The 57411-nt window shown below is 69.7% G+C and carries 49 protein-coding genes, 2 tRNA genes and 1 pseudogene (2 of these 52 running past the window's edge); 20 read left to right on the forward strand and 32 right to left on the reverse strand.

Annotated elements, in window-relative coordinates:
• The 5 genes in view from ASF68_RS04010 to ASF68_RS04030 are tightly spaced (at most 13 nt apart) and all read right to left on the reverse strand, a layout consistent with a single transcriptional unit that may run on beyond the window.
• A protein-coding gene (locus tag ASF68_RS04010) for a TadE/TadG family type IV pilus assembly protein (RefSeq protein ID WP_235526749.1) crosses the window boundary here: on the reverse strand, positions 1 to 127 show its 5' end (the start). 299 nt of this gene lie to the left of the window's left edge; the window shows 127 of its 426 coding nt (coding positions 1-127); its start codon is at positions 125 to 127; the stop codon falls past the left edge of the window.
• On the reverse strand, positions 111 to 305 hold the full coding sequence (locus ASF68_RS04015; RefSeq protein ID WP_056007134.1) for a hypothetical protein: 195 nt from the start codon (positions 303 to 305) through the stop codon (positions 111 to 113). Before ASF68_RS04015 ends, ASF68_RS04010 begins: the two co-directional genes overlap by 17 nt.
• Positions 306 to 318: 13 nt before the next feature.
• Entirely contained in the window at positions 319 to 1257 is a 939-nt protein-coding gene (locus ASF68_RS04020) for a type II secretion system F family protein (RefSeq protein WP_056007137.1), read from the reverse strand.
• The gene (locus ASF68_RS04025; RefSeq protein ID WP_056007141.1) at positions 1254 to 2123 is read right to left on the reverse strand and encodes a type II secretion system F family protein; all 870 of its coding nucleotides are present in this window, start codon (positions 2121 to 2123) and stop codon (positions 1254 to 1256) included. Before ASF68_RS04025 ends, ASF68_RS04020 begins: the two co-directional genes overlap by 4 nt.
• On the reverse strand, positions 2120 to 3349 hold the full coding sequence (locus ASF68_RS04030; RefSeq protein ID WP_056007145.1) for a CpaF family protein: 1230 nt from the start codon (positions 3347 to 3349) through the stop codon (positions 2120 to 2122). The genes ASF68_RS04025 and ASF68_RS04030 overlap by 4 nt, the downstream gene beginning before the upstream one ends.
• A gap of 93 nt (positions 3350 to 3442) precedes the next feature.
• Between ASF68_RS04030 and ASF68_RS04035 the strand changes: the two genes are divergently transcribed.
• Positions 3443 to 3835: a barstar family protein gene (locus ASF68_RS04035; protein ID WP_157579810.1), complete on the forward strand. Its 393-nt coding sequence runs from the start codon at positions 3443 to 3445 to the stop codon at positions 3833 to 3835.
• A 73-nt stretch (positions 3836 to 3908) separates the two neighbouring features.
• Positions 3909 to 4652, forward strand: a complete 744-nt coding sequence (locus ASF68_RS04040) for an NAD(P)H-hydrate epimerase (RefSeq protein ID WP_056007148.1) — start codon at positions 3909 to 3911, stop codon at positions 4650 to 4652.
• Between the two features lie 55 nt (positions 4653 to 4707).
• On the opposite strand, the gene ASF68_RS04045 is transcribed toward ASF68_RS04040, so the two are convergent.
• Positions 4708 to 6621: an anthranilate synthase family protein gene (locus tag ASF68_RS04045; RefSeq protein ID WP_056007150.1), complete on the reverse strand. Its 1914-nt coding sequence runs from the start codon at positions 6619 to 6621 to the stop codon at positions 4708 to 4710.
• 255 nt (positions 6622 to 6876) lie between these two features.
• Between ASF68_RS04045 and ASF68_RS04050 the strand changes: the two genes are divergently transcribed.
• Positions 6877 to 6958, forward strand: a tRNA-Leu gene (locus tag ASF68_RS04050).
• A 52-nt stretch (positions 6959 to 7010) separates the two neighbouring features.
• Entirely contained in the window at positions 7011 to 7757 is a 747-nt protein-coding gene (locus tag ASF68_RS04055; protein WP_056007153.1) for a DedA family protein, read from the forward strand.
• A gap of 45 nt (positions 7758 to 7802) precedes the next feature.
• Here ASF68_RS04055 and ASF68_RS04060 read toward each other — a convergent pair whose 3' ends face one another.
• The 4 genes from ASF68_RS04060 to murI all read right to left on the reverse strand — a co-directional run bounded on the left by ASF68_RS04060 (position 7803) and on the right by murI (position 10996).
• Positions 7803 to 8717, reverse strand: coding sequence for a cation diffusion facilitator family transporter (locus tag ASF68_RS04060; RefSeq protein WP_056007156.1), 915 nt, complete (start codon positions 8715 to 8717; stop codon positions 7803 to 7805).
• Between the two features lie 77 nt (positions 8718 to 8794).
• Complete coding sequence (locus ASF68_RS04065) at positions 8795 to 9424, reverse strand: non-canonical purine NTP pyrophosphatase (RefSeq protein ID WP_056007159.1); 630 nt, start codon at positions 9422 to 9424, stop codon at positions 8795 to 8797.
• Positions 9424 to 10158, reverse strand: coding sequence for a ribonuclease PH (gene rph, locus ASF68_RS04070; RefSeq protein ID WP_056007162.1), 735 nt, complete (start codon positions 10156 to 10158; stop codon positions 9424 to 9426). The genes ASF68_RS04065 and rph overlap by 1 nt, the downstream gene beginning before the upstream one ends.
• The gene (gene murI, locus ASF68_RS04075; RefSeq protein ID WP_056007165.1) at positions 10151 to 10996 is read right to left on the reverse strand and encodes a glutamate racemase; all 846 of its coding nucleotides are present in this window, start codon (positions 10994 to 10996) and stop codon (positions 10151 to 10153) included. Before murI ends, rph begins: the two co-directional genes overlap by 8 nt.
• An 88-nt stretch (positions 10997 to 11084) precedes the next feature.
• Between murI and ASF68_RS04080 the strand changes: the two genes are divergently transcribed.
• Complete coding sequence (locus ASF68_RS04080; RefSeq protein WP_082498475.1) at positions 11085 to 12413, forward strand: nicotinate phosphoribosyltransferase; 1329 nt, start codon at positions 11085 to 11087, stop codon at positions 12411 to 12413.
• Between the two features lie 39 nt (positions 12414 to 12452).
• On the opposite strand, the gene ASF68_RS04085 is transcribed toward ASF68_RS04080, so the two are convergent.
• From ASF68_RS04085 to ASF68_RS04095, 3 genes are all read right to left on the reverse strand, one after another.
• Positions 12453 to 12728 (reverse strand): DUF3039 domain-containing protein, encoded by a 276-nt coding sequence (locus tag ASF68_RS04085; RefSeq protein WP_056011344.1) that lies wholly within the window; start codon positions 12726 to 12728, stop codon positions 12453 to 12455.
• A 100-nt stretch (positions 12729 to 12828) separates the two neighbouring features.
• Complete coding sequence (locus ASF68_RS04090) at positions 12829 to 14400, reverse strand: hypothetical protein (RefSeq protein WP_056007168.1); 1572 nt, start codon at positions 14398 to 14400, stop codon at positions 12829 to 12831.
• Entirely contained in the window at positions 14376 to 15509 is a 1134-nt protein-coding gene (locus tag ASF68_RS04095; RefSeq protein ID WP_235526750.1) for an ABC transporter ATP-binding protein, read from the reverse strand. The genes ASF68_RS04090 and ASF68_RS04095 overlap by 25 nt, the downstream gene beginning before the upstream one ends.
• On the opposite strand from ASF68_RS04095, the gene ASF68_RS04100 reads away from it, so the two are divergent.
• From ASF68_RS04100 to ASF68_RS04125, 6 genes are all read left to right on the forward strand, one after another.
• Positions 15496 to 16089, forward strand: a complete 594-nt coding sequence (locus ASF68_RS04100) for a hypothetical protein (RefSeq protein ID WP_157580197.1) — start codon at positions 15496 to 15498, stop codon at positions 16087 to 16089. The genes ASF68_RS04095 and ASF68_RS04100 overlap by 14 nt on opposite strands.
• Before the next feature lie 396 nt (positions 16090 to 16485).
• On the forward strand, positions 16486 to 17178 hold the full coding sequence (locus ASF68_RS04105; RefSeq protein WP_056007174.1) for an NTP transferase domain-containing protein: 693 nt from the start codon (positions 16486 to 16488) through the stop codon (positions 17176 to 17178).
• A 117-nt stretch (positions 17179 to 17295) separates the two neighbouring features.
• Positions 17296 to 18063, forward strand: a complete 768-nt coding sequence (locus ASF68_RS04110; protein WP_056007176.1) for an ABC transporter permease — start codon at positions 17296 to 17298, stop codon at positions 18061 to 18063.
• Positions 18063 to 18821, forward strand: a complete 759-nt coding sequence (locus tag ASF68_RS04115; RefSeq protein ID WP_056007179.1) for an ABC transporter ATP-binding protein — start codon at positions 18063 to 18065, stop codon at positions 18819 to 18821. Before ASF68_RS04110 ends, ASF68_RS04115 begins: the two co-directional genes overlap by 1 nt.
• Before the next feature lie 74 nt (positions 18822 to 18895).
• On the forward strand, positions 18896 to 19792 hold the full coding sequence (locus ASF68_RS04120; protein WP_056007182.1) for a hypothetical protein: 897 nt from the start codon (positions 18896 to 18898) through the stop codon (positions 19790 to 19792).
• A 52-nt stretch (positions 19793 to 19844) separates the two neighbouring features.
• Positions 19845 to 21320, forward strand: a complete 1476-nt coding sequence (locus ASF68_RS04125) for a glycosyltransferase (protein ID WP_056007185.1) — start codon at positions 19845 to 19847, stop codon at positions 21318 to 21320.
• On the opposite strand, the gene ASF68_RS04130 is transcribed toward ASF68_RS04125, so the two are convergent.
• From ASF68_RS04130 to ASF68_RS04155, 6 genes are all read right to left on the reverse strand, one after another.
• Positions 21241 to 22449: an acyltransferase gene (locus ASF68_RS04130; protein WP_056007187.1), complete on the reverse strand. Its 1209-nt coding sequence runs from the start codon at positions 22447 to 22449 to the stop codon at positions 21241 to 21243. The two genes, ASF68_RS04125 and ASF68_RS04130, sit on opposite strands and share 80 nt — an antisense overlap.
• Before the next feature lie 53 nt (positions 22450 to 22502).
• The gene (locus ASF68_RS04135; RefSeq protein ID WP_056007190.1) at positions 22503 to 23795 is read right to left on the reverse strand and encodes a CDP-glycerol glycerophosphotransferase family protein; all 1293 of its coding nucleotides are present in this window, start codon (positions 23793 to 23795) and stop codon (positions 22503 to 22505) included.
• Positions 23796 to 23862: 67 nt separating this feature from the next.
• Positions 23863 to 24747 (reverse strand): glycosyltransferase family 2 protein, encoded by an 885-nt coding sequence (locus ASF68_RS04140; RefSeq protein ID WP_056007193.1) that lies wholly within the window; start codon positions 24745 to 24747, stop codon positions 23863 to 23865.
• A complete protein-coding gene (locus ASF68_RS04145; RefSeq protein ID WP_056007196.1) occupies positions 24747 to 25574 on the reverse strand; it encodes a CDP-alcohol phosphatidyltransferase family protein in 828 nt (275 codons plus the stop codon). Before ASF68_RS04145 ends, ASF68_RS04140 begins: the two co-directional genes overlap by 1 nt.
• Complete coding sequence (locus ASF68_RS04150; protein ID WP_056007199.1) at positions 25575 to 26642, reverse strand: glycosyltransferase family 2 protein; 1068 nt, start codon at positions 26640 to 26642, stop codon at positions 25575 to 25577.
• A gap of 120 nt (positions 26643 to 26762) precedes the next feature.
• Positions 26763 to 28445 carry a S1C family serine protease gene (locus ASF68_RS04155; RefSeq protein WP_082498476.1) on the reverse strand — a complete coding sequence of 561 codons (1683 nt, stop codon included), beginning with the start codon at positions 28443 to 28445 and terminating at the stop codon, positions 26763 to 26765.
• A gap of 158 nt (positions 28446 to 28603) precedes the next feature.
• On the opposite strand from ASF68_RS04155, the gene ASF68_RS04160 reads away from it, so the two are divergent.
• Complete coding sequence (locus tag ASF68_RS04160; RefSeq protein ID WP_056007205.1) at positions 28604 to 29800, forward strand: aminotransferase class I/II-fold pyridoxal phosphate-dependent enzyme; 1197 nt, start codon at positions 28604 to 28606, stop codon at positions 29798 to 29800.
• Between the two features lie 60 nt (positions 29801 to 29860).
• Here ASF68_RS04160 and ASF68_RS04165 read toward each other — a convergent pair whose 3' ends face one another.
• From ASF68_RS04165 to ASF68_RS04180, 4 genes are all read right to left on the reverse strand, one after another.
• Positions 29861 to 30757 carry a glycine betaine ABC transporter substrate-binding protein gene (locus tag ASF68_RS04165; RefSeq protein ID WP_056007208.1) on the reverse strand — a complete coding sequence of 299 codons (897 nt, stop codon included), beginning with the start codon at positions 30755 to 30757 and terminating at the stop codon, positions 29861 to 29863.
• 68 nt (positions 30758 to 30825) lie between these two features.
• Positions 30826 to 31827, reverse strand: a complete 1002-nt coding sequence (locus ASF68_RS04170) for a proline/glycine betaine ABC transporter permease (protein WP_056007211.1) — start codon at positions 31825 to 31827, stop codon at positions 30826 to 30828.
• Positions 31824 to 33194, reverse strand: coding sequence for a glycine betaine/L-proline ABC transporter ATP-binding protein (locus ASF68_RS04175; RefSeq protein WP_082455855.1), 1371 nt, complete (start codon positions 33192 to 33194; stop codon positions 31824 to 31826). Before ASF68_RS04175 ends, ASF68_RS04170 begins: the two co-directional genes overlap by 4 nt.
• Positions 33195 to 33592: 398 nt before the next feature.
• Positions 33593 to 34075: an Lrp/AsnC family transcriptional regulator gene (locus ASF68_RS04180; RefSeq protein WP_056007214.1), complete on the reverse strand. Its 483-nt coding sequence runs from the start codon at positions 34073 to 34075 to the stop codon at positions 33593 to 33595.
• 170 nt (positions 34076 to 34245) lie between these two features.
• On the opposite strand from ASF68_RS04180, the gene ald reads away from it, so the two are divergent.
• Entirely contained in the window at positions 34246 to 35367 is a 1122-nt protein-coding gene (gene ald, locus ASF68_RS04185) for an alanine dehydrogenase (RefSeq protein WP_056007217.1), read from the forward strand.
• Positions 35368 to 35463: 96 nt separating this feature from the next.
• On the opposite strand, the gene ASF68_RS04190 is transcribed toward ald, so the two are convergent.
• The 3 genes from ASF68_RS04190 to ASF68_RS04200 form a co-directional block, all read right to left on the reverse strand.
• Positions 35464 to 35537 (reverse strand) — tRNA-Met (locus ASF68_RS04190).
• A gap of 168 nt (positions 35538 to 35705) precedes the next feature.
• The gene (locus ASF68_RS04195) at positions 35706 to 38630 is read right to left on the reverse strand and encodes a UPF0182 family protein (protein ID WP_082455856.1); all 2925 of its coding nucleotides are present in this window, start codon (positions 38628 to 38630) and stop codon (positions 35706 to 35708) included.
• Between the two features lie 70 nt (positions 38631 to 38700).
• Complete coding sequence (locus tag ASF68_RS04200) at positions 38701 to 39831, reverse strand: PDZ domain-containing protein (protein ID WP_056007220.1); 1131 nt, start codon at positions 39829 to 39831, stop codon at positions 38701 to 38703.
• A 120-nt stretch (positions 39832 to 39951) separates the two neighbouring features.
• On the opposite strand from ASF68_RS04200, the gene ASF68_RS04205 reads away from it, so the two are divergent.
• Positions 39952 to 41367, forward strand: coding sequence for a zinc-dependent metalloprotease (locus ASF68_RS04205; RefSeq protein ID WP_369796414.1), 1416 nt, complete (start codon positions 39952 to 39954; stop codon positions 41365 to 41367).
• Between the two features lie 171 nt (positions 41368 to 41538).
• Positions 41539 to 42246 (forward strand): annotated as a pseudogene (locus ASF68_RS19160) (TOMM precursor leader peptide-binding protein); the annotation flags it as partial.
• On the opposite strand, the gene ASF68_RS04210 reads toward ASF68_RS19160, so the two are convergent.
• A complete protein-coding gene (locus ASF68_RS04210) occupies positions 42200 to 43930 on the reverse strand; it encodes an ATP-dependent helicase (RefSeq protein WP_056007223.1) in 1731 nt (576 codons plus the stop codon). The pseudogene ASF68_RS19160 and the gene ASF68_RS04210 sit on opposite strands and share 47 nt — an antisense overlap.
• Before the next feature lie 25 nt (positions 43931 to 43955).
• Positions 43956 to 44894, reverse strand: coding sequence for an NAD(+) diphosphatase (gene nudC, locus ASF68_RS04215; protein ID WP_056007227.1), 939 nt, complete (start codon positions 44892 to 44894; stop codon positions 43956 to 43958).
• A gap of 63 nt (positions 44895 to 44957) precedes the next feature.
• Between nudC and ASF68_RS04220 the strand changes: the two genes are divergently transcribed.
• Positions 44958 to 46187, forward strand: a complete 1230-nt coding sequence (locus ASF68_RS04220) for a phosphotransferase (protein ID WP_082498478.1) — start codon at positions 44958 to 44960, stop codon at positions 46185 to 46187.
• Here the strand turns inward: ASF68_RS04220 and ASF68_RS04225 are convergent.
• Both ASF68_RS04225 and ASF68_RS04230 read right to left on the reverse strand, forming a co-directional pair.
• Complete coding sequence (locus ASF68_RS04225; protein WP_056011355.1) at positions 46097 to 49372, reverse strand: ATP-dependent DNA helicase; 3276 nt, start codon at positions 49370 to 49372, stop codon at positions 46097 to 46099. The genes ASF68_RS04220 and ASF68_RS04225 overlap by 91 nt on opposite strands.
• On the reverse strand, positions 49369 to 52542 hold the full coding sequence (locus ASF68_RS04230) for a UrvD/REP family ATP-dependent DNA helicase (protein ID WP_056007230.1): 3174 nt from the start codon (positions 52540 to 52542) through the stop codon (positions 49369 to 49371). Before ASF68_RS04230 ends, ASF68_RS04225 begins: the two co-directional genes overlap by 4 nt.
• Before the next feature lie 140 nt (positions 52543 to 52682).
• Here ASF68_RS04230 and ASF68_RS04235 point away from each other — a divergent pair, with 140 nt between their 5' ends.
• Positions 52683 to 52907 carry a DUF3107 domain-containing protein gene (locus tag ASF68_RS04235; RefSeq protein ID WP_056007232.1) on the forward strand — a complete coding sequence of 75 codons (225 nt, stop codon included), beginning with the start codon at positions 52683 to 52685 and terminating at the stop codon, positions 52905 to 52907.
• Positions 52908 to 52909: 2 nt separating this feature from the next.
• Positions 52910 to 53209, forward strand: a complete 300-nt coding sequence (locus tag ASF68_RS04240; protein ID WP_056007235.1) for a hypothetical protein — start codon at positions 52910 to 52912, stop codon at positions 53207 to 53209.
• A 75-nt stretch (positions 53210 to 53284) separates the two neighbouring features.
• Here ASF68_RS04240 and ASF68_RS04245 read toward each other — a convergent pair whose 3' ends face one another.
• Positions 53285 to 54007 carry a ferritin-like fold-containing protein gene (locus ASF68_RS04245; RefSeq protein WP_082455859.1) on the reverse strand — a complete coding sequence of 241 codons (723 nt, stop codon included), beginning with the start codon at positions 54005 to 54007 and terminating at the stop codon, positions 53285 to 53287.
• Positions 54008 to 54167: 160 nt separating this feature from the next.
• On the opposite strand from ASF68_RS04245, the gene ASF68_RS04250 reads away from it, so the two are divergent.
• A complete protein-coding gene (locus ASF68_RS04250; RefSeq protein ID WP_056007241.1) occupies positions 54168 to 55703 on the forward strand; it encodes a DEAD/DEAH box helicase in 1536 nt (511 codons plus the stop codon).
• 145 nt (positions 55704 to 55848) lie between these two features.
• Here the strand turns inward: ASF68_RS04250 and ASF68_RS04255 are convergent, their stop codons facing one another.
• Positions 55849 to 56703, reverse strand: coding sequence for a PHP domain-containing protein (locus ASF68_RS04255; RefSeq protein WP_056007244.1), 855 nt, complete (start codon positions 56701 to 56703; stop codon positions 55849 to 55851).
• 82 nt (positions 56704 to 56785) lie between these two features.
• On the opposite strand from ASF68_RS04255, the gene ASF68_RS04260 reads away from it, so the two are divergent.
• Positions 56786 to 57411: the 5' portion of an endonuclease/exonuclease/phosphatase family protein gene (locus ASF68_RS04260; protein ID WP_056007247.1), read on the forward strand. It continues 412 nt past the right edge of the window; 626 of the gene's 1038 nt are visible here — the first part of the coding sequence; it begins with the start codon at positions 56786 to 56788; its stop codon lies off the right edge, out of view.

Consider the following 57411-nt stretch of genomic DNA (forward strand, 5'->3'; position numbering starts at 1 on the left):
CCACGGACATCATCAGGATCGTCAGCATCGCACCGACGAACACGAACTCGGCGACGGCTGAACCGTCCTCCTCCCGAGCGCACCGGCGACGCAGGCGTCCTCCGCCGGCCTCAGATACCGGAGACACGCTCGATGGCCTGCTCGAACACCTGCGTGAGCGCCGGGCCGGCGACACCCCAGATCAGGAGGACGAGCCCCGCCGTCATGAGGGTGATGAGCACCCAACCGGGCACATCGCCGCGGTCCTCGTCGAGGAGGGCCCGGCCTCGGTCGCGGAGGCGTTGCGGGAGGAGGGGGGAGGACATGTGGGACCTTTCGTTAGAAGCCGGTGCGGAGCACGAAGACTCCGGGGAAGACGGCGATGATGATGGACAAGGGCAGGATCAGGAAGACGAGGGGCACGAGCATCGCGACCTCCTTCTTCCCGGCGGACTCCAGCAGGCGGCGTTTGGCGGTGTCGCGTCCGTCGTGCGCGTGGTCGAGGAGCACCGCGGCGACGGGGGTGCCACGTTCGAGCGCCCCGAGGATCTGGTCCACGCACCGGGAGAGCGTCGGCATCGCGAGTCTGGCCTCGAACTGACGGAACGACTGCGCGAACGGGATCCCCGTCGAGACCTCTGCCATGACCTGCCGGAACTCGTTCCCCAGTTCACCGCTGGAACCGATCCGTGCGACGCGGTCCATCGCGTCGGTGATCGCCTCGCCGGCGGCGAGGCTCAGGCTGAGGAACTCGAGGACCGTCGGGAGTTCCTCCTCGATGCGCGCCAGCCGGCGGCGGGCGGTGAGGTTGAGCAGTTGGTCGCGCAGGACGATGCCCGCGACCGCGCCCAGCGCGGGCAGCGCCGCAGCGAACGGGAGCGGGAGTCGACCGCCGCTGAACGCGAGCACGGCGAGCGCCGCTCCGATGGCGAAGCCCCCGAGCCCCCACAGCAGTTGCATCAGTCGGTAGCGCTCCAGCGTGGGACCTCCGGCCTGCCCGAGTCTGCGGACGACGAGTTCCTGGTCCGCTCCGACAAGGCCGAGCAGCCAGCGCAGACCGCGGAGGATCGGGACCAGCAGCGTTCCGATCACCGGCAACGGGTCCGTCGAACGTCGTGCCGCCCGCTGCCGGGCATCGCTGGAGAGGTCGACCAGATAGGGCGCGATGCGGTCCGCCAGCCGGGGCCTGCCGAGCGCGGGGAGGAGCATGGCGAGCGCCCACAGGCCGATGCCCAGGGTCGCTCCGAGACACAGCGCCCAGGCGCCGTCGGCGCTCATCGGAACCACCGTCGTTCGGGTTGCAGGCGACCCACGCGGAGCATGGCCTGGTAGGCGAGCGCCGAGACGACGACGCCCGCGACGATCAGGACCGCGCCCTCGCGCGAGTTGTAGGCCGCCGAGGTCTCCGGCCGGGAGGAGAGCAGCAGGAGGATCGCCCACGGCGCGGCGACACCGAGCCGGGCCGCGTTGACGACCCAGGATTGGCGCGCCTCGGCCTCGGCACGGATCGCCGACTCCTCGCGCAGACCGGCGGACAGCGCTCGCAGCACCGCTGGGAGCTCCGTGCCGCCGACGTCGCGCGCCATCCTGACCGTCTCGAGGATGCGGTCGGCGACGGGGTCCGCGAGTGCGGTCTTGAGGTCGTCGAGGCCGTCCGTGAATCGCCCTGCGGCCCGGTAGTCGGCGCTGAACGCTGCGAAGGCTGGGCGGAGCGGAGCTGGTCCGACGGTGTCGAGCGCGGCGACGGCGTCCGGGAGCGAGAGTCCCGACCGGATGGCGGACAGCAGGTGGTCGACGACGTCGGGCCAGAGCCCGCGTTGCAGGCGTCGACGGGCGGCGGCGCGGGCGCGCAGCACGATCACCGGTGCGACGAGTCCCGCGACGGCGACGACCGCGCTGAGCGGCATGACCCGACAGAGACCCTGCACGACGGCACCCGACACCAGACCGGCGAGCACGGCGACCACGAGGGTGGCGGCCCAATACCGGCCGGGGAGGCCGGCCAGGATGAGGAGCTCCCGAAGGGCAGCGACGGGACGCCACCGCTCGAGCCTCGCCCGCAGCGGCTCGGGTTCGGGCCACCACCAGGGCGCCAGGGTGAGGAGCAGCCCGGCCGCGAGCAGCGCGCCGACGACGAGACTCATCGCTCGCCAGCAGTGAGGATCGAGGCGAGCGAGATGCCTGCCGCCCGGTACTTGTCGTCGCGGAGTGGGAACCGCCCGGTCGCGCGCAACTCGCCGTCGCGGTGTTCGAACAGCGTGGAGGCCTCGATCGTGTGGGATTCCCCGCTCCCGCCCACCGCGATGATCTCGGCCACCCTCCGACGACCGGTGCGGTCGAGCTCACAGTGCACGACCAGGTCGACGCAGGACGCCACGGCTGGTCGGACGAACCCGGAGTCGATGTTGCGCCCGGCGAGCAGCGGCAGGGTGCAGAGCTTGCCGATCGCGTCGCGAGCGGAGTTCGCGTGGATGCTGCAGAGCCCGGGCAGCCCGCTGTTCAGGGCGATGAGGAGGTCGAGGCTCTCAGCCTCGCGGACCTCCCCGACGACGATGCGGTCAGGCCGCATCCGCAGGGCCTCCTTGATGAGACGGCGGAGGGTGATCTCCCCCGTCCCCTCGAGACTGGCTTGTCGACACTGCATCGCGACGACGTCGCGGTTGCCCGGCGCGAGCTCGAACGTCTCCTCCACGGTGACGATGCGGAGGGCGGGATCGAGTGCCGCGATGAGCGCGCCGAGCATGGTGGTCTTCCCCGCCTGCGTCGCCCCGGACACCAGGAGGTTGGCACCGGCGGTCATGCTGGCCCGCAGGAACTCCGCGGCCTGGTAACTGATCGACCCGGCGGCGACGAGCTGACCGAGGTCGCGGATCCGCGCGGAGAACTTGCGGATGTTGATCGACATGTGGCGCCGGGTGACGTCCGGGATGACGACGTGCAACCGGGATCCGTCGGGGAGCGACGCGTCGACGAACGGGTTGGCCAGATCGACCCGACGTCCGGTCGCTCGGAGCATCCGTTCCACGAGGTCGCGGACGTCGCCCTCGCCGAGCATGACGTCGGTGAGTTCAGACACCCCGGAACGTGCCACGAAGACCTTGGTCGGCTCATTGATCCAGATCTCCTCGACGCTCGGATCGTCGAGCAGGGGCTGGATCGCCCCGAAGCCGGTCACGGCTGCGAGCACCTCACTCGTCATGCCGTGCTCGTCGTCGATGAGCGGTGTGGCGTCGTTCAACGCGTGCTCGTTGTACCGACGCACCTCTTCACGGGCGATCCGCCCTGCTCCACCGCGCCGGCTCGGTTCACCGAACTCCTCGCGCACCCGGTCGCGCACGCGCGCCGTGATGATCTCAGCCGCTGTCCCCATGCCGCCATCCTGACGAACACCGGCCGTAGCTCGCAGAAGTTATCCACAGCACCACCGCGCCGGGTGTCCGGGGCCGCTCGGTAGGCTCGGATCGTGCCGACCACCTTCCACATCGACGGGTCCGAGATCCACGACATCGCCTCGTTCTACGACGTGATGAACGCCCTGCTCATGCGGGATGAGGACTGGGATCTCGGCCCGAGCCTCGACGCCCTCGACGACGTCCTGTACGGCGGGATCGGTGCGCTCCGCGATCTCGACGAGGTCCGCTTCGTCTGGACCGGGCACGAACGCAGTCGCGCCGCGCTCGGCGTCGCGGCCACCCGTGCCTGGCTGCAGGAGAAGGTCGACCGAGGCGCTCCGTTCGACACCGACCGCCTCACGGCGCAGCTGCACGACCTCGACACGGGTCGTGGGACGACGTACTTCGAGCTGATCCTCGAGGTCTTCGCCGGCCACCCTGGGCTCAGGCTCGACCTCGCCTGAACGGACGCCTGGTCGCGCACGAGCCGACCGCAACCGCTTGCGGCCGCTCACGCGAGCGGGAAGAGTGGGCGCCATGATGAACGGCTACACCGCAGACCAGGTCCGAGCCGCAGAGGCACCACTGCTGGCTGCAGGTGAACCACTCATGGCTCGAGCCGCCCACGGCCTCGCCGAGGAGTTGCGGGCCGTCCTGGTGGAGCGCGCGGCGGAACTCGACGGTACCGTGCCGGACGCCTGGAGGATCCTCCTGCTCGTGGGATCAGGCGACAACGGCGGGGACGCCCTGTTCGCCGCCGCCGAACTGGCCGGCTCGGAGGGCCCCGAGGGGGTCCCGCTCGACCTCGTCGTCGCACGCACCGGCGACCACGCGCACGAGGCCGGCTACGCCGCCGCCGTCGAGGCGGGCGTGCGCTTCCTCGTCAACTCCCCCGCCGAACCGGACGACGCCGCGGACGAGGCGAAGGGTGCGGCGCTCGTGGTGGACGCGGTCTTCGGCATCGGCGCGAGCCGGAACCCGAGCCTCCGCGGCGCACCCAAGGCGATCGTCGAGGCCGTCCTTCCGATCGTACAGAGCGCCGGCGGGCCCACGGTGGTGGCCGTGGACGTCCCGAGCGGCATCGACCCCGACGAGGGAAGCGTGCCCGAGGGCGCCGTCCTCCCGGCCGAGGTCACGGTCACCTTCGGCGCGGTGAAGGCCGGACTCCTCATCCCACCCGGCTCCGCCTACGCGGGAGACGTGCGGCTGATCGACATCGGCCTCGGGCCGCAGCTCGCGGGCGTCACCCCGTTCACGATGCTCGACCAGGCCGACGCCTGACACCGCCTCGAGGAGTCATCCCCAGGCGGTCGCGGAGCGCGGCGTCGGGACGCGGTCAGGCGTCGACCGGCGCAGCCGACACCCCTGACGCCACGCCGGCGAGCGCGTGCCCTGCGAGCGAACCGAGGGTGCGGAGCCCGTCCCTGGACAGCACCGATTCCAGGTGTCCCTGCACCGAGGCGAACCCGCGACCGCGCATGGCGAAGACGTCGCCGGAGACGGGGTCCGCGGCGATCTCGACCCCGCCCACCGGCGCATCTCCCGAGGAGCGGGCCGTGAAGGTGTTGTAGAACCCGATCAACGACTGCTCGCCGAAGAGGTCGAGGTCGAGTTGCAGCCCCTGGCGAGGAGCGTCGAGTCGGGCGATCGGCAGACCGAGCTGGATCGCCAGCACCTGGTGGCTCAGGCACACCGCGAGGAGGGGGGCACCGGCCGCGAGGCGTGCTGACACGATCTCGTGGAGGCGGCGGACCCGGGGCTCGGCGAGGTCGAGCGGGTCGCCTGGTCCGGGTCCGGCGACGAGCAGGTCGGCGTCCAAGCGCGAGTCGTTCACCGTCGACCAGTGCTCGACGTCGACGGTCATGCCGAAGTGGCGAAGTTGGTGGGCGAGCATCGCGGTGAACTCGTCCTCGGCGTCGACGATGATCGCGGAACGGCCGGACAACGGACCGGTTGGCGCCGCGTGCTGGGGCTGCAACCAGAAGGGTGCGAGCCGCTCGTTGCGGGCCCGAAGCGCCTCCTCGACCCCCGGCTCGGCGGCGAGGTCGACCGTCGGGCCGAGCTCGGGCGGAGCCATGACGCCGAGCGCCGTGAGCACACCGGCCGCCTTCGCAGCCGTCTCGGCCACCTCGGAGACGGGATCCGAATGCCGGACCAGCGTCGCCCCGGCGGGGACCCGGACGAGCCCTGCGTCGTCGAGGTAGGCCGTGCGGATGAGGATCGGGGCGTCGAGTTCGTAGTCGCCGTCGTCCATCGGGGTGAACAGCGCGAGGACGCCCGAATAATAACCGCGCGGGTTGCGCTCGTGTCGGGCGATGACGGCGCAGGCGTTCTGCATGGGCGACCCCGTGACCGTCGGCGCGAACATCGTCAGCCGCAGCACCTCCCGGACGTCGAGGTCGCTCGTTCCGGCCAGCAGGTACTCGGTGTGCGTGAGGCGCGACATCTGCTTGACGTAGGGCCCGAGGATGCGTCCGCCGGATGCACAGACCCGGCTCATCATCTTCATCTCCTCGTCGACGACCATGAAGAGTTCCTCGGTCTCCTTGACGTCACCCAGGAACGCGCGGAACTCGTCGCCGGTCGCGCCGGAGCGCGGGTGGCGGAACGTCCCGCTGATGGGGTTCATCGTCACGGTCCGCTCGCCCGTCGACGCGTCGCGGGAGACGGCGACGTGCCGCTCAGGCGTCGCGCCGGCCATCGAGACCCCCGGCGTGTGCACGGCGAACGTCCAGTAGGCTCCGGTCTCCCCCGAGAGGAGCGCCCGCAACCAGGCGAGGACCGCGCGCTCGGCGGGCACCTCGGTCGTCGCGGTGAACTCGCGGCGGATGACGAAGTTCGCGCCTTCACCGCGGCCGATCTCATCCTCGATCACGCGGCGGACGATCGCCGCGTAGTCCTCGTCGGAGACGTCGAACCCGCCGTCGAGCAGCGGGACCACGTCGATCGGCAGCCGGTCGAGCAACTCGCCGAGGGCGACCGACTCCCGTTCCTCGACAACGAGGCATCGCAGCGGCGCGCCGTCGTCCATCGCTGCGAAGCCGCGCTCACGCACCTGTCGGTACGGCACGAGGGTGAGGACCTCCGGTCGGCGTGCGTCGCCGGCCGCTCCGAGCGGGATGTCGGCGAGCGAGTCGACGTCGACGACGTCGCCGGTGTAGAGGTCGACGGTGTCGCTGCCGTGGCGGCGGATCACCGCGAACGGGAAGTCGGGGCCGGCGTTCAGCACGCGGTTGAGCAGGGTGGTCATGGTGGTGTCCTCAGGCTGGGACCGATCCGACAGGGCCTCCGAACGAGAACGACCGCCCTGTCAGGCGGTCGAGTCGTCGTGTGTGCACGTGCGCGGTCCGCCTAGGAGGCGGGCCACCAGCTCGTTGCACACGTCGTTCGCATGGAGCCGAGCATACACGGCGCGGCACCGGCTCTGCTGGGCGTCGGAGCGGCCGCCGCGGCGCCACGAAGCACAGGACGTTCCCGACCTCGCTCCCGTAGACTGAGCCGAGCCGCGGGAGTGGTGGAATTGGCAGACACGCAGGATTTAGGTTCCTGTGCTTTCGAGCGTGAGGGTTCAAGTCCCTTCTCCCGCACGCGACACCGTCGTACGCCGTTCCATCCCTCCCCCGACAGCAGGAGCTCCGCATGGTCCACACCGCCCTCATCCCCTGGCTCGACCCGGAGGGCATCATCACGGCCGTCGGTCCGTGGGCCCTGGTCGTCGTGTGCGCGATCGTCTTCGCCGAGACCGGCCTCCTCGTCGGGTTCCTCCTGCCCGGCGACACCCTCCTCGTCATCACCGGCCTCCTCGCGTTCGGATCCGCGCGCGTCATCGAGATCGACATCTGGTGGGTCTGCCTCGCCATCGGATTCGCGGCATTCCTGGGCGGTGAGGTCGGGTATCTGATCGGGCACAAACTCGGGCCCAAAGTCTTCGAGCGGAAGGAGTCCGGTCTCTTCAGCATCAAGAACGTCGAGCGAACGAACGCCTTCTTCGAGCGCTTCGGCGCCCTCGCGGTCATCCTGGCCCGCTTCGTCCCGATCGTCCGGACCTTCGCACCGGTCGCCGCGGGCATCGGGCACATGAACTACAAGAAGTACTCGCTCTACAACCTCGTCGGCGCGTTGATCTGGGGCGCGGGCCTGACCTTCTTCGGCTACCTGCTCGGCTACATCCCCCCGGTCGCCACCTTCGTGCAGAACTACATCGACGTCATCCTCATCGGCGCGGTCGTCCTCACCCTCATCCCGACCACGTGGCACTACATCCAGTCGAGCCGGAAGGCGAAGGCGCTCCAGGGCACCATCTCCGAAGAGGAGCGTCGCGCGGCGGCCTCCAAGCTGGCCGACCAGGACGTCTTCAACCGCGACCGCGGCAACGACCCGGCCTGATCACCGGCGGCACCGTCGGCCCGCTACCGCGGCCACCGCGCCGGGTCAGCGGTGGTGGGACTCCTCGTGTGAGGCGTGCTCCTCAGGCTCCAGCTGGAACGTGGAATGCTCCACGTCGAAGTGGTCGTGAAGACACGAGCCCAGACGGTCGAGCAGCTCCCCCGTCCCGCCGAGCGCGAACACCCGCTGCTCGACGACGACGTGTGCGGAGAACACCGGCTGCCCGGAGGTGATCTGCCAGACGTGGACGTCGTGCACGGCGACGACCCCGTCCGTCCCGATCAGGTGGTCCCTGATCTCCTGCACGTCGGTGTCGGAGGGCGCGGACTCGCTGAGGACGTGGACCACGTCGCGGAGCAACGCCCAGGCGCGCGGCACGATCATCGCGGCGATCGCGAGCGACGCGATGGCGTCCGCCTGGGCGAACCCCGTCAGCAGGATGACGACCGCGGCGATGATGACGGCGATCGACCCCAGGAGGTCGCCGAGGACCTCGAGGTACGCGCCGCGCATGTTGATCGAGGAGTCACGGCCTCCCCTGAGGATCCAGAGCGCCCCGAGGTTCGCGACGAGGCCGATGACCGCGACGACCAGCATCGGCAGGCTCTGGACCTCGCCCGACGAGGGCTCGACGAGCCGGGCGATCCCTTCGAGGAGCACCGACACGGCCACGGCGATCAGGATCAACGCGTTGATCAGGGCCCCGAACACCTCGGCCCGCTGATACCCGAACGTCTGGCGGTCGGTGGCCGGTCGGGCAGCGACGATCGTCGCCACGAGCGCGATGACGAGCCCGGTCAGATCCGACAACATGTGCCCGGCGTCCGCGAGCAACGACAGCGAACCGCTCGCCCACGCGCCGACCAGCTCGACGACCAGGATGGTCGCGATGATGGCGATCGCCGCCACTAGTCGCGAACGGTTGGTGGCGCTGCCGGCGTGCGTGTGATCGTGACCCATGATGTGACAACCGTACGAGCTTCCCGGGGCCCCGGGAAGGGTTCATGCCGAGATAGGAATGGTCCTGAGTATCATGCTCAGTTGGCGGCCGCCGGCGCGGGCAGGAGCCCCCGCAACACCGGGACCAGTTCGCGGAAGGCGATCGCCCGGTGACTCGACTCGTTCTTCTCCACCGGTGTCAGTTGGGCCGCGGTACGGTGGTCGCCGCTGGGGATGAAGGCCGGATCATAGCCGAAGCCGTTCGTGCCGATCGGCTCCGTGGCGAGCGCCCCGCGCCAGGTTCCGACCGCCACATGCTCGAAGGGGTCCGTCCCCGGGATCCCCGCGGGCACGACGAGCGCGAGGTGGCAGGCGAACCATGCCGAACGGTGCTCCGCACGCACGTCGCGCAGTTGATCGAGCAGGAGCGCGAGGTTCGCCGACGAGTCGTGGTGCGAGCCCGCCCAACGCGCCGAGAAGATGCCGGGCGCGCCACCCAGGATGTCGACACCGATCCCCGAGTCGTCCGCGAGGGCGATCGAGCCGGTGTGGGCGGCGGCCACGCGGGCCTTGATCAACGCGTTCTCGCTGAACGACGTGCCGTCCTCGACGGGCTCAGGGCCGTCGTAGCCGAGGACCGTGATGCCCGGCACATCGCGGCTCACCAGCCGCTGGAACTCCTCGACCTTGTGCTGGTTGTGCGTCGCGAGGACGATCTCGACGGACATCAGCGTCCGAGGGCCTCGAACTGGATCGCCTTGAGCGACGCCGCACCACCGACGGCCAGATCGAGCAACGAGTCGAGCTCCCGGCGGTCGAACGGTGCCCCCTCGGCCGTCCCTTGCACCTCGACGAACGAGCCCCCTCCGGTCACCACGACGTTCATGTCGGTCTCGGCGCGCACGTCCTCGACATAGGCGAGGTCGAGCATCGGGACACCGTCGATGATCCCGACCGAGACGGCGGAGACGCTGTCCGTGAGTGGTGTGGCCTTCTGCGAGATGAACTTCTTCCCGCGCGCCCATTCGATGGCGTCGGCGAGGGCCACGTAAGCGCCCGTGATCGCGGCGGTCCGCGTGCCACCGTCGGCCTGCAGGACGTCACAGTCGATCACGATCGTGTTCTCGCCGAGCGCCTTCGTGTCGATCACGGCACGGAGGCTGCGGCCGATGAGCCGGGAGATCTCATGGGTCCGGCCTCCGATGCGTCCCTTGACCGCCTCACGGTCCATCCGCTCGTTGGTGGATCGCGGCAGCATGGAGTACTCGGCGGTGACCCAGCCCCGACCCTTGCCGTTCAGCCACCGGGGCACCCCGTTCGTGAACGACGCGGTGCACAGCACCTTGGTCCGCCCGAAACTGATGAGCGCCGAACCCTCGGCCTGCTCGCTCCAGCCCCGCTCGATGGTGATGGGACGCAGCTGGTCGTTGGTGCGGCCGTCGGCGCGCTGGATGTCACTCATGGATGTGCTCCTCGAACTGGTGGGATGGAAGGTCGATGACGCCGGTCTGGACGAGCGAGACCGTCGAGATCTCCCGGCCCATCAGGCGGTTGGCGAGGGCGATGAAGTCGTCGGCGCTGCTCCCCGTCGCCTCGTACCGGTGGACGGGCGGTTCGCCGCTGTCGCGGAGCAGGTCGCGGGTGACGAGGACCCGATACACGTCGTTCGCGGTCTCCGTGTCGCTCGAGACGAGGGACACCTGCGGGCCCATCACGTAACTGATCGCACCCTTCAGGAAGGGGTAATGGGTGCAGCCCAGCACGACCGTGTCGACCCCGGCATGCCGGAGCGGCGCGAGGTACTCCTCCGCGGCCTCCAGGAGGTCCGGACCGGTCGTGACACCCGCCTCGACGAACTCCACGAACCGCGGGCAGGCCTGCCCGAACACCGTCAGCTCGGGGTTGACCTCGAACAGGTCCTGATAGGCGCGCGAGTTGATGGTGCCCTCGGTTCCGATGACCCCGATGCGGCCGTTACGGGTGCTGCGCACCGCGGTTCGGACCGCCGGCTGGATGACCTCGACCACCGGGACCGAGTACCGTTCGCGGGCGTCGCGCAGCATCGCCGCCGACGCGGTGTTGCACGCGATGACGAGCATCTTGACGCCCTGGTCGACGAGGGTGTCGAGCACCTCGAGCGAATACCGTCGGACGTCGGCGATGGGTTTCGGCCCGTAGGGCGAATGGGCGGTGTCGCCGATGTAGATCACGGATTCGGCCGGGAGCTGGTCGCTGACCGCTCTCGCCACCGTGAGTCCGCCGACGCCTGAGTCGAAGATGCCGATGGGTGCGTCGTTCACGATGGTCCAGCCTACCGCGCATGACCCCTCGTCATGCCGGACCGCCCGATCACCGCGATCCGTGCACCCGCGCGGCTAGGCTGAACGGGTGCACGAGTCCTCAGCTCTCCTCACCGACCGTTACGAACTCACGATGCTGGACGCCGCCCTCCACCGCGGCACCGCCGATCGGGAGTGCCTCTTCGAGCTGTTCGCCCGCAGGCTCTCAGGCGGACGACGCTACGGGGTGGTCGCCGGTACCGGCCGGTTCCTCGAACTGCTCAAGCGGTTCCGGTTCGGCGAGGCGGAACTGGAGTGGCTGCGCGAGGAAGGCGTGGTCAGCACGGCGGCACTCGACTGGCTCGCCGACTACCGCTTCTCCGGTTCGGTCTGGGGGTACCGGGAAGGCGAGGTGTTCTTCCCCGGTTCGCCGATCCTCGTCGTGGAGGGTACCTTCGCGGAGGCCGTCATCCTCGAGACCCTCGCGCTCAGCGTCTTCAACTACGACAGCGCGGTCGCCACCGCGGCCGCACGCATGACCTCGGCCGCCGGTACACGCCCCCTCGCCGAGATGGGCTCGCGCCGGACCGGTGAGCGGTCGGCGATCGCTGCCGCCAGGGCCGCCTACATCGCGGGCTTCAGCGCCACGTCCAACCTCGAAGCCGGCCGCAGTTGGGGTATCCCGACGATGGGTACCGCCGCACACTCCTTCACCCTCCTGCACGACTCCGAGGAGGACGCGTTCCGGGCACAGATCGACACGATGGGCGCGGGGACGACGCTGCTCGTCGACACCTATGACATCGAAGCGGCGGTGCGGCTCGGCGTGCGCCTCGCAGGGCCCGAGCTCGGCGCGGTCCGCATCGACTCCGGCGACCTGCCGATCGTCGTCGACCAGGTGCGGCGACTGCTCGACGAGCTCGGCGCCACCACGACCCGCATCACGGTCACGAACGACCTCGACGAGCATGCCGTCGCCGCCTTGGCCGCCTCGCCCGTCGACTCCTACGGCGTCGGGACGTCCGTCGTCACCGGATCCGGCTCGCCGGCGATGGGGATGGTCTACAAGCTCGTGTCCCACCGCGACGACCAGGGCGACTGGATCAGCGTCGCCAAGAAGTCCGCTGAGAAGGCGACCGTCGGCGGCCGCAAGACCGCGGCACGCGCCTACGACCGCAACGGCGTCGCTCGGGAGGAGCGCATCTACCTCGGCGACGGGCCGGCCGGTCAGCACGAGGGGGCGGCCGACGCCGGTTCGGAACGCCCGCTCATGGTCCCGCTCGTGGTCGGCGGTCTCGTCGACGAGCAGTACCTCGGTGCCGCGGGAACGCGGCAGGCGAGGGAGCACCGTGAGCGTTCGGTCGCGGAACTGCCGCCGCGCGCCGTCAGCCTGACGCGCGGAGACCCGGTGCTTCCGACCGTCTACCTCGAGGGCTGACGCACCCTCGCGCCGGCCACGTTCGGACCCGCAAGCGGATCAGTCGCGCAGGAGCCGCTCGTAGATCTCCTTGCACGACGGGCAGATCGGGAACTTCTCCGGGTCGCGTCCCGGCGTCCACTTCTTGCCGCACAACGCCTTCACCGGCTTCCCGCTGAGCGCCGACTCGAGGATCTTCTCCTTCTTCACGTAGTGCGAGAAGCGCTCATGATCGCCGGGTTCGATGTTCTCGCTCTCGATGAGCTCCTCGAGCTCGCGATCCATGATCGCGGTGCTCCCCCCGTCCGGTGTCCCGCCGGGGTCGATCGTGCTCATCTGCTGCTTCGTGCTGTCATGCTGCGCCATGGCTCCATGGTACCGCCGCAGAGGGCCCGGGGTTCCTGTGGTCCCGTCGGGGGCGGTCGGAGCCCTGGGATCAGTGGGAGCTGGCGAAGCCGACGATCTCGGGGCTGCGGCGGTCGAAGACCCGACCGCCGGCGAAGATCCCGATGACCAGGACGAGCAGGCCGGTGCCGACGCCCACCGCGAGCGCGCCGAAGTTCCAGTTGGGCTCGCCCGTGAGGCCGAGGACCGCCAGCCAGGCGGCCGGGATCGTGAGGACCACGGTGCCCAGCAGGCTCATGAACTGTGCGGACAGTCCGCTGCTGCCGGGGACCTGCGGCTGCTGGAACGGGCTGTCACCCGGCAGCGAGGTCGGGTACGGGAACCGAGCGGACACGAAACTCGCGATACCGGCGCCGCTCAGCAACAGACACGTGCTCACCCCGATCATCGACGGGAGCGCGTCCCAGTCGCCGTAGAACAGGATGCTGAGCGTCGATCCGACGGCGATGAGCGGAATGCCGATGAGCAGTACCGGGAAGAGACGGCCGATGCGGTCGGCTCGCCCGCGGACCCCCGAGGCCACATGCAACCAGACCGCGGTCGAGTCGAAGGCCAGGTCGTTGTGCAGGAGCCAGCCGAGGAACCAGCACACGACCGGGAGCGGCACGAGTGCGAGGACGTTCAACGGGATGCCTGCGACCAGCAGCGGGACGAAGAAGATGAACGGGGCGATTGGAATGATCACCAGCGAGACGAGGTATCGCGGATCGCGCAGCCAGTAGGTCATGCTGCGAGCGGCGATCACGCCCGCCGGACGCCCTGGCAGGAGGTCGAACCATCCCAGGCCGGTGCTCTCGCGACCGGTTCCGATGCGTTCCGGTGCGACGAGCAACCGTGCGACGAAAGCCTGCCAGGCGAACCAGAGGAGCGCGATCGTCGCTGCGGTCAGCAACAGTTTGACCACCGCGGGCACGACGTCGCCGATGGCCGCGTCGCCCGGGAACGACCACACGGCACCCAGGGGCGTCCAGCTCAGGATGTCGGCCACCCGGCCCAGCACGGCGAAACCGTCGCGCTGCCAGTCGACCGTGGTCAGGGCGATGATGGCCGGGCTCACGGCGATGATGAGCACGAGTCCGAGCACACCCATGACCTCTTTGGCGCGCCGCGTCGACAGCAGGCTCGCGGAGATCGACGTCGCGATCCGTGCCAGGAGTGCGCACAGCAGGACGCCGAGCACTGCCGACATGACGGCGAGGACCGCCGGGAGCGGCGACCTCGACCAGGTCACGACGGAGGATGCAGCGAGCACGGCGAGGACGATCGACGGAACGGAGACGAGTGCGGCGACGATCAGGCCCGCCGACAGGGTCCGGTTGGGGAGACCGTAGAGCGAGAACGCCCTCGGGTCGAGCTGGTCGTCCACCCCGAACACGAGCGGCAGCACGATGAAGCCCAGGACGATGACGGAGCCGACGAGCACGAGGAGGTTCCGGGTCACTTCCGGATCGGTCGTGCGGAGCGCGACGAGCCCGGTGCTCGCGAGCACCACGACCCAGACACCGAGCGCGATCGCCAGGACGAGTCCGACCAGTCGCCAGGGACTGCGGCGGAACGCGTTCAGCGTCAGCTGCAGTTTCAGTCGGAGAAGCTGTGCAACCATTCCATTCCCTCTGCCGACTTGCGGCCCCCGGCGAGTTCGACGAAGCGCTCTTCGAGCGTTCCCGTCCCCCGCACCTCGTCCACGGACCCGGCGGCGAGCACCTTGCCCTGGACGATGATGGCCACGTGATCGCACACACGCTGGATGAAGTCCATGCCGTGACTCGAGAGCACGACGGTTCCGCCGTTGGCGACGTAGCGCTGCAGGATCTCGATGACGTTGGCGGCCGACACCGGGTCGACCGACTCGAACGGCTCGTCGAGGATGAGGAGACGGGGCGAGTGGATGAGCGCCGCCGCGAGCGCGATCTTCTTCGTCATGCCGGCGGAGTAGTCGGACACGAGACGACCGAGCGCGTCGTCGAGACCGAACGCCCGAGCCAGGTCCGTGGTCCGCGACTTCACCGTCGCAGGGTCGAGTCCGCGGAGGACGCCGGAGTAGTAGAGCAGCTGGTTGCCCGTGAGGCGGTCGAAGAGCCGCAGGCGGTCCGGGAGGACGCCGATCGCACGCTTCGCCTCGGCGGGGTCCTGCCAGACGTCGACGCCCTGGACCCGGATGGATCCGGCATCGGGGCGCAGCAGGCCGGTGACCATGGACAGCGTCGTCGTCTTCCCGGCGCCGTTCGGACCGACGATGCCGTAGAAGGAGCCGCGTCGGACCTCGAGGTCGACGCCGTCGACGGCGACCGTGTCGCCGAACTGCTTCACGAGCCCGGAGATCGACAGCACGATGGGGTTGGCCTCGGGCGCCGCGGTGTCGGCGCCCTTGCCAGCGGCCGGCGACTCAGCGGGCGTCGACGGCGGCTTCGTCGTCGTGGGACGGGCGACCGGACGCTTCGGCGCGACCGGCGGGGCTGCCACCGACGGCTGCGCGGCCTGCACGTCCGAAGCCGGCTCGGTGCGCGCCGACTCGACGGTCGGGCGGGGATCCTCCGTCGTGGTCGTCGCGGCGGTCTCGGGAGCGGTGACCGGGTCGACCGTCGTCGCGGTCGTCGGTTCCGAAGCGGCCGTGGATCCGTCGACGCGGTCGGACTCGGTCGGCGTCACCGTGGTGTCGACGTCCGGGGTGGACCCGGGCTCGGCGGCTGGCGCGGACGTGTCTCCGACCACCGGGGCTCGGACCTCGTCGAGGACACCGGCACTCGCGGCCGCCGTCTGTTCGTTCGGCTTCGGCGTCGTGGTGCGAGCGGTGCCGGAGCGGGCCGGCGTCCGCTTCGCGGGCGTCCGGGTCGTCGTGGACTTCGCGGCGGTGGTCCGGCTCGTGCCGGTCTTCGCTGCCGGCGTCTTGGTGCCCGACGAAGCTCCGGTCGTGCGCGTCGTCGTCCTGGGAGCCCTCGGCGTCGATGCCGGAACCGCGGGGGTCGATCCGTCGTCCGGGGACGCTGGCGTCGCGATGCTCGGGTCCGTCTCGGGCGCAGCCTTGGCGGGCGTGCGCTTCGCCGCGGTGGTCCGGGCCGTCCCGGTCTTGGCCGCGGTGGTCCGCGCCGTGCCGGTCTTCGCCGCCGTGGTCCGCGAACCCGTCGAGCGGGTCGCCGTCGTCTTCTTCGCGCCCGTGGCGTCCGTCGGGTCCGCCCCGGTGGTGGTGCGTGCAGCACTCGGGCGCTTCGCCGGGGCCTTCGCCGTGCCGGAGGCGCGCGGCGTCGTCGTCCGGGGTGCGCGTTTCGCGGCAGACGGTGCCGCCGCGGACTGATCGTCCGGTGCACTCGGCTGCGCCACCCCTGGTGCGTCGGGAGCGGACGCCGCCGGCGGACTCGTCGACGGCCCGTCGGCAGGCGCGGGCTGCTCGGCGGGATCTGGCGGAGTCGTGGAAGTCACCAAGCAAACCTACCAACAGCAGCGCCCGCAGCGGACAGCGGAGTCACAGGATGAACAGTTGACACATCTCCCCCAAGCTGTGTAAACGCCGGGTGGTCGATCACGAAACGACAACGGACCCTGTGAACCCATGACAGACGGAGTTCACCGCGGCTAGCCTGTATTTTGGCATGACGGAGTGTCTTTCAATGCACGTCTTGGTAAATCCTCGGTGAATTGTCCACAGCTTCGTGGCACCGCGTGATTCCATACCCACACTGAGGAGAACAACGTGACCACCCAGGTAGTGATCCTTGCCGCCGGAATGGGCAGCCGTCTCGGCCGCTCGCTCCCGAAGCCCCTGACCGAGCTCAGCGACGGCCGCACCATCATGCAGCAGCAGTTCGACAACATCCACCACGCGTTCGGAGCGAGCGCGAAGGTGACGATCGTCGTCGGATACAAGCTCGAGCACATCATCGAGGCCTTCCCCGACGCGTCCTTCGTCTACAACGAGCAGTACGACCAGACCAACACCTCGAAGAGCCTCATGCGTGCACTCGCCGCATCGCAGGCCGGTGGCGTCCTCTGGATGAACGGCGACGTCGTCTTCGACCCGGCGGTTCTCGACCGCGCCGCGGCGATGATCGCCAAGGACCGCTCCTTCGTCACCGTCAACACCTCGAAGGTGTCCGACGAGGAAGTGAAGTACACGACCAGCGCCGAGGGGTACATCAAGGAACTCTCCAAGACGGTCGTGGGCGGGCTCGGCGAGGCCGTCGGCATCAACTACATCTCCTCGCAGGACAAGGCGATGCTGCACCGCTACCTCGCGAAGGTCGGCGACCAGGACTACTTCGAGCGCGGCATCGAGCTCGCCATCGAACGCGAGGGCATGCTCGTCGAACCGGTCGACATCTCGGACCTGTACGCGGTAGAGGTCGACTTCGCCGAGGACCTCGAGCGAGCGAACCTCTTCGTCTGAGCATCCCGTCCGCTCCGCACCCGAACGCCGTCCCGACGCTGAGCGTCGAGGACGGCGTTCCTGCGCGACCTCGATAAGGTTGGTCCCGTGAGTTCTTCAGCTGAGACGCGGCCAAGGATGTCGCGTTCGGCCAGATACCGCCACGCGCTCTGGATCTTGACCGTCCGGGATCTGCGCGTGCGCTACTCGACGAGTGCGCTCGGATACGTGTGGTCCATCCTCGACCCGCTCGTCATGAGCGGGATCTACTGGTTCGTCTTCACGCAGGTGTTCCGGCGCGATGTCGGCGAGGAGCCGTACATCGTCTTCCTCCTCGCGGCACTGTTGCCGTGGATGTGGTTCACCGGGTCGGTGTCGGACAGCACCCGTGCGTTCCTGCGCGAGGCGAAGCTGGTGCGGTCGACGACGATCCCCCGCACCATCTGGGTCAATCGCATCGTGCTGTCGAAGGGCATCGAGTTCCTCGCAGCACTCCCCGTCCTCGCGGCGTTTGCCGTCTTCAGCGGCGCGTCGGTGAACCTCGACATCCTGCTCTTCCCGCTCGCGATCGCCATCCAGGCCGTCCTCACCGTCGGGCTCTGCCTGATCGTCGCGCCCCTCGTCGTGTTCTTCCGCGACCTGGAACGCGCGGTCAAACTCGTGCTGCGCTTCATGTTCTACGCGACCCCGATCATCTACAGCACGACCGCCCTGCCGGACCGCATCGAGCCCTTCGCCGCGCTCAACCCCCTGAGCGGCATCTTCGCCCTGTACCGATCCGCGTTCTTCCCGCAGGAACTCGACTGGTACCTCGTGGGCGTCTCGGCCGGGATGTCCGCCGTGATCCTGGCGCTCGGCCTGCTGATCTTCAAGCGGTGCGAGCGCTCCGTGCTGAAGGAGATCTGATGTCGACCGACAGCTCCCCCACGACCCGCGCCGCCATCTCGGTGACCGACGCCGGCATCCGCTTCCGTCGGAACCGCGGCGGTCGGCGCAGCTTCAAGGACCTCTTCGCGGGACGGGACCGCCGATCGCGCCCGGGCGAGTTCTGGCCGTTGCGGCACGTCTCGTTCGAAGTCGCGCCCGGGGAGGCGATCGGCGTGGTCGGCCGGAACGGACAGGGCAAGTCGACGCTCCTGAAGCTCGTCGCCGGCGTCGTCCTGCCCGACGAGGGAACCGTGGGCGTCCGCGAGGGGGTCGCGCCCCTGATCGAGATCACGGGCGGCTTCGTTAACGACCTCACCGTCCGCGACAACGTCTACCTGACCTCGGGACTCCACGGCATGTCGCGTCGCGAGATCGACGAACGGTTCGACGACATCATCGCCTTCGCCGAGATCGCCGATTTCGTCGACACCCCGTACAAGCACCTCTCCAGCGGCATGAAGGTCCGCATCGCGTTCGCGGTCATCGCGCAGCTCGAGGAACCGATCATCCTCGTGGACGAGGTGCTGGCCGTCGGCGACCGGGCCTTCCGTGAGAAGTGCTACCGCCGGATCGAGGAGCTCCTCGAGGGCGGGCGGACGCTGTTCTTCGTCTCGCACAACGAGAAGGACCTCCGCCGGTTCTGCACGCGCGGCCTCTACCTCGACAAAGGTGCCCTCGTCCTCGACGCGTCGATCGACGACGTGCTCGACCGCTACAACGCCGACTACAACAGCTGAGCCGCCGCAGCAACCGTCGGCGGTCCTGAAGGACCACGACGTAGACTGGCCGCCCCGCCCACGAGGAGGCCGACATGACCGGACCGCAGCAGGGACCGGTTCCCGGTCCCGCCCACTACCCGAACCCCGCAACGCAACAGCCGATGCTCCCCGAGCCCGGGTGGGTGCGGGCCCTCGACCGCGTCCTCTGGGTGCAGCGGCCGGTGGTCGTGGCCCACATCCGGTCGATCCGACGTATGTACCCCAACGCGACGGCCGATCAGCTGATCCGCGTTCTGGAGCGTCGATACCTCGCGACGGTGACGACGACCGGCGCCGCCGTCGGTGCGACCGCCGTCGTGCCCGCCATCGGGACCGCGACGACCCTCGCGCTCTCCGGCGTCGAAACGGCCGGCTTCCTCGAGGCCACGGCGTTGTTCGCGCAGTCGGTCACGGAGGTCCACGGCATCGCCCTGGCCGATCCGGTCAGGTCCCGCGCGCTCGTCATGACGATGATGCTCGGGAAGGCCGGCACCGACCTCCTCCGCAACTTCGGGTCCCAGGCGACCGGCAAGGGCATCCCCCGACAGGCGTTCTGGGGTCAGACGATCACCCAGGGGCTGCCCTCGATGATCGTGGGACCGGTCGCAGATCAGCTGCGGGTGCGGTTCGTCAAGCACTTCGCCGCGAGCGGCGGCGCCGGCGTCATCGGCAAGGCCCTGCCGTTCGGTGTGGGCGCGGCCGTCGGCGGTATAGGCAACCACCTCCTCGGACGGCAGGTGGTCCGTGCCGCGCGCCAGGCGTTCGGACCGGCGCCGTTCGTTGTTCCGCTGGACCTCGAACCGCGGATGCGCGCGGTCACCGGCACGTCCCGCCTCGGCAGGTTCCGCGACCAGGTGTTCCGCCGAACTGGGCAGCAGGCCATCGAGTCCGGCCCTGGCGCGCCGGGCCACCCCGCAGGCCCTGCCCAGGACCCGCCAGTCGGTCCGTGAGTCGCTGCAGGCGATGCGGCATCTCTCCAGGTCCGTCGCGTAGCGTCGAGTCGTGAAACTTCCCTTCCTTCGCCGTTCCCAGAGCCTCCTCCCCGAAGGTCGTCACTTCGCGGTCACGTGGGGCCTGACGGACGACTTCGGGGGGATGACCGAAGCGATGTTCCACCGTTCGCGGGCGTTCGTGCGTCTGGCCGGTACGCCCGTCGACATCCTCACCTTCGACCAGCGACCGGACTACCCCGCCCTCGAGCAGCGGCTCCGATCCCGTGGTGACCTCGTGGACGACATGCGGATCGTCAACCTCTACGACTGGTTGCGTTCGAACCCGCTGCCGGGTGGCTCCCTGGACCTCGAGCGGTATCCCTTCACGCCGCTCCCCACGGTCGACGACGGCACCGAGCGGCGCCGCGGCGAGGCCGTCCTGAGCCGGGAGCGTCGCGACGACGCCGGCCAGGTTCTGCAGGTCGACGTCTACCGCACCGACGGCACCCTCCTCCTCTCCGACCGCCGCGACACCAAGGAGCTGGGCACGAAGGGCGGCCGCTCTGTCGTGTTGTGTGACGAACACGGTCAGCCGGTGCGCGCCTGGGGTCGGATCTGGTCGCTGTATCGGGCGTGGTTCGACGCGATCACCGCCGGGGCCCCGGCCTGGATGATCGTCGACAGCAAGACCACCGCCCCGTTCGTCCTCAGCTATCGCAACCGGAACGTGGTCACGGCGCATGTCGTGCACGCCTCCCACCTCCAGGGCACCGAACGACCGCACGGTCGACTGCGGGAGTCGCGGCGCGCGGTCTTCGAGGCACTCGACGACTTCGACCTCGTCGCCCTCCTGAGTGAGCGTCAACTGGCCGACGTGCGGACCATGCTCGGTGACCACGCTTCGCTCGCGGTCATCCCGAACTCGCGCGACCTCGTCGAGAAGCACGTCGCGCAAGCGGCGCGCCCCCGTCATCGCGGGATGTTCCTCGGGTCGCTCACGGCGCGCAAGCGCCCCGCTCACGCCATCCGGGCCGTCCTGGCAGCGACACCCGCCGTCGGCACGCCTCCGACGCTCGACGTCTACGGCGGCGGCGAGCTGCTCGGCGAACTGCAGGCCATCCTGACCGCGGAGGATCCCGAGCACCGCATCGTCCTCCACGGCTACGACCGCTCGGCCCGCGAACAGCTCGGCGCCGGCTCGTTCCTCGTCATGACCTCGACCTCGGAAGGCTTCCCGCTCGTCCTCGTCGAGGCGATGGCGGCGGGCTGCCTGCCGATCGTCGTCGACGTTCCGTACGGACCGGCCGACATCGTCACCGATGGACGCAACGGGTTCCTCGTCCCGTCCGCCGAGCCGGCCGTCGTCGCCGCTGCCATCGAACGGCTGCTCGCGCTCCCCGACCACGAGGTGGACGCCATGCGCCGCCACGCGCGGACCACCGCCGAGCAGTACGACGACGAGGCCGTCACCCGTCGGTGGGCTCAGGAGTTGCGCGCGGCCGATCGTCGGAAGAAGCGGAAGGCGCTCGTCCCCCGCGTCGGCTGACGGCCCACGAACGCACCGCTTCCGTCTGCGCCTGGACGGCCCGGCCGACGCGACGCGCGAGGCCGTGTGAGGGCCGCTCGACGAGCTGGAAGAACGCGGCGGCGACCAGCAGGCTGAGTGGGACACCGACGATGCCGACCAGCCACCAGCGTGCATCACCGAAGGAGAACGCCAGCGTCGCCAGGATCGGCGCGTGCACGAGGTAGAGGCTGAACGACACTTTCCCGAGCCACAGGACCGGTCGGACCTCGAGCAGTCGTCGGGCGAGCGGGCTTCCGATGGCGACGACGATGAGTCCGGCCGCACCCACACCGGAGAGCCCCCAGAGCGCCTGGCCGAGCGACGAGGACGACTCGACGAAGGGACGGGACAACCAGCTGGCCACGAGGAGCAGGGCGGAGACGCCGGTCAGGATGCCCCACTGCCACGGGCGTGACCGCTCCGCCGCCCAGGCCCGGAGGCTCTCGAGCCGGACCGCGATCAACGTACCGATGAAGAAGGCCGGGAGGTACACGGCGGCGTCGACGCCCGCGACGCGACCGACGACCATCACGACCGACATGAGTGCCGCGATCGGCCACGCCCAGCGACGGAGCAGCCGTGCAAGCAGGACGGCGACGGGCAGGAGGAGCGTGAAGATGAGTTCCCACCGCAACGACCAGAGCGTGTTGACGAGCGTGTAGCTGACGGGCGTGAGGGTGGCCTCCGACAAGAGGTGTAGCGGGTCCACGCTCGTCGCGTTCGCGTTGGCGATCCACTCACCGGTCGTGACCGAGGCCTGATCCCGCGGGATGAGCAGGATGAGCGCGGCCGCGAAGAGGAGCGCTCCCCAGACCGGCAGGTACAGCCGCACGAAACGGGCGGCGAAGAAGCCAGGCCAGCTCGCCCCACCGCGCAACAGCGGCAACGCCACGACGAGGCCGCTCAGGACGAAGAACACCTGCACTGCCTCGGTTCCGGCGAACAGCAGCTTGAGCGGCGTCTCCGTCGCGATGTCCCACGCCGGTTCCGAGATGCGGCCGGTGGCGAAGGGTCGCGCCAACAACGACACGTGGTAGAGCACCACGACGACGCTGGCGACACCACGGACTCCGTCGAGGGAGGCCAGGCGCCCGGAGGACGGATTCACCTGCCCGACCCTACGTGGTTCTCCTGGGCGCGGACTCAACGATCCGGCGCGCCTCAGGCTCGATCCTCGTCGTCGTCCTCGTCCTCGTCGTCCTCATGCTCGTCGAGCTCCGGGCGGTCACCCGCGTGAAGGAGCGCGAACCGGTCCCATTCCGCCATCAGGTGCTCGATGGCCTCGTGGAACCGGGCCGTCGTCACCCCGGGAGTCGTGTCGCCGAAGTAGTACTCGACCCAGTGATGCAGCCGTGCCACGGTGTCCGGATCCTGGAGCAGGCGGTCGATGCCGCCCACGATGTCCGACGCGTCCGACGCGTCGAGCCACTCGCAGGCCGAGAGGTATCCTCCGGTGTCGATCTCCGCCTCGGGATGCACCGGACGCGTGATCATGAGGGGTTTCCCGCTGGCCAGCCGGTCGTAGACCATGGCGGAGATGTCGACGATCGCCGCGTCGGCCGCCGCCAGTTGCCACCCGAGTTCGGCGCCGGTGTCGACGACGTGCTGGGCGGAAGCGTCCGTGCGGTTCGCCTCCTGCAGGGCGGACATGATCTCTCGGTTGGCACTGGCGTAGGACGCGTCGACGACACCGCTCCGCGGGTGCGGCCGGTACACGACACGGTGACGGCCCGTCGCGATGAGTGCCCGGACGAGGGCGACGCCGTGACTGGCGATCGACCCGTACGCGGCGGCCGCGCGATCCCCTTCCCAGGTCGGGGCGTAGAGGACGACGATCCGCTCGTCAGGCGTGTACGGCAGCGCTCCCGAGTAATGGTCCGCCTGTGGACGGCCGATCATGATCGCGCGCTTGTCGAAGTCGTAGTCCCAGAGCACCCGCTCGAGTCGGTTCCTCGCGGCCTGACCGGCGATGAGGCTGTAGTCGTAGGCCTTGAACTGGTTCGTGGTCATGTACATCTTGTCGCTCTCGCCATGGTTGACGAACACGTGCCAGCGGGAACCGTACCGGAACATCTGGAAGTTCCTGGCGTTCTGGTTGACGTACAGCACGACGCGGATGTCCTGCTCGGCGAGCGTCCGTTCGAGCGCGACGACCGTCCGGACGTAGGCCGTGGGGACGGGCGACTCCTCGAACAGCTTCGCGGCCGCCGTCGCTCCGCGGCTGAGGATGAGAACCGGCCAGCGCTTGGAGAGCTCGGCGAGCGGGCGGTACCACTGCCGGATCTGGTACATGTTCACGGCGCCATCGGCGAAGTACACCGCCACCTTGTAGCGGCCGGGTTCGATCACGGGAGCCGCCTGCATCTGGACGGCGAGGACGGCTCTCGCCCGCCGGTTGGCGAGCAGGTCCCGCGCCAGGGTGATGGCACGCCGACCGTCTCTGATCAGTCCCACGTCAGCTCCAGCATCCGTCAAGCGTAACGACGCCAGGTCACAGTGGGGTCACGACGGTGCCCGGTGGTCAGATGACCGGAGGCCGGCCCGCTCTGGCCATCCGCCAGACCGTCCGCCAGCGCAGTGGCCGGCGTCCGCCCGGGTCGGTCCTCCACCCCTCGCGCCACCCACCGAACCAGGGCCGGAGCGCCTCGGGCTTGCGCCACCACCGCGCGATCTGGATCGCCGTCCAGGAACCGACGTAGAGCGGGACGAACGGGAGCGGGAGGTTCCGCCGGGCGAGCCAGACGCGATTCCGAGCGTTCAGGCGGTAGTACGCGGTGTGTCTGGTCGGCTCGGTGACCGGGTGGTTGGCCTCGAGCGACGCCTCGTACCAGGCGCGCCTCCCCTGATCCCAGACCCGCCAGGCGAGTTCGATGCCCTCGTGTGCGTAGAAGAACGGCTCGGCCCAACCGCCGACGGCGTCGAACACCCGGCGAGGCAGGAGGACCGCCGCCTCGAGGCAGGAGAAGACCGCGCTCGAGTGCTGTGGATCCTTGTCGCGGGTCCTGGGCACCCAGCGGGACGGCGTCGGGACACCGGTCGCGTCGGCGAGCCTGGGCTGGAGCAGCCCGATCGACCGGTCGGCGTCGAGGATCGCGATCGCGTCCTGGAGGAACGTCGTCGACGGGATGGTCGCGTCGTCGTCGAGGAAGAAGATGAACTCGCCGTTGACGGTGGCGGCACCACGGTTGCGACCGGCGGGGATCCCGAGGTTCTCGGCCAGCGCCAGCCCACGCACCCCCGATGGGAGCCCGGACGGTTCCCAGCCGTTGCCGACCACCACGACATCGAGTTCGACGCCACGCTGGGCGAGCACGCTCGCGACACCGGCGGCCAGCTCGACGGGCCTGGTCCCCTGCGTCAGCACGACGACGCCGACGGATCGGGTGACCGGGATCGGTCCCGACATCACGCGCGCAGTCGATTCGACGAGACGATCGCGACGAAGTGGCCGACGACCGTCAGGAGGGCCAGCGGCACGAGGACCGCGAGGGTCCACCGCATCGCCTCGACGTCGCCGACGAAGAGTCCGACGACGGATGCCGCGAAGACGACCATCGTGAGTTCGACCGAGTGGAAGAGGCGGTGGAACGGCAGGAACCGCGCGACCCGTCTGGCCATCGCGAGGACTCCCCCTCGTGGTGCCGACTCCTCCGTCGAGTACGTGAGCTTGGGGGCACCGAAGCCGGCGCGGGCGACGCGCACCATGTCGTTCAGGGCCTTGTTCAGCACGACGAACAGGGCGAGCGCGAACCCGAGCGTGATCCAGGTGAGGTCGGCCGGTGCGTCGACCGGCCATCCGGCCGCCCGGACACCGAGCGCGATGGCGATGAGCGACTCGGTCGAGTAGTGTCCCACGGAGTCGAGGAACGCTCCTGCGGGACTGGACGTCCTGCGCCACCGCGCGACCTCGCCGTCACAGCAGTCGACGAGCATCTGCGTCTGACCCAGGACGAGGGCGAGCGCGGCGCCGCCGAAGCCCGGGATGAGCAATGCCGCAGCAGCAGCCCAACCGGTGAGGATCATGAGTCCGGTCACGCCGTTCGCGCTGATGCTGGTGCGCAACAGCAGCCAGGTGACGTACGGCGACAGGTCGCGGAGGTAGAGGTCCGCCGTCCAGTGTTCCGCGTTCTTGCGGGCTCGGACCTCGGGGGGCTGCGCCACGGCCCGGAGTTCGGCGATCGTCCGCGGCGGGGTGAGCCGCGGACCCGGAGCGTCTGCACGAGGATCCGACATCTAGACCGCCTTCGGTGGGTTGCGCAGAGCGGAGATGTCCTTCGCGAGCGAGCCGTAGCCGAGCACGAAACCGGTGCCCCAGCAGAAATGGATGCACGGGAGCACGACGAGCATCCACAGGCTCGTGCGCACCCCGTCCCGGCCGGTGACGACGATGCTCGCGAGCAACACGATGAGCGCGTACCCGATCGGCGCTGCGAACCCGATCAGGAGCCACGGCGGGATGCCGGAAGCGAGCTGGAGGAGTCCGCCGAGACCGAGCAGGGTGCCGAGGACGATCCCGAGTACGAGGACCGGCGGGGCGAAGTATCTGAGGGTGCCGCGCGTGGGGAAGCTCCGACTGAGCTCGCCGCGCCAGAGACCGGTGGAGAAGAACTGACGGGCAAGGGCGCGCAGGCTCGCCCGCGGACGGTACACGACACGCAGCTCGGGGGTGAACCAGACGAGACCGCCCGCGTGCTTGATGCGGCGGTTGAGCTCCCAGTCCTGCCCGCGCTTGATGCGCTCGTCGAACATGCCGACGCGCACGAGCATCTCGCGGTCGAACACGCCGAGGTAGACCGTGTCGGCCGGCCCCTCACGCCCACCGACGTGGTGCGGCGTGCCGCCGAGTCCCACCCGCGAGCCGTACGCCCGTGCCACCGCCGTCTCGAACGCAGTGCGCCCGCGGGCGTCCATGATCCCGCCGACGTTCTGCGCACCGGTGCGCAGCATCGTCTCGACGGCGATCCTGGCGTAGTCGCTCGGGAGCTCCGAATGCGCGTCGACCCGGATGACGATCGGATGGGTCGACGCCGAGATGGCGAGGTTCAGCCCGGCCGGGGTCGAGCCGACGCGGTTCTCGAGCACGTGGATGCGCGGATCAGCGGCCTGGAGCGACCGGACCAGTTCCGTCGTCCCGTCGATGCTCGGACCGACGGCGATCGTGATCTCGACGTCGCCCGCGTAGTCCTGCGCGAGCAGGCTGTCGACGGCTGCTCGAACGTGCCGTGCGTCGTTCAACACGGGCATCACGTAGGAGACTCCGGGCAACGACGGTGCGTCGGCCTGGCCTCGGTCGTTCGACATGTGGGGTTCACTCCGTGATTCGTTCGATCGAGCCTAGCAGCCGGTCGCGGGCCCGGGCCCGGACGCGGAGACGCCCGCACGGTGCCGTGCGGGCGTCTCCTGGACTGCGGGTCGCGAGCTTCAGAGCGCGAGTTCCCCGAGGGTGACCTCGGCGCTCTGCGAATCGCTCCCCCGGGTGAAGGTGACCTTCGCCGTCGCCCCACCGGCGAGCGCCCGGACCTGCGCGGTCAGGTCGTTCGCTCCGGTGATCGGCACGCCGTTGAACTCCGTCACGACGTCGCCCGACTTCAGGCCGGCGGCCTGGGCGGCACCGTTGTCGGTCACCTTGTCGATGAGCGCTCCGGCGACGGTGCTCTTCGCGTCGCTCGCGGCATCCTTCACGGTGGCGCCGAGCAAGCCGTGGGTCGCCTTCCCCGTCTTGATGATCTCGTCCGAGACGCGCTTGGCGATGTTGGCGGGGATGGCGAAGCCGACGCCGATGCTCCCGCTCTGCGAGGACGAGTCGGTGCTCCCGGCGCTCGCGATGGCGACGTTGACGCCGATGAGCTTCCCGGTGCCGTCGACGAGTGCGCCACCGGAGTTGCCGGGGTTGATCGCCGCGTCGGTCTGGATGACCGCGATGGAGATCGAGGAGGTCGGCGCCGTCGGCGTCTTGCCCGGGACGTCGAAGTTCCAGGGGCTCTGGTTGTCGCCGTTCGGGTCGTCCGAGCCACCGTCGTCGCCGGAACCGGAATCCGGCACTGCGGACGAAGCGACGGTGATGCTCCGGTTCAGGGCGCTGACGATCCCGTCGGTCACCGTTCCGGCCAAGCCGAGCGGTGCGCCGATCGCGACGGCCGTCTCGCCGACGTTGAGCTTGTCGGAGTTCGCGAACTCCATCGGGCTGAGGCCGGATGCGTCTTCGAGCTTGATGACGGCGAGGTCGTAGACGGGGTCCGTGCCGACGAGCTTGGCGGAGTACAACTTGCCGTTCGCGTCCGTGACCCGGATGGTCGGGTCGGCGACCTGACCGTCGAGGGTCACGACGTGGGTGTTCGTCAGGACGTACCCGTCCTTGCTGAGCACGATGCCCGAACCGGTACCGGCGCTCTGGCCTCCTTGCACCGACAGCGTCACGACGCTCGGCCCGGCCGTGGCGGCGATGGCCGTCGTGAGGCTGACGTCGGCATCGTCGTTGATCGCGAAGGCCTTCGATCCGGCCTCGTTGCTCGACACGCTGGACTTCGTCGCGTTCGTCACCCAGAGGGTCGCGCCCGCGCCGGACGCGCCGCCGATGAGGGCTCCGACCGCGAGCATCGCGACCATCCCGGCGAGCGGGCGGTTCGTCTTCTTCGGGCGGGGTGCCGCCGGGGTCCCGACGTGCTGCTGCGCGTAGGGCGACGCACCGTAGGCCCCGGGCTGCTGACCGGGCTGGTACTGCCCCGTCCCGGGCTGGCCGGACTGCGGGTGGCCTGGCTGTGGGTGCCCTGCCTGCGGCTGGGCGGGCTGCTGCTGGTAGGCGCCGTACGCGTTCGGCTGCGGCTGACGCGTGAACGCCGCGCTCGGATACTGCGACGGCTGCTGGTAGGGAGACCCCTGCTGCGGCGACCCGAGCGGCTGCTGCGCGGCCTGGCCGTACAGCGGCTCGGTCGGCTGCGTCGCCGTCGGCGGCGGGAAGTACGCACCGGCCGTCGACGGCCGGGTCTCACCCGCGGCGGCGGGACCGCCGGCCTGCTCAGCGGCTGCGGACTGCGGCGTGGTCTCCCCGGCGGGGGTGGACTCGGGGTGTTCGGCGGGCTGCTGTCCGTCTGCGGGTTCGGTCATGGTGGTTCTGCTCCTTCCAAGCGCAGTCAGCTTCGCGCGCCGAGCTGTGTGTTTCATTCGCACGGGCTGTACGCGGGCTAGGTCTTCGCCGCAAGCCGCCGTGGGTGATGTCCTAGATTGGAGGCGGCCTGTCACTCAGGCCGCGGAGGGAGATCGACATGGTGGTTGACGGACCCTGGCGCCGCACTGCGGAGGGCGCCGGACTCGTGGACGAGGAGGGCGCCGTCTCCTCGACGATCTTCGCCGAGATGAGCGCCCTCGCCCTGCAGACCGGCGCGGTGAACCTCGGCCAGGGGTTCCCCGACGAGGACGGACCGGAATCCGTCCTCGCCGAAGCGATCGCCGCGATCGAGCGTGGCGAGAACCAGTACCCGCCGGGCCCCGGCACCCTCGACCTCCGCACCGCCATCGCGGAGCACCAACGACGCTCCTACGGTCTCGACCCCGATCCCCAAGGAGAGGTGCTCGTCACGGCCGGAGCGACCGAGGCGCTCGCCGCCTCCCTGCTCGCCCTCGTCGAGCGCGGTGACGAGGTGGTGACCTTCGAACCGTTCTACGACGCGTACGGCGGCCTCATCGCGCTCGCCGGGGGCAGGCACCGGACCGTGAAGCTGCGCGCACCGGACTTCCAACCCGATCCGGAGGAACTCCGTGCCGCGGTGACCGACCGGACGCGGATCATCCTGGTCAACACGCCGCACAATCCGACCGGCACGGTCCTGGACCGGTCGACCCTCGAACTCATCGTCGAACTCGCCGACCGCCATGACGCCCTCATCGTGACCGACGAGGTCTACGAACACCTGACGTTCGACGTCCCCCACGTCCCGATCGCGACCCTTCCGGGGGCCGCGGAGCGCACGCTGACGATCTCCTCGGGCGGGAAGACCTTCAGCACGACGGGCTGGAAGATCGGTTGGCTGACCGGCCCCCGCGAGCTCGTCGCAGCGGTGTCGACCGTGAAGCAGTACCTCAGCTATGTCAACGGCGCCCCGTTCCAGCCGGCGATGGCGACAGGGCTCCGACTCCCAGACGCCGCCTTCACCGCGATCGCCGACGGCCTCCGGGGAAAACGCGACCTCCTGAGCGAGGGACTCTCCGCAGCCGGCTTCGAGACGTTCCGACCCGACGGCACCTACTTCATCGTGGCGGACGCGGCGCCACTCGGCCATCGCGACGCGGCCGCGTTCTGTCGCGCCCTGCCGGAGCTCGCCGGCGTCGTCGCCGTGCCGTTGTCGGCGTTCTGCCTCGACCGGCGCGACCCGGACTATGCGTCACTCGTCCGATTCGCGTTCTGCAAACGCACCGAGGTGCTCGCGCGCGCCGTCGACGGACTCGCGCGGCTCGCACGCTGACCCCGGTGCCGACGACGACGGGCACCGGATCGCTCCGGTGCCCGTCGTCGTCGTGAGCCGCTACTTCGTGAGCGAGTCCACGTACTCCTGGTTGTCGCTGATCCACTTCTCGACCACCGGCGCGTAGTCCTTCGAGTCACCCTCGTTGAACATGGCGTTCTCGAGCGAGAACAGGCGTTCGGAGTCGAAGTCGAAGTCCTTCAGCCATCCGGCGAGCGTCGGGTACTCCTCGGCGAAGTCGGCCTTGCCGAAGCTATGGATGCCTTCGGCGTCGCCGAGCGCGCCCTTCGGGTCCTCGAGGTCCTTGATCGGGAACGCGTCGTAGGCCCAGTGCGGACGCCAGAGCGTGACGGCGATGTTCTCGCCGGCATCGGTGGCCGCCTTGAGCTCGGAGAGCATCGCGGGAGTACCGGAGGTGAGGAACTCCCAGTCCTCAAGACCGTACTCGGGGATGACCTTGTCCTGGGTCGCCTCGGTGAGGCCGGCACCCGGGTCGATGCCCACGAGGCGGTTGTCGAAGAGGTCGGCGTTCGCGGCCAGGTCCTCGAGGGAGTCGACGGGAGCGTCCTCGTTCACCGCGATCGTGAGCTTGGCGTCGGTGTTCCAGGCGCCGAGGTCGACGACGTCGTCCCCGAACTTCTCGATGTAGCTCGCGTGGGTGGTCGGCAGCCAGACGTCGAGCGTGAGGTCGTAGTCGCCCGTGCTCAATCCGGAGAACACCGGGGCCGGCTCCGCCTCCTCGAGCGTGACGTCGTAGCCCTGCTCCTCGAGCACGGCCTTCCACAGCTCGGAGGCGGCGATGCCCTCGTCCCAGCCGCTGAAGACGGCGATGGTCACGGCCTGCTTGTCGCCGTTCTCGAGCGTCTCGTCGGAGGCGCCTGCGGAGCAGCCGGAGATGGCGAGCGTCGCCGCCGCCCCCGCTGCGATGGTGGTGGCGATCTTGGTGCGGTACTGCATGTTCGATGATTCCTTTCGTCCCGCGAACGGGGATCGGTGTCGTCGGTTGAAGTCGGGAGGGCCGGGCGTCAGCGTGAGCCGGCCGGGGACGGAGCGGGCTTCCCGCTCGGCTCGACATGGCTGGTCGAGTCCGTCGTGGTGGTGCTCGAGGCAGGCGCGGGGCGGATGCCACCCGGTGCCGACGTCGGCTTCACGCGCCGCCCACGCTTGCGACCGGCGCCGAGCGAGGCGGTGAGGCGGTCCAGGAAGATCGCCAGGATGACGACCGACAGGCCCGCTTCGGAGCCGAGCTGGATGTCGATCCTGGAGAGGCTCTTCACCACGTCGCCACCCAGTCCACCGGCGCCGACCATCCCGGCGATGACGACCATGGAGAGCGAGAGCATGATGACCTGGTTGACGCCGGCCATGATGTTCGGCATCGCGAGCGGCAGTTGGATCTGGCGCAGGATCCGCCACGAGGAGGCTCCGAACGCGTTGCCGGCCTCGACGACCTCCCGGTCGACGTTGCGGATGCCCAGCTCCGTGAGCCGGACGGCCGGGGCCAACGCGAAGACGATCGTCGCCACGATGCCCGGGACGACGCCGATGCGGAACAGGATGAGCGCCGGGATGAGGTAGACGAACGCCGGGGTCGTCTGCATGAAGTCGAGCAACGGCCGGATGATCGACGAGGCGACCTTCGAGCGGGCAGCCAGGATCCCGAGCGGTATGCCGATGACGATCGCGATGAGGCCGGCGACGAGGACGAGCGAGAGCGAGTCCATCGCGTTCTCCCACTGCTCCACGCCGACGATGATCAGCAGACCGACGGCCGAGCCGATCGCGAACACAGGGCCGCGGACGATGAGCGCGAGGATCGCTGCGACGAGGATGATCACCCAAAAGGGCGGTCCGCTGAGGATCGTGTCGACCCCGTCGTAGAGTCCCTGGAAGACCGCGCGGATCACGTCGAACACCGGCTGGAACACGTCGGTGATGAAGTCGACGAACGCTTCGACCCACGCTCCGATCTCGGGGCGGGTGATGGCGTCGATGAGGTCGGACGATTGGAGACGGAGGCCGTTCATCGGACGTTCCCTTCCTGGAGGGCGGCGGAGGGTTCGGTCGTGGACGGTTCAGCGGCCGTCGGGTCGACGGATCCACCGTCGTCGGGGTGCTGCGGGTCTTCCGCGGTCGACCGCAGGGTCGCCGTGATGAGCTCGACGGGCACAGTCGCCGGCGGACCGACGAGGCTGATCTCGTCCGTGTTGGTGGAGACGTTGCCGACGGCAGCGAGCAGGGTCACCCGCGGGACGACGCCGAGGAGACGCGTCCGCTCGTCAACGACGGCGACCGGGAGGGCACTCTCGACCGCGGACTCGAACAGGTCCACGAGCGCGGCCTCCGGGGAGACGGTGGCGAGGTCCGCGGTGATGACGCTACTGAGCTCGTGGTCGCCCGCCCGGACGAGACGAAGGACGTCCTTGTCGCGGACGACGCCGAGCAGCTGGCGTCCCGGGCCGACGACGAACGCGGTCGAGGTCTGCAGATCGCGCATGATGCGCAACGCCGCCCGCGGACCGGCGGACGCGGACACGACGGAACGCGCAGGCTCCATCACGCCGCCGGCCGTGAGCACGCGAGCGCGGTCGACGTCCTGGACGAACTGCGCCACGTAGTCGTTCGCCGGGTCGGTGAGGATGTCGTTCGGCGTACCGACCTGGACGATCCGACCGTCGCGCATGACGGCGATCCGGTCGCCGAGGAACATCGCCTCGTTGAGGTCGTGGGTGATGAAGATGATCGTCTTCCCCAGCTCAGCCTGCAGCTCGACGAGCTGCTCCTGCATCTCGCGACGGATGAGCGGGTCGAGCGCGGAGAAGGCCTCGTCCATCAGGAGGATGTCGGTGTCGGACGCGAGTGCGCGGGCCAGTCCGACGCGCTGCTGCATCCCGCCGGAGAGCTGGCCGGGGAGCTTGTCCTCCCAGCCGGCGAGTCCTACCCGTTCGACGACGGCCTGAGCACGCTCGCGACGCTCCGCCGCGGGCACACCCTTGACCTCCAGCCCGTAGGCCGCGTTCTCGAGGACCGTGCGGTGGGGCAGCAGGGCGAAGTGCTGGAAGACCATCGAGATGTTCTCCTGGCGCACCGCACGAAGCTGCTTGGAGGAGACGCCGGAGATCGGCTGCCCGGCGACCGTCACCGTACCGGCGGTCGGCTCGAGCAAGCCGTTGAGCATGCGGATGAGCGTCGACTTGCCCGAGCCGGAGAGGCCCATCACGACGAAGATCTCGCCCTGCTTCACGTCGAATGACGCGTCGATGACGGCAGCGGTCCCGCTCGTCGCGATCTCGTCGCGGGACGCACCCGCTTGCAGACGCTTGACGGCGTCCTTCGGCTTCCTGCCGAAGACTTTGTACAGACCCGTCGCTGAGACGGCAATCGTTTCGGTCATTCTTTCTCCCGGAAGCGCACGCGGAGCCGCGTTGCACTCTTCCTGTCGATCGTCAGGCCGGGTCGAACGACTCAGGATCCGCCCCATCGGCGCACTGACAGACAGCGCGCGGGCTCGGATCACGTGGGGCGTCGACGGCTACCACGTTGCGTTCGACCGTACGTCCAGCACGCCGTCACGAAGGCGACAGGGGGCGGGACGCGGTTACGTAGGTCAGCCCTTGCGGGCCGTCGACAACGCTAACGAAACTCACAGCTGGTGGCTAATCGACAATCCCCCGAAAGGCGGACACAGCCGCGGCGACACGCACGAAAACCGATCATCACCAGGCTTTTCCGCGAAGCGTCTTCGTTACCTGTTTGTGACCTTCGCGCGGTCGATCCCTCGCGAACCGAGGCTCACTCCCCCACTTCGACACCGATGAAGGCATGCTCGAAGACCAGACTCGTCCGCGTGGAGGCGACCGTCGGGTCGGCGGAGAGGTGCTCGACGACGAAGTCGCGGACGTGTGCGCTGTCGCGGGCGGCCAGATGGATGACGAAGTCCTCGGAGCCGCCGAGGAAGAACACCTGGACGACCTCCGGCAATCGTCGGATGCCGGCGCTGAACTCGGCGATCCGCGCTCGGGCGCCGGCCCGGATGTTGACACTGATGAGGGCTTCGAGCCCGAGCCCGACCGCCACCGGGTCGATGCTCGCAGCGAACCCGGTGATCACCCCACGATCGACCAGCGAACGGATCCGCGCGACACAGGTCGACGGCGCGATCCCCGCGAGTTCCGCCATCCGGGCGTTCGTCATCCGGGCGTTCTCCTGCAGCAGCCGAAGCAGCGTGCGGTCCACGTCGTCGAGGTCGACGTTCCGGCGAAGATTGTTCGTCATACTGCGATCATCCTCCCCATTGTCCGAAGCATCGTCGATTTGCGAGATGGATGTCCGGATTTCTGCAACGCTTCACGGTCAGGCTCGCAGGAACCCCAGAATAGTCGCACACCGTCCACCGACGAGCGGGAGCCGAGCTGAACGCCGCGGGCCCGCGAGAGGAAGCACTCATGCGCATCGGCATCCCCACAGAGGTCAAGAACAACGAGAACCGGGTCGCCGCGACCCCAGGCGGCGTCCACGAGCTCGTCCGCCACGGACACGAGGTCGTCGTCCAAGCGGGTGCCGGCATCGGCTCAGGCAACCTCGACGAGGCCTACCGCGACGCCGGGGCGACGATCGTCCCGGATGCAGCCTCCGTCTGGGCAGCGGGCGACCTCCTGCTCAAGGTGAAGGAACCCGTCGCCTCCGAATACGGGTACCTGCGCCCCGACCAGACGCTCTTCACCTACCTGCACCTCGCAGCGGATCGAGCACTCACGGACGCTCTGCTCGCGTCGGGGACGACGGCGATCGCCTACGAGACCGTGCAGCTCGCGAACCGCTCCCTCCCCCTGCTCCAGCCGATGAGCGAGGTGGCCGGGCGACTCTCGACCCAGGTCGGGGCCTACCACCTGATGCGGGCAGCCGGCGGTCGGGGCATCCTCCTCGGCGGCGTGCCCGGCACCCCGAAGGCGAAGGTCGTCGTCATCGGCGGCGGCGTTGCCGGCGAGCACGCCGCAGCGAACGCCCTCGGCATGCAGGCGGACGTCACGATCATCGACATCTCGATCCCCCGGCTCCGGGAGCTCGAGAACCGCTTCGGAGGACACGTGCAGACGAGGCCGTCGTCCGCCTACGAGATCGCCGAACAGCTGCGGGACGCCGACCTCGTCATCGGCTCGGTCCTCATCCCCGGCGCCCAGGCACCCAAGCTCGTGACCGATGCGATGGTGGCCGACATGAAGCCGGGATCCGTCCTCGTCGACATCGCGATCGACCAGGGTGGCTGCTTCGAGGGATCCAGGCCCACGACGCACGACGACCCGACGTTCCAGGTCCACGACAGCCTCTACTACTGCGTCGCCAACATGCCCGGCGCCGTCCCGGAGACCTCGACACGGGCCCTGACCAACGCGACCCTCCGGTATGCGCTGGCGATCGCGGATCAGGGCACCGAACAGGCGGTGGCAGCCGACCCGGCCCTGCGCGCCGGCGTGAACGTCCGTGCGGGCGAGGTCACGAACAGCGGCGTCGCCGCCGCCTTCGGCCTGCACCTCGCGGACCTGGAGGAGCGCCCCTCGGTGCGATGACCCGTCGGTCGCACCGACGCCTCTGCGTCGGTGCGACCGACGGTGTGTTAACGAAGAAATCCCGGTCTCGATGAGACCGGGATTTCTTCTTTTCTGTTGCAGGGGCAGGATTTGAACCTACGACCTCTGGGTTATGAGCCCAGCGAGCTACCGAACTGCTCCACCCTGCGGCACAAGAGATAAAGCTAGCATGCATTTCCAGGCCCCGCAAATCGAGTGCCGTCAGCGGTCCCGATCGGAGCCTGCGGCTGACGATCCTCGGACGAGGACGACGGCCGGGAACGACGGAACGGCGCCACCCCGGAGGGTGACGCCGTCCCGTCGAGCAGCAGCTCGGATCAGCCGTTCAGCAGGTCCAACGCCTTCGCGAGTGCGTCGGAGACCTTCTTGTCGGCGACACCGTACGCGGCCCAGTCGCCACTGGCCATCGCGGCATCCTTCTCCAGGATGGCCGCACGGGCCTCGCTCAGCAGGGTCTTGATCTGCGCGTCGACCGCGGGATCGCCCGTGCTCGGGGTCGTCCCGGTGTCGGTGCCGTCACCGGTGTCCGTCCCGTCGGCCGGTGGGGTCGTCGTGTCTCCTGGGACGTTCGTGTCACCGGCGTCGGCTCCCGAATCTCCGCCGAAGAGGGTGTCGAGCGCCTCGTCGAGCGTGTCCTCGAAGGCGATCTGATCACCGAAGGCCACGAGCACCTTCTGCAGCAGCGGGAAGCTCGTGTCACCCGTCGACTTGACGTAGACCGGCTGCACGTAGAGGAGCCCACCACCGACCGGCACCGTCAGCAGGTTGCCGTTCAGCACCTCCGTCTGGCCCTGTTTCAGGATGTTGATCTGGCTCGACACGCTCGGGTCGGAGTCGAAGGTGTTCTGCACCTGGCCCGGGCCCGGGACGGTGTCGTCCTTCGGCAGCGTCAGGAGCCTGATCTTGCCGTAGTCGGAGCTGCGCTTGCCGTCTTCACCGCCCGCGTTCGCGTCCACCGCCAGGTAGCCGGTGAGCACGTTCCGCGACTGTTCGCCACCCTGGCGAGGGATGAAGGTCGAGTACAGCGAGAACGACGGCGCCTGCTGCTCGGGGAGCTGCATCGTCAGGTAGTACGGCGGCTGGTACTTCTTCTCGGTGTCGGTGGACTGCGGGTCGTTGGGGGTCACCCACGCGTCCTCGCTCGAGTAGAAGGAACCGGCGTTCGTGACGTGGTACTGGCCGAGCACCGAACGCTGGACCTTGAAGAGGTCGGCGGGGTACCGGACATGGCTCATGAGGTCGCCGGACATCTCGGACATCGGCTTCACCGTGGACGGGAAGACCTTCTGCCAGGTCTCGAGGATCGGGTCCTTGTCGTCCCAGCTGTAGAGCGTGACCTTGCCGTCGTAGGCGTTGACCGTGGCCTTCACCGAGTTGCGGATGTAGTTCACGTCGTCGAGAGCGTAGTTCTGCACCGGCGTGACCGAGTCGGAGATCGTGTCCGAGAGGCTCACGGTCTTCGAGTACGGGTAGCTGGCGCTCGTCGTGTAGCCGTCCACGATCCAGACGATCTGTCCGTCCACCACCGACGGGTAGGGGTCGGAGTCGAGCGTCAGGTAGGGCGCGACCTTCTGGACGCGCGTGAGGGGCTCACGGTCGTACAGGATCTGCGACTGGTCGTTCACCGAGTCGGACAGGAAGATCTGCTCGGACTGGAACTTCAGCGCGTAGACGAGCTTCTTGAAGACGTTGTCGAGCTTCGGACCACCGTCACCGTCGAAGGTCGTGTACGTCTGCGACTCCCCCTGCGTGCCCGACGGGTAGTCGAGCTCGATCGGATCGCTGCCCTTCGGAGCACCGACGATCGAGTAGTCGGGAGACTGCTCGCCGAAGTACACCCGGGGCTCGAAGTCCCCGAGCGCACCCGTCGTCGGGATGCCGGACTCGAGGAAGACCGGCTCACCCGAGGCGGAACGCTGGTTGCCGTAGGCGGCGACCAGGCCGTACCCGTGGGTGTACACGACCGTGTTGTTGATCCACGACTGCGAGTTGTCGAGGCCGGAGACGTTCAGTTCGCGGACCGCGACGACGGTGTCCTGCGTCTTGCCGTCGATCGTGTAGCGGTCGACGTCGAGCTGCTTGTCGAAGGAGTAGAACTGCTTGAACTGCTCGAGCTGCGCGACCGAGGCGCTCACCAGCGAGGGGTCGATGATGCGGATGTTCGCGGTCGTCTCCGCGTCCTGACGCAGGGCGCCCGGTGTCGCGTCGGTGGTCGCCTCGTACTCCTCCTCCTGCACGTCGGCGATGCCGTAGGCGTCGCGCGTCATGTCGATGTTCTTCTGGATGTACGGCGTCTCGAGGCTCTTCGCGTTCGGCTCCACCTGGAACCGCTGCACGATCCACGGGTAGAGGCTGCCGACGATGAGGGAGGCGACGATCAGGAGCGCGGTGCCGACGAGCGGCAGACGCCAGCGGCCGATGAAGGCCGTCACGACGAACAGCACGGCCACCATGAGCGCGATGCCGGCGAGGATCACGCGACCGGGGATGATCGCGGCGACGTCCGTGTAGGACGCTCCGGTGATGAGGGTACCGGTGTCGTTCAGTGTCGTGTACTGGTCGAGCCACAGGCTGACCGCCTGCAGGATCAGGTAGAGCGCGGCGAGCACCGAGATCTGCACGCGGGCGGCCATGGAGATCCAGACCTCGCGGCTGACGACCCGGATGCCTCCGTAGAGGTAGGTGACGACGGCGGTGGCGATCAGGGCGATCAGCACGACCGCGGAGGAGAACGCGACGACCGCCTGGAAGAACGGCAGGTCGAAGAGGTAGAAGGAGACGTCCAGGTTGAACTGCGGGTCCTTCGTGCCGGACGGCGTGCCGTTCATCCAGAGCAGGGCCAGCTGCCACCGCGAGGCGGCGGCCACACCACCGAAGAGCCCGAAGAGCGCGGGGATACCGTAGGTCGCCAGCCGGCGCAGCGGCTCGACCACCTGCTGGTAGCGGTCCACCTGCGAACTGAGCTTCGCGTAGACGGGGCGGGTCCGGTAGGCGATCTCGATGGCCAGCCAGACGGGCAGCGCCATGCCGACGAAGCCGATGAGGAACATGGCGATGGTGGCGATCCACTGCGTGGTCAGCACCTCGGTGAACCCGAGCTGCTGGAACCACAACAGATCGGCGTAGAACCCCGAGAACACGAAGAACCCGATGAGGAGCGCGGCGATGACCGCCACCGTGATCGCTATCGGGGCGCGTCGGCGCTGAGTGGACAGGGGCTTCTCTGCTGCTGCGGATGTCACGTATGGCCTCTTCAGATAGGGGTCGTCGTGACCATCCTAAAGCGGCGGGCCTGTGAGAGCGCCCTAGAGCTCAGCCCGCCGGGCAGGTCGGGAGGGCGCTGGTGTCGCCACCGTCCGCGATCACCTTGAGCGCCGAGAGCGAATCGTCGAGCGTCTTGACGGCGAAGACCTGCAGTCCGTCCGGGATGTGCCCGGAGACCTCGTCGCAGTTGCTCTCCGGAGCGAGGAACCATTCGGCCCCGGCGTCCTTGGCGCCGAAGAGCTTCTGGCGGATGCCGCCGATGGCTCCGACGTTGCCGTCGGCGTCGATCGTGCCGGTCCCGGCGACGTCCTTCCCGCCGTTGAGCTCACCGGGCGTGAGCAGGTCGATCATCCCCAGCGCGAACATCATGCCGGCACTCGGCCCGCCGACGTTGTCGAGCTGGATGGTGATGTCGACCGGGAGGTCGTAGGTGACCTTCGTGCCGATGCCGATCACCGTCGAGGTCGTCCCATCGCTCGCGGTCGCCGTCGTGGGCGTGATCTGCACGGTGGCCGGCGAGCCCCCGCGGACGATGTCGAGGGTGACGGGGGTCTCCGTCCCGTTCTCGGCGATGGCGCCGCGCAGGCTTTCGAGCCCCGTCACCGGTACGCCGTCGACGGCGACGATCTCGTCGTCGAGTCGCAACACGCCCTGCGCCGGCGCCCCCTCGGCGATCTGCGCGACGACGACGTGCTCCGGCACCTCGTAGCCGAGCTCGCGCAACGCCGCGGCAACGGAGTCCTGCTGGGAGTCCACCATCAGCGTCGCGTTCTGCTCGTCGCGCTGCTCCGACGTCACGCCCGGCGGGAAGTAGAGGTCCATCGGGACCACGGCTCGGCTCGGGTCGAACCAGGCCGAGACGATGTCGAGCCAACCGGGGCTCCGCTGCGGGTTGCCGACGAGCTGCACCGTGAGCATGTCGAGGGTGCCGCCGGTGTCGTAGGTCTTCGCGTCGTGGACCTCGATGAGCGGAACGTCCTTGTCCTCGCCCTCGGTCGTGCCGAGCACGTTGAAGACCGGCCCCGGCTGCTCGATCACGTACGGAGCGGGCACTGCGGAGAGCACACCGAGGAGGACCAACGAGAGGACGAGGACGATCCATCCGAAGCGCGCACGACGGTTCCGGCCATGGCCGGTCGGCGCCGAAGCGGTGGGAGCCTCATCGGCGAAGAGCGACATGCAAGCCTTCCGGACTGTTCGCGGTGGGCGGAAACCCGACCAACCATACCCCGGCGATTCTTCAGCGAGGTGCGACTAGCGTAGAAGGCCCAGCACCGAGCAATCTGAGAGGCGGCTGACGTGCCAGAGGATTCCGACAAGAGTCCGGAGGACGAGTTCCGCGACATGCTCCGCGAGCTGCTCTCCGGCAACGGCTCGTTCGATCCGAGCCAACTCGCCGGCGCCGCCGGCCTGCCGAGCGACCCGGCCAGTCTCGCCGCGCTCATGTCGCAGCTGCAGGGCGCCCTGCAATCGAACGGCGACGGCATCAACTGGGACACCTCGCTCCAGCAGGCGAAGACGATCGCCGGCGACGGTGCTCGCGACACGACGCCCGAGCAGCGCGTCGAGTACGAGCAGGCGTTCCACATCGCGTCCCTGTGGCTGGCCGACGTCACGGATGTCGCCGAACTCTCCAGCGAGCCCGCTCTCTACACGCGAACCCGTTGGGCGACGAAGACGATGCCGTTCTGGACCCAGCTCGCGGAACCGGTGGCGACCAACATCGCGAACGCCCTCACCGGCGTCCTCACCGAACGTGCTCCGGAGGAGCTCTCCGGCATGATCGCGAACGCCGGACAACTCGTCCGCGGCATCGGCGGCACCCTCTTCGCGATGCAGCTCGGCCAGGTGGTCGGTCAGCTCTCCAAGGAGGTCGTCTCCGGTGGGGACATCGGCATCCCGCTGCTCGACGACAACGAGGCCGCACTCGTCCCCCAGAACGTCGCCGACTTCGGCGAGGGTCTCGATATCCCGGCCGACCAGGTGCAGATCTACCTCGCCGTCCGCGAACTCGCCCACGCGCGACTCTTCCGCCACGCGCGGTGGCTCCGCCTGCACCTCATCTCCTCGATCACGGACTTCGCCCGCGGCATCCGGATCGACACGGAACGGCTCGAAGAGCTCGCCGAGAGCTTCGATCCGTCCAACCCAGAGGAGCTCCGCGAGGCGATGACGAGCGGTGCTCTCATCCCCGCTCGGACCGAGTCGCAGGAGGCGAGCCTCGCCCGACTCGAGACCACGCTGGCGCTCATCGAGGGCTGGGTGGACGTCGTGACGGCTGCGGCCACCGTGCGTCTCCCGCGATCGGCAGCCATCGCCGAGACCGTCCGGCGCCGACGCGCCGCTGGCGGACCGGCCGAACAGGCTCTGGGAGCGCTCGTCGGACTCGAGCTCCGCCCCCGCCGCCTTCGCGAAGCCGCGATGATGTGGCAGCAGGTCACCGACGCGGTCGGTACGGCCCAGCGGGACGCCCTCTGGTCGCACCCGGACCTCGTCCCCACTGCGGCCGACATCGACGCACCGGACGCCCTCGTGGCGCGCCTCGAGGCCGAAGCCCGCGGGGAGCGCCCGGAGCAGGACGAGATGGACCTCGCACTCGAGGACCTGCTCCGCGACGAGGAACGAGGCGAGGCCGCGCGGGACGACCAGGCTCGCACCGATGAACCGGGACCGGACTCCTCCGACCCGGACGGCACCGGCGGTCCCCCGGTCTGATCCGACGATCGTCTCGGCGAGCGGGCCTGTGGAGAGCCACGACGGACCCGCTCGCGGAACCGTCATCATCGATGGATGACGACCCGGCTCGATCCCCGCAGACCACTCCTCTGGCGAACGCCCCACAGTCTGCAGATGGGGGTCGACGACGCCGTCGTCCTCGACAGCGTCATGACCGACACCGAGCAGGTCGTGTCCGCTCTGCGGGCAGGGTTCCCGGCGTCGGTCGGCCGTCGGTTGGCGGGGGCGTTCGGTGTCCCGGAAGTCGAGGTCGAACGTGTCTTCACGGCGCTCGAGCCGGTGATCGACCACGGCACGCGGGCAGATCCTCCCCGGCGGCCGCATCGCGTCGTTGTGGCCGGTGCGAGCCCGTCGGCCGATCAGCTCCGCAGGCTGCTCGCGGACCAGTCGGTGATCGACCTCGCCGAGGCGGGACCCGTCGACGACGCACCGGAGGCATCACCGCATCCGGTCGACATCGCGATCCTGTTCGCCGACTTCGTCCTGCCGCCGAGCCGGTACGCCCGGTGGCTGCGTGACGACGTCCCGCATCTGCCGATCGTCTTCGGTGATCGCTACGTCCGGATCGGGCCGTTCGTCACTCCGGGCGCCGGCCCGTGCCTGCACTGCGTCGAGTTGCACCGCGCCGACGACGACCCGGCCTGGCCGGCGGTCGCGTCGCAACTCCTCGGACACCGTTCCCCGCTCGACACCCTGCTGGTCCGCTCCGAGGTCGCGACCCGGGTCGCCCGCCTCGTCCTCAGACGGATCGAGGCGGCGCAGCCCATCCTCGTGAACACGCAGCTGGTGATCGACGCCGCCTCGGGAGGGGTCAGGCGCCGCGTCGTCCGGGAGCACTCGAGGTGCGCATGCCGAGCTCTGCCAGGAAGCGGGACGGCTCCCGTCTCCCCCCACGCTGCTGCGTCTCCGACCACGACAGGTGCAGGAGGCGTTTGGCCCGGGTGATCCCGACGTACAGGAGCCGGCGCTCCTCGTCCGCCTGCTCGAAGTGCTTCGCATAGGAGATCGGGAGATACCCCTCGGACAGGCCGATGAGGTGGACGGCCTCCCACTCGAGCCCTTTGGCCGAGTGCAGGGTGGCGAGGGTGACCGCCTCGACCGTCGGCTCGTGCTGCGCAGCCTGACGGGTCTGCAGTTCATCGGTGAAGGCGCGGAACGTCGTGCCCTCCGGCGCCTGGTCGACGAGCCCCATGATCGCGTTGAGCGACTCCCAGCGGTCGCGCACCGCGCCGCCGCCGTCCGGAGGATCCTGGCTCCACCCGAGGGACCGGAGCACGTCGCTGACGGACTTGAACAGCGGTTCACCGCTGATCGAGACGGAGGCCGCCCGGAGTTGCAGGAGCGCCTGACGGACCTCGGGGAGTTCGAAGAAGCGCTTCGATCCGTGCATGACATACGGGATACCCGCCTCGCCCAGCGCCGTCTCGAGTGCAGCGGCCTGCACGTTGATGCGGTACAGCACGGCGATCTCCGACGCGGGGACGCCCGACTGCAGCTGATCGAGGATCTCCGACGCCACCCCTCTCGCCTCGGACAGCTCGTTCGGGTACTGGCGGACCCCGACGGCAGGGGTCTCGGGGCGCACGGACGATGCCGACTCGTCCTCCGCTCGCACCGCGGAGAGCTGCAGCGCCCCCGGGCGCCCGCGCATGAGCGTGTTCGCCGCGGCGACGACGGGCGGGGCGGACCGGTAGTTGCGTTCGAGGCGCACCACGGTCGCGTCGTGGTACCGGGTCGGGAAGTCCAGGAGGTAGTCGGCGCGAGCACCCGCGAACGAGTAGATGGTCTGGCTCGCGTCGCCGACGACGCACACGTCGCGGCGGCCGCCCAACCAGAGTTCGAGCAGGCGGTGCTGCAGCGGGGACACGTCCTGGTACTCGTCGACGACGAAGAACCGGTACTGCTCATGGACCTGCATCGCGACCGACGGTTCGGTCTCGATCATGCCGGCGCAAGCGAGCAGGACGTCCTCGAAGTCGATCCGCTTGCGCTCGTCCTTGAGCTGCTCGTAACTCTCCTGGAGAGCCACCACCTGCTCGAGGGAGAGCTTCGCCGGCAGCGGGCGGTTCGCCGCCGCGTACTGCTCCAACGTCAGGCCCGACACCTTCCGCCACTCGATCTCACCGGCGACGTCCCGCAGGGTCGCCGTGTCGACCCGCAGGCGGAGCCGTTCCGCCGCGTGGCCGAGCACCCGTCCCTTGCTCTCGACGAGCGCCGGCACCTGTCCTCCGACGACCTGCGGCCAGAAGAAGTTCAGCTGCGACAGCGCAGACGCGTGGAAGGTCCTCGCCGAGACCCCCTCGGCACCGAGCGCTCGCAATCGACCGCGCAGCTCTGCGGCCGCACGGCTCGTGAAGGTGAGGGCCATCACCCGTGAGGCGGTGTACGTCCCGGTGGCGACGCCGTAGGCGATGCGGTGGGTGATCGCGCGGGTCTTGCCGGTGCCGGCACCGGCGAGCATGCACACGGGTCCGCGAAGCGCCTCCGCCGCGACGGCTTGATCGGGGTCGAGTCCGGCGAGCAGTTCGGCCGGACTGCTCATCGTGGACCCTCGGGGACGACGCGGGTCATCGCGTCCAGGATCCGCTCAGCCAGTCGTCGATGACGGCCCGGGCGATCGACGACGGACCGGGCAGGATCACGTCCGTCGACGGGTCCTCGAGCTCTTCGCGCGTGAACCACCGGAGATCGAGGATCTCCTGTCCGTCCGGCACGAGCGCCTCCGGGTCCTGGTCTGCGGCGAGCGGCGCGACGAACCCGAGCATGAGCGAGCGCGGGAACGGCCACGGCTGCGAGCCGAGGTAGACGGGCGTCCCGAGGCGCATGCCGGACTCCTCGAAGATCTCGCGGGAGACGGCCTGTTCGAGCGACTCGCCGGCGTCGACGTACCCCGCGAGCAGCGAATACCGGTTGTGCTCCCACATCGCGTTCGATCCCAGCAGGATCCGACCGGCCGGGTCGACGACCGCCACGATGACCGCCGGGTCCATGCGCGGGAACAGCTCGTTGCCGTCGACCGGGCAGTGCCTGGCCCAGCCGGCGTTCCGGACCGTCGTCGGGGACCCGCAGTGTGCACAGAAGGGTTCGGCACGGTGCCAGCCCGCGATCGCCAACGAGGTGGCGAGGATGCCGACGTCCGTGTCGGAGAGGCGATGACCGCTCCGGCGCAGGTCGAACCAGCGGTCCTCGTCGGCCGTGATCGTGTCGGCCTCCGCATCGCCGAGCACCCACAGGAGGATGCCGGTGCCCGCCGGCGTCCCGGGGGTCTCGTCGATCGTGCGGCCGAGGTACACCAGCAGCTCCGGCTCCGGCAGCTCCGAGGGCGTCATGCGGTCCAGGGTGTCTCCGGTCACGAGCGCGCGTCTGCCCTTGAGGACGACGGCGCGCACCGTCGGATCGGCGCGCAGCTCGTCGAGCACCTCGGGCCGTGATCGGAGCTCGCCGTGACGGTCGAGTCCGCCTCTCGCGAGCGGTAGGCCGGCGAGTGCGCGAACCTGAATCGTCATGGACAACCTCTCTGAGGGCGTGGCGAGCACGGCTCGCCGGGACGGCCCCGTACCCTGGATGTCATGGCCAGATCCCATCTCACTCTAGCCGCGTTGGCCACCTCGGCCGTCGCCGACCTCCAGGTCCGCGGCTCCGGCGCGCACACCGCAGGAGGCGAGGGGAACTACGACGCAGCCCGACTCGTGACGGGCGACGGGCGCGAGCTGATCGTGCGCATCCCGACCTCGCAGCAGGCCGAGACGGAGCAGTCCGCCGACCTCATCGCCCTCCGCGCCCTCACGCCCGGGATCCGCAGCAGATTGCCGTTCGACGCACCGACGGTCGTCGGTCAACTCCCGGTGGACGGCACCCGCGCCGTGGTGCTCGACTTCGTCGCAGGCACCCACCTCGACCCGACGGCACTCAGCAGCGACGAGGTCCTCGCCGACTCGCTCGGAGCCGCGATCGCCGCGATCCACTCGCTCCCCACCTCGTTCGTCGCGGAGGCCGGCCTCCCCCTGCTGACGACGGAACTCATCCGCGCGGACGCACACCGCATCGTCTCCCGAGCGGCGGAGACGCGACTCCTCCCGACCGCCGTCCGCGAGCGCTGGCAGGCCGCGGTCGAGGACAACTCGCTCTGGCAGTTCCAGCCCACCGTCATCCACGGTTCCCTGGCCGCCGATCGGGTCCTCGTCATCCGCCAGGACGGCCACGGCCTCGTCAACGGCGTCCTCGACTGGGGCTCCCTCCGGGTCGGCGACCCGGCACTCGACCTCCATTGGATCGCGACGCTCGGCACCACAGGCGAACAGACACTGTCCACCTATGCGGCCTCGTGTTCCCGCGGCCCGGACCGGTTCGTGACCCTCCGCGCGAGGCTCTACGCGGAGCTGGAGATCGCCCGCTGGCTGTTGCACGGCCGGGACGGCCACGACGAGACGATCGTCGAGGACGCCGTCGCCATGCTCGACGGACTCGTGGACCGGGTGCTCGGCGACGTGACCGACCCGCTCGGGAGCAGCACAGGCCCCGTCTTGGCGGTCGACGAGGTCGAGGACATGCTCGACCGCACCCCCCTCGGATCGTCCTCCCCCGGCATCGCGATGCAGACCGACACCTACGACCGCTCAGAGCTCGAACGAGCCCTCGGCCGGGACACCGGAAGCGCCGACACCTCCGAGGACGAGGACCCGTCCGCGGAGGACGCGAACGCCACGGATCAGATCGACACCTCGTCGTTCGAACTCTGGGACGCCGCGGCCGCCCCGAAGGACCGCTCCCAGGCCGACAGGAGCTCCTCCTCCGAGTAGAGGCGTTCCGGCCGCAGCTGCACGTCGTGCGTGACGTAGTAGAGCACGGCGTCGATGCGCTCGGGGTCGACGTCCCGGTGGTGCGCGTAGGCGAGTCGGTACAGCGCGAGCTGGAACGAGGCGTTCCGCACCTCCTCAGGCGTCGTCGGCACGGCTCCCGTCTTCCAGTCGACGATCTCGAAGCGATCCCCACGCTGGAACACGGCGTCGAGCTTGCACACCACCAGGCGGCCGGTGTCGCCCAACGGGACATGGATCTCCGTCTCGACCTCGATCGGCCGCACATCCGCCCACTCCGAGGCGAGGAACCGTTCGACGAGTTCCTCGAAACCGATCCCCTCCGCTGCATCGGCACCCGGTTTTTCGAGATCGAGTTCGTCAGGGTCCGCGTCCACGAGTTCCTGGAGGCCGAAGCGCTCGTAGTGCGCCTCGACCCAGGAATGGAACCGGGTGCCCAGTCGGGTCTGTCGGTAGGGCCGCTGGGGCACCGGGCGCCTGAGCCGCTCGAGCGCGGCCTCTGGCTCGGTGACGAACTCCTTGAACCTCGAGGCCGGGATCCGCACGGGGAGTTCGCCGCGCGCGCTGGTCGTCGCGGCACGGCGCCGTTCCTCGAGCAGCAGGGTCAGCTCGTTCTCGAGCGGTCCGAGGGTCGCCAGGAGTCCGGCCTCCGGGAGCCCGCGGCGTTCCTCGACCTCGGCCGCCGCCCGTTCCACGACGGCGCGACGGGGTCCGAGCGGATCGAGCGGCCACTGCACCACGGCGGCGCCGGTGTCGATGGGGTTCTCCTCGAACGCCGACGCCGCGGGGAGGTCACCGATGACGCCGGCGTCGGCCAGTTCCTCGAGGTACGTGCTCGCCGCCCGAGGGCGTTTCCGCTCGCCGGACCAGAACGATCCGGTGAGCAGGAGGTCGTGCTTCGCCCGCGTGACCGCCACGTAGGCGAGGCGTCGTTCCTCGTCGAGCGCCCGTGCGGACAGCGCATCCGAGAAGGCGGCCTGGGCGTCGACGACCTCCTTCCGGGTCTCGGCCGTGCGCCAGGCGAACTCCGGGAGTTCCGCTGCGTCGCCGCGGAAGTCGTAGGGCAGGGTGCCGAGCCCGACCCACCCCTTACCGTCCTTCGATTTCGCCGGGAGCTCGTCGACGACGAGCCGCGGGATCACCACGTGATCCCATTCGAGTCCCTTCGACCCGTGGATGGTCAGGAGCTGGACGGCGCCCTGATCGGGCGCCTCACCGGCCGGACCGAGATCGTCCCGACCGAGTGACCGGTCGATCCAGGCGAGCAGACTCCCGAGGTTGACCTGCTCCTCGGCCGCGATGAACGAGATGATCTCATCGTGGAACGCCTGCAGCCGGGCGGACGCCCGCGCCGCAGAACCGGTCGACTCGTTCGCGACGACCTCGATGTCGAGTCGCAGCTCGCGCTCGACGGACCTCACGAGGTCGGGCAGGCCACTGCCCACCCGCCGTCTGAGGGACGCGAACACGAGCCCGGCCTCGCGGAGCCGGGCGCGACCTTCCTCGGTGAACCCCGCCGCGAGTCCGGCCGGCACACGGTCGGCGGCGATGAAGTCGACCGCATCGATGATGGACCGTCCGTCGTCGTCGGCGACCGACTCGCGGAGCCTGGCGGCGAGCTCGGCGTCGTACCGCTTCGTCTTCCAGTCGATGGCCTGCAGGTAGCGCGCCACCTCCACGAGGTGGCCGAGATCACGGACGCCGATCCGCCAGCGTGGACCGCTCAGGAGCCTGATGAGCGCGGATCCCGCGCCCGGGTCGTGGATGACGCGGAGCGCGGCCGTCACGTCGACGATCTCAGGGGACGAGAGCAGACCGCCGAGCCCGAGGATGTGGTGTGGCACGCCCAGCGCGGCCAGGCCGTCGGCGAAGTCCTGCATGGGCCGCCGCGCGCGGAACAGGATGGCGGCGGAACCGGCCGGATCTCCCCCGCGGTGGGCGAGTAGGCGGTCGGCGCACCATTCGGCGACCGCGCGCACCTCCTCGGTACTCGTCTCACTGACGTCGACCGAGAGCGACCCCTCACCAGCCCCCGGCTTCGGCTCGAGGTCGAGGACGCGCAGCCGCGCTGCCGCCTTCGCCTGCTGCTGGAGCGGGCGGACGAGGACGTTCGCCGCCTCGAGGATCCGGCGGTCGTTCCGCCAACTCGTCGACAGGTTGAACTGCGTCGCGGTGACCTCCCGCCCGAAGTCGCGGGAGAACCGGGCCAGGTTCGCGGCGCTCGCACCACGCCAGCCGTAGATGGACTGATGCGGATCGCCGACCGCCATGACGGGGTGGTCGGCGAACAGCGTCGACAGGAGTCTCGTCTGCACGACGGAGGTGTCCTGGTACTCGTCGAGCAGGACGACGCCCGCTCGTTCGCGCGCGACCTTGGCGACCTTCGGCGACCGCTCGCACGCGGCCAGCGCGAGCGCGACCTGATCGGAGAACTCGACGAGTCCCTGCCGTCGCTTCTCGTCCGCGTAGCGCAGAGCCAGGTCGAGGAGGACCGGCAGCGCACCGACGACGGCGACCGCCTGATCCACCTGTGCGTAGGAACCACGGCCGCCGTCGGGCAGCTCGGCGATCCCGACGAACTGCTCGACGAAGCCCAGCAGCTCCTCGGTCGTGCCGTCGATCTCCGCCAGTTCATGACTGAGCGAGAGGACGAGTTCGGCGACCTGGTCGACCGATTTGCCGAGGGTCGACAGTCGTTCGTCGCCGTGTCGGACGACGATGCGGCGCGCGAGCCGCCACGCCGACGCCTCCGACAGCAGGACGGACTCCGGTTCGCGGCCCACGAGGAGGGCGTTGTCGCGGAAAAGCGCGTTCGCGTAGGCGTTGTAGGTCGAGACGTCCGGGCGGTCGAAGAGGGCGTCGGCCGCGGGATCGAGGATCCCGACGTCCTGGAGGGCGGCGATCCGCTTCCCGATCCGGGCCGCGAGCTCCCCCGCCGCCTTCCTGGTGAAGGTGAGACCGAGGATGCCGCCGACGTCGACGTGGCGGTTGGCCAGCAGCCAGACGACCCTCGACGCCATCGTCTCGGTCTTCCCACTCCCCGCTCCGGCGACGACGAGCACCGGAGCCATCGGCGCTTCGATGACCTCCACCTGCTGTGCGGTCGGTTGCGGGAGTCCGAGCAGGCCTGCGAGGGTCTCGGCCGAATACGTCTGGTCCGCGCTCATGAGCTCACCGCTGGGACGACGTGGATCGCGCACTCGCCGAAGGCGAACGGGTCGTGGCAGTGGGTGCCGACCCGCGCCTCGAACACCGCGCCGGCCATGCCGATCGCATCGGCGATCACGCGCTCGCGGAAGCGGTCGAGTGCCTCGTCGTCGAGCGCCGGCTGAGCCGGGTCGTAGTACTCCTTGCGCTTGGTTCCCGCCGAGACGACGATGAGCTTCGCCCCACCGCTCGGCATCCCTTCGGTGCCGGCGATCGCGCCGGACGCGAGGGCGAGCTGGTAGGCGCCGAGCTGAGCCATGTCGGCGACATCGCGATCCTGTCGGGGTGCCGAACCGCCCGTCTTGAGGTCGGCGATCACCACGCGCCTCGTGCCGCCGGTGGCCGGCACGACTTCGACGCGGTCGATCGACCCGCCGAGGACGGCTGCCCCGCCCAGCTCACCGATCGGGATACGGAGGCTGAACCGGCTCTCGTTCCCGATCGACGTCACCCCGGCCCGCTCCGCGTCGTGCAGGTACGCGGACAGACGGTGGACGAGTTCCGCCGCCCGGCGCTTCGTCGCCTCGCCCTCCCAGGAGGCCTCGAAGTGCAGCTCGTCCCAGCGGTCCTCGACGGCCGCCCAGAGCGCCGACTCGTCGGACGACTCGGCGTGTTCGAGAGCGGCATGGACGATCGTGCCGAGTCCGGAGGCGAACCCCGACGCTCCGCCGCCCAGGCGGGCGATCGCCCAGTGCAACGGGCACTCCTCGAAGGCCTCCATGCGCGACGGGGAGACCGGGAGCTCCTCGACGGTCGGGTCGTGGAGCGGTTCCGTCGAGGTGGGATCCGCCACGCCGTACCACTCCTCCGGCGGCGCACCCGGTACGCCCGCCTCCGCGAGGATGGCCAGGGCGGACGCCGATGCGGCGCGCTCCGCCGGGTCGGCGGGACGGACACGACGGGTGAGCGAGCGACGGAGGTTGCCGACGAGCCCACGGAGCGACAAGGGTGAGAGCGCCGCACGATGTGGGTCCGGTTCCGGGAGCAGGGTGAGGAACGGGCTCGCCTGGTGGTCGTCGTCGACGACCGCGACCACCATGAGCGACCGGTTCGCCCGCGAGGTCGCCTGCGCGAAGAGTCGGAGCTCGTCGTGCAGGACCGCCCGTCTGGCGTCGGCGGTGGGCGTCGCGGTGCCCTCCAGCAGCTCGACGAGCTCCGAGGCACCGAGCAGGGAGTCCCGGACCCGGAGGTTCGGCCAGACCCCGTCCTGCATCCCGGCGACCACGACGGTGTCGAACGTCGTCCCGACGAGGGCGGCCGGTGTCGCGATCGTGACCGCCTGCCGGAATCCCGTCGGAGCCAGGGAATCGTCGCCGACCGTCTGTTCGAGGAGTCGGTCGAGGAAGACGGATGCCGGGGTCTCGGGTTCGGACTCGACGAAGGTGCGTGCGGCATCGGCCAGCTGCGTGATCGCGTCGAGGTCGCGGTTCGCCTCCTCGGCAGCCTGACCGCTGCCCTTCGACAAGGCCACCCAGCCGCGTTCGAGACCACTCCGGGACCAGAGCCCGTAGACGAGTTCCTCTGCCGAAGCCCCTGCCGCGGCCTGCGCGCGGGCCTCGGCGAGGCTGTCGGCGAGGGACCGGGCGCGGGCGGCCGACGGCGTCTCGAGTCCGATCAGCGCGCCGGGGACGGCGAACGCCTCTTCCAGCAGACGATCGGCGCTGCGGTCGAGCCCGTGCGCGAGGTCGGCGTGCCGGAGCGCCGCTCGGAGGCGTCTGACGCCGATCGAGTCGAGCCCGCCGAGGGCACTGTGGAGCAGCTCGGTCACGACCTCGGCGTCGAGCGGCGTGCGTCCGAGCGCGACCGACACGGCGAGGAGGACCGCCCTGACGAACGGGTGCTCCCTCAGTGGCGCTCCGCCGGTACTGGCCCGCGTGGGCACTTCGAGCGACGACAACCCGCGCTCGATCGCCGGGATGAGCCCGCCGCTCCGCGCGACCACGGCCATCTCGGCCCACGGGACCCCGTCGAGCACGTGACGTTCACGGAGGAACCTCGCGATGACGGCGATCTGCTCGGCGGGCGACCCCGCGGCGACGGTGACGACGGGGCGCGCCTGAGCCGCGGCGTCCGCGATCGGTGCCGCGGCCTGCCGGTGGCGTCCGGCACCCGCTGTGCCGATGCGGTCGGTCACGCCGCGCACGGTCGCTCGGATGCCGGGGGTGCCGCGATGCACCTGTTCGAGGAGCAGCGTGTCCACGGGGCGGCCGAGCACCTCGCCGAACCGCCCGAGGGCATCGGCGCGAGCACCGTGGAAGGCGCCGGTGGTGAGGTCGGGGTCGCCGAAGGCGACGATGGTGATCCCGTGGCGGGCGAGAGCGGCCAGGAGCTGCAGCACCCCGTGCGTCGCCTCCTGCGCATCGTCCACGAAGACCACCCGGAGCCGACCGAGGACACCGGTGCCCGGCTGCTGCTCGTCGAGGAGCCGTGCCGCACGCGCCAGCGCGGCAGCCGGTGTGAGGTGACCGCGCCAGTCATCGGCCAGGAAGCCCTCGATGAAGGCGGCGGAGGCGATCCACTCCGGGCGGTCGTGGAGCGAGCCGAGCCGACGCAGCTCCGCGGGCGCGACGTCGTGTTCGACGCTCCGCTCCATGAGGTTGCGGAGTTCGGTGCGGAAGCCCTGGAGTCGCCTGACCTCGGGCCCGAGCTCCGCGGGCCAGACCGGGCCGGTGCCGTCCACCTCGTCGCCGAGGAGGCGTTCGGCGATGGTCTGGTCTTGCTCGCCACCGGTGAGCAGCCGGGGCCGCCCGGTGCCGGCGAACGCCCCCGACCCCGCGATGACCTCGAGTGCCAGGGAGATCGCCGTGCGGGCGAGCGACCCGGGCGTCGCCCTGGCGACCCGCGCCTCGAGGCGGTCGCGGAGGACTTGCGCGGAGGATCGGGATGCAGCGATGACGAGCAGTTCGTCGGTACCGTAGCCGCGAGCGTGCACGCGCTCGGCGACCGCCTCGACGAGCGTCGTCGTCTTCCCGGAGCCCGGCGCACCGAGCACCACGGCCGACCGTGCGTCCGGGAGCCGCAGCACGGCGGACTGCGCGTCGTCGAGTGGGACGAGGGCCTCGACGGAGGCCGCGCGGTGCTGGTCGTGGACCGCGACCGTGGGGAGGTCGGAGGCGTCGGAACCGGTCATGGACCGCACGTTACCGGAGCCCGCCGACATCGTCGCGACCCGGGGCGGCGTTCCGGTGTTCGCTGACAGCAGGCGACCGCGACCGGTCCGTCGACGATGACTCCCGTAGTCTTGCCCTACGCAACCGAAAGGCACTCAAAGTGGAAATTCGCATCGGAATCCTCAACAGCCCTCGCGAGATCGGCTTCGAGACCTCGCAGCCCGCAGCCGAGATCGAACAGGCGGTCAAGACCGCCCTCGAGACGGACGCGAAGCTGCTCTCGCTGAAGGACGACAAGGGCACCAGCTACCTCATCCCGACCGCGGGCATCGGCTATGTCGAGCTCGGAACCGAGGAGTCGCGCCGCATCGGATTCGTCGGCTGATCATGGAGCTCCTCTTCGTCGTGCTCGGCGGCGCCATCCTCGGGCTGGCCGTCCGCTACCTCCTGCCGGGCAGGGACCAGCACGGAGCGGCGCTCGTCCCAGCGGTCGCCACCCTCGTCGCCGCCGTCGTGTGGGTCGTGGCGACCTGGGCCGGCATGGCCTGGGACGGCGGTTGGATCTGGGTCGCCGCCTTCGGCGCCTCAGCGATCGTGAGCGTCGTGGTCGACATCGTGCTCGTGCGTGTCCGCACCGCATCCGACGACGCCATGCTCGCGCGGCTCCAGCACGGGGTCACCGTCTGACGCGCCCGCCAGACCGAACGATGCCGCCGCTCCATCCGGAGCGGCGGCATCGTTCGTCGGAGGTGGTGACGTCGTTCAGGCCGTCAGACCGAGGGCGTCCATCCTCCTCGTGTGGTTCGCGATGAGCTCCGTGTAGATCGGTTCGACCCTGGCGTCGTCGGGCAGGGCCTTGCTCTCGGTCACGAGGGCGGACCTCGCGACGAGCATCGTGTCGCCGAGGAGGCGTCGTCCCCACATCGCGAGGGTCGAGGCTCGCTCCGGGTGGGAGGCGATCACGCGGTGCAGGATGCCGACGAGTGGATCCTCCTCAGGACCCGGGGCGACGATCGCCGCGAGGTCGCGGGCGTCCGCTCCGTCGAGGCCGCGCGCGAGCTCCGCGAAGAACTCGTCGAGGAATCCGCGGGTGACGAGGATGCCGAGGAGGAGTTCGTCCCACGTGCCGGTGCGCAGGATCGCCTGGAACTCGTCGCGGGACCTGGCGAACGGTGCGAGCACCGCGGTCGGGTCGTCGTTCGTCCGGCGGAGCCAGGCGAGGAGCGCCTGGTGTTTGCGCAGGGCGGTCGCGGCCGCCTCGGCGAGCGTCTCGCGATCGGCGTCGCTCGGGGCGTGTTCGACCGCGAACGAGAGCGTCATGAAGAAGCCGAGCTGCAGTTGCGCCACCTGACCGAGGTAGTCCGCCGTGCTCGGAGCGAGTTCGTGGAGATCGACGCGAGTCGCCTGGACCGTGTCGCCGCGGGAGCGCAACCGAGGCGTCTCCGTGCCGGGACGACGCCGACGTCGTGCAAACCAACCTGCCATGCGACCACCCTATCCGTCGTGCGCCGATCACCGTGTTCCGCGCGCCCAGCGGCCTCTCGGGACCTCCCGGGTAGAATAGCCGTGCCCCGGCGTCGGATCGGGGCCCTACACCTGTGTGCAATCGAAGGTGTAGACCATGACTGCACTGACAGGTATCTCCGTGACTTTCTCTGATCTCGGTGTCGACCAGGACATCGTCGACGCCCTCACGTCCAAGGGCATCATCGACCCATTCCCCATCCAGGAGCAGACGATCCCCCTGGGACTCGCCGGCCAGGACATCATCGGCCAGGCCAAGACGGGAACGGGCAAGACCTTCGGGTTCGGCATCCCGATCGTCCAGCGCCTCGGTCTCGACCCGGCACCCGGCGTCAAGACGCTCGTCGTCGTCCCGACCCGCGAGCTCGCCGTCCAGGTGTCCGAGGACATCGAGATCCTCATCTCGAACCGGTCCACGACGCTCGTCTCCATCTACGGTGGCAAGGCCTACGAAGGCCAGATCGAGCAGCTGAAGGCCGGCGCCCAGATCGTCGTCGGCACGCCCGGCCGACTCATCGACCTGAACAACCAGCGCCTCCTCGACCTCTCGGGCATCACCGAGATGGTGCTCGACGAGGCCGACAAGATGCTCGACCTCGGCTTCCTCGCCGACATCGAGAAGCTCTTCTCGAAGACGCCCGCCGCGCGCCACACGATGCTGTTCTCCGCGACCATGCCCGGTCCGATCGTGGCCCTGGCCCGCCGCTTCATGAGCAAGCCGATTCACATCCGCGCGAGCGACCCCGACGAGGGGCTCACGCAGGCCAACATCAAGCACCTCATCTACCGCGCGCACTCGCTCGACAAGGACGAGGTCATCTCGCGCATCCTGCAGGCCGAGGGTCGCGGCAAGACCGTGATCTTCACGCGGACCAAGCGTGCGGCCGCGAAACTGGTCGAGGAACTCAGCGACCGCGGATTCAATGCCGCAGCGGTCCACGGCGACCTCAACCAGGAGCAGCGCGAGCGCGCGATGGCGTCCTTCAAGGCCGGCAAGCGCGATGTGCTGATCGCCACCGACGTCGCCGCCCGTGGCATCGACGTCGACGACGTCACCCACGTCATCAACCACACGATCCCCGAGGACGAGAAGACGTACCTCCACCGCGTCGGCCGTACCGGTCGCGCCGGGAAGACGGGTATCGCCGTCACCTTCGTCGACTGGGACGACCTCCACAAGTGGGCGCTCATCAACCGTGCCCTCGAGTTCGGCCAGCCGGAGCCGACGGAGACCTACTCCTCGAGCCCGCACCTGTTCACCGACCTCGGGATCGCCGAGGGCACGAAGGGCCGGCTGAAGCCCGCCAAGGCCGTCGAGCCCGCTCCGCGCCGCGAGGGTTCGCGGAGCGCAGGCGGACGCGACGGTTCGCGGGGCAGCGGCGGACGCGACGGTTCGCGGACCAGCGGCGGTCGCGGTGGTGAGCGCGGCGGACGCGGAGGCGAGCGCACGCAGCCGAGCAGCACCCGGCTCGAGTCCCAGCCGAGCACCCGCGCCCACTCGCGGACGCACGACGCCGCCTCGACCGACACCGTCGACCGCAGCGCGCCCGCAGCAGGCACCCACGACGGCCACGGTTCGGAGCACCGCGACGGCAACAGCGCTCCCCGCCGTCGGAGCCGGACGCGCCGCACCGCACCCCCGGCCCCCACGGCGTAGATCCGTCACGCAGAACGCCCGCACCCTGAGGGGTGCGGGCGTTCTGCATGTCGCGAGCGCTCCGCTTGGAGCTGGATACCCCCGTGCGCACGTCGGCAAGCTCAGTGACCGAAGGACGTTCGACCGGGACGCCGGCAGCGCCGGATCAGTCGGGAAGGACGGGTTCCGAGCCGGTGGCCTCGTCGACGATGCGCCGGACGACGTCGATGTCCGTGGTGTTCTCGCCGAGGCGGTTCGGCTTACCGGTCCCGTGATAGTCGCTCGAACCGGTCGCCACGAGGCCCAGCTCGGAGGCGATCCGCCGCACGACGACCTTGCCCTCCTCGGTGTTCTCGCGATGCTCGATCTCGAGCCCGAACAGGCCCGCGTCGGCGAGTTCGCGGAAGTACGGCTCAGGCAGCATCCGGTCGCGGCCGGCCGGGACCGGGTGGGCGATCACGGGCACACCACCGGCGGCGCGGACGAGCTTGACCGCGGTCAGCGGGTCGGGGGCGTAGTGCGGCGCGTAGTACCCCGTGCGCGGATGCAGGATGCCGTCGAAGGCCTCACCGCGGTCCGCCACGATGCCGAGGGCGATCAGCGCGTCGGCGATGTGCGGACGACCGACCGTCGCACCCTCGCGGGTCTGCGCGAGGACGTCGGCCCAGGAGAGCGGGTAGTCGCCGCCGATCCGAGCCACGATGGCCTCGGCCCGGCGCAAGCGGGACTCGCGGATCTTGGCGGTCTCCTGCAGGAGGTCGCCGTTGAGCGGATCGATGAGGTAGGCGAGCAGGTGCACGCTCCGCCACTCGTACCGGGTGCTGAGTTCCATCCCGGGGAGCAGGGTGATGCCCTGCCGACGCGACTCGACGGACGCCTCGGCCCAACCTGCGGTCGAGTCGTGGTCCGTGAGGGCGATGGTGCCGAGCCCCGCGGCGCCGGCCGCGCGCATGAGTTGCGTCGGCGTCTCCGTGCCGTCCGAGACACTCGAGTGCGTGTGCAGATCGGCGGGACCGTGCATGTCTCGAGCGCTCACCACGGTTCCACCCTAGTCGCAGCTCGTCCTCCGGTGACTCCCAGACCGCTCGCCTACGCTGGCGCGAATGCTGAAGACTGTCGGTGCCGTCATCGCGGCCGTGATCGCGACAGCGGTCACGGTCCTGCTCGGCGTCGCCATCCTGCCCGGCCTGTTCGGGCTGGAGCAGACGCAGATCATCGTCCAGCTGAGCGCGTTCCGGCTGCTGCTCGCGATCCTGGCGGCGGGCGCCGCCCTCCTGGCCGTCGTGGTGGGGGTCCTGCTCAGGGGATCCCGCCGGGTGCTCCCCTTCGTGCTCGCCTCGGCACTCGCCGTCGTCTCGGTGACCGGCGCCGTCGTCACCGCGAGTCGAGGCGTCGACGACCGGGTGGTCGCGGGCGAGGCGACCGACCTCGCCGACCAGGTCACCGTCCTCGCGTGGAACACGCTGGGCGACGCGGTCGACCCGGGGACGATCGCGGCCATCGCGGTCCGTGAAGGTGCGGACGTCGTGTCCCTGCCGGAGACCTCCGCTGCGGCCGCCAGTGCGGTGGCAGCCGCGATGACCGCCTCCGGCCGACCGATGGTGGCCCATTCGACGGCATCGGACGCCCACGGGACGAGCCTGCTCGTGAGCACCGGGCTCGGCGAGTACGCGGTCCGAGCCCCCTCCCCGACCGGGTCGACGGCCATCGAGGACTCGGAGACGCTCAT

Source organism: Plantibacter sp. Leaf314, assembly GCF_001423185.1.
Taxonomy (GTDB): domain Bacteria; phylum Actinomycetota; class Actinomycetes; order Actinomycetales; family Microbacteriaceae; genus Plantibacter.

Bases quoted from the DNA above. Each gene is read 5' to 3' on its own strand.
- rph (WP_056007162.1), bottom strand. From the start codon at position 10,158: ATGAGTGACATCCAGCGCGCCGACGGCCGCACCAACGACCAGCTGCGT.
- ASF68_RS04140 (WP_056007193.1), bottom strand. From the start codon at position 24,747: ATGTCGGGACCGATCCCGGTCACCCGATCCGTCGGCGTCGTCGTGCTG.
- ASF68_RS04040 (WP_056007148.1), top strand. From the start codon at position 3,909: ATGATGAACGGCTACACCGCAGACCAGGTCCGAGCCGCAGAGGCACCA.
- ASF68_RS04120 (WP_056007182.1), top strand. From the start codon at position 18,896: ATGACCGGACCGCAGCAGGGACCGGTTCCCGGTCCCGCCCACTACCCG.
- ASF68_RS04170 (WP_056007211.1), bottom strand. From the start codon at position 31,827: ATGAACGGCCTCCGTCTCCAATCGTCCGACCTCATCGACGCCATCACC.
- ASF68_RS04065 (WP_056007159.1), bottom strand. From the start codon at position 9,424: ATGTCCGTCGAGATCGTCCTCGCGACGCACAACCAGCACAAGGTCGAG.
- ASF68_RS04255 (WP_056007244.1), bottom strand. From the start codon at position 56,703: ATGCACGGTCCCGCCGATCTGCACACGCACTCGAGTGTCTCGGACGGC.
- ASF68_RS04245 (WP_082455859.1), bottom strand. From the start codon at position 54,007: ATGGCAGGTTGGTTTGCACGACGTCGGCGTCGTCCCGGCACGGAGACG.
- nudC (WP_056007227.1), bottom strand. From the start codon at position 44,894: ATGACGATTCAGGTTCGCGCACTCGCCGGCCTACCGCTCGCGAGAGGC.
- ASF68_RS04160 (WP_056007205.1), top strand. From the start codon at position 28,604: ATGGTGGTTGACGGACCCTGGCGCCGCACTGCGGAGGGCGCCGGACTC.
- ASF68_RS04055 (WP_056007153.1), top strand. From the start codon at position 7,011: ATGGTCCACACCGCCCTCATCCCCTGGCTCGACCCGGAGGGCATCATC.
- ASF68_RS04115 (WP_056007179.1), top strand. From the start codon at position 18,063: ATGTCGACCGACAGCTCCCCCACGACCCGCGCCGCCATCTCGGTGACC.
- ASF68_RS04090 (WP_056007168.1), bottom strand. From the start codon at position 14,400: ATGGTTGCACAGCTTCTCCGACTGAAACTGCAGCTGACGCTGAACGCG.
- ASF68_RS04225 (WP_056011355.1), bottom strand. From the start codon at position 49,372: ATGAGCGCGGACCAGACGTATTCGGCCGAGACCCTCGCAGGCCTGCTC.
- ASF68_RS04060 (WP_056007156.1), bottom strand. From the start codon at position 8,717: ATGGGTCACGATCACACGCACGCCGGCAGCGCCACCAACCGTTCGCGA.
- ASF68_RS04020 (WP_056007137.1), bottom strand. From the start codon at position 1,257: ATGAGCGCCGACGGCGCCTGGGCGCTGTGTCTCGGAGCGACCCTGGGC.
- ASF68_RS04145 (WP_056007196.1), bottom strand. From the start codon at position 25,574: ATGTCGGATCCTCGTGCAGACGCTCCGGGTCCGCGGCTCACCCCGCCG.
- ASF68_RS04015 (WP_056007134.1), bottom strand. From the start codon at position 305: ATGTCCTCCCCCCTCCTCCCGCAACGCCTCCGCGACCGAGGCCGGGCC.
- ASF68_RS04220 (WP_082498478.1), top strand. From the start codon at position 44,958: ATGGCCAGATCCCATCTCACTCTAGCCGCGTTGGCCACCTCGGCCGTC.
- ASF68_RS04085 (WP_056011344.1), bottom strand. From the start codon at position 12,728: ATGAGCACGATCGACCCCGGCGGGACACCGGACGGGGGGAGCACCGCG.
- ASF68_RS04030 (WP_056007145.1), bottom strand. From the start codon at position 3,349: ATGGGGACAGCGGCTGAGATCATCACGGCGCGCGTGCGCGACCGGGTG.
- ASF68_RS04175 (WP_082455855.1), bottom strand. From the start codon at position 33,194: ATGACCGAAACGATTGCCGTCTCAGCGACGGGTCTGTACAAAGTCTTC.
- ASF68_RS04110 (WP_056007176.1), top strand. From the start codon at position 17,296: ATGTCGCGTTCGGCCAGATACCGCCACGCGCTCTGGATCTTGACCGTC.
- ASF68_RS04045 (WP_056007150.1), bottom strand. From the start codon at position 6,621: ATGACCACCCTGCTCAACCGCGTGCTGAACGCCGGCCCCGACTTCCCG.
- ASF68_RS04025 (WP_056007141.1), bottom strand. From the start codon at position 2,123: ATGAGTCTCGTCGTCGGCGCGCTGCTCGCGGCCGGGCTGCTCCTCACC.
- ASF68_RS04230 (WP_056007230.1), bottom strand. From the start codon at position 52,542: ATGACCGGTTCCGACGCCTCCGACCTCCCCACGGTCGCGGTCCACGAC.
- ASF68_RS04180 (WP_056007214.1), bottom strand. From the start codon at position 34,075: ATGACGAACAATCTTCGCCGGAACGTCGACCTCGACGACGTGGACCGC.
- ASF68_RS04150 (WP_056007199.1), bottom strand. From the start codon at position 26,642: ATGTCGAACGACCGAGGCCAGGCCGACGCACCGTCGTTGCCCGGAGTC.
- ASF68_RS04200 (WP_056007220.1), bottom strand. From the start codon at position 39,831: ATGTCGCTCTTCGCCGATGAGGCTCCCACCGCTTCGGCGCCGACCGGC.
- ald (WP_056007217.1), top strand. From the start codon at position 34,246: ATGCGCATCGGCATCCCCACAGAGGTCAAGAACAACGAGAACCGGGTC.
- ASF68_RS04240 (WP_056007235.1), top strand. From the start codon at position 52,910: ATGGAGCTCCTCTTCGTCGTGCTCGGCGGCGCCATCCTCGGGCTGGCC.
- ASF68_RS04210 (WP_056007223.1), bottom strand. From the start codon at position 43,930: ATGAGCAGTCCGGCCGAACTGCTCGCCGGACTCGACCCCGATCAAGCC.
- ASF68_RS04165 (WP_056007208.1), bottom strand. From the start codon at position 30,757: ATGCAGTACCGCACCAAGATCGCCACCACCATCGCAGCGGGGGCGGCG.
- ASF68_RS04155 (WP_082498476.1), bottom strand. From the start codon at position 28,445: ATGACCGAACCCGCAGACGGACAGCAGCCCGCCGAACACCCCGAGTCC.